A 57,671-nucleotide genomic window follows, 5' to 3' on the forward strand; every position below is an offset into this window, starting at 1 on the left:
GATGTGTATAAGAGACAACTGGGGCTACTGGCTCTACAGGTGTAACTGGTGTTACCGGGGCTACTGGCGTTACTGGGGCTACTGGGGCTACTGGCGTTACTGGGGCTACTGGCGCTACCGGTATTACTGGCTCTACTGGTGTGACTGGTGCTATTGGAGCTACTGGCGTTACTGGCGTTACTGGTGAAACTGGTGCTACCGGCGTTACTGGCTCTACTGGTGAAACTGGTGCTACCGGGGTTACTGGTGCTACCGGGGTTACTGGGGTTACTGGGGCTACTGGTGTTACCGGGGCTACTGGTGAAACTGGAGCTACTGGTGTTACTGGTGTTACTGGTGTTACTGGTGCTACCGGGGCTACTGGGGCTACTGGTGTTACCGGGGCTACTGGTGTTACTGGCTCTACTGGGGCTGCGGGTTCTGCTGGATCCACTGGGGCTACTGGGGCTACTGGCGTTACTGGTGTTACTGGTGCTACCGGCGTCACTGGCGTTACTGGCTCTACTGGCTCTACTGGCTCTACTGGCGCTATCGGACCAGCATTTACAGAAGGTTTCTCAGCATTTAATAATGCAATAACAGCAAGTAGTTCTACTACTATCACCAACTGGAGTGTTGCAGCTCCATATTTCACAACACCAGCATTCAATCCAACAACCGGAATTTTCACTGTTCCAACAACTGGAAGATATGCTTTTGAAGCTACAATCAATTACTCAACTGCTGCAGCAATTAGCGTAACCTTAGGGGCTGGCATCAATCCATCATTTGCTATTCGCCAAAACGGTACAACAAATTTAATCAGCGGGCTATTCCCTTTATTAAATGTAAATATTATAGCCGTGTTGACTTTACGCGCTGTCCTTGGTAATGGGACAGTAACATTGGCTGGAGAGGTCGATTTAAATGCAGGTGATACCATTGATTTATTCTACAATGCTAACGGTTTAACGATAGGGCTTACTCTTGGAGGAGCTAACTCTGGCGGTATTGTATGGTCATGTCACCGGATTTCATAGCATTAAAATCTTTACTGGGAAAGTAGAAGCTTGCTTTCCCAGTTTTTAATTTGGAAATAAAAAAAGTAGTACAAACCTTGATCTTCAAGTTTGTACTACTTACTGATAACCATTTATTTCTCACAAATCTCCGAACATGTCCTTTAGCATTTCTTCAGCAACATTTTTACCTTGCTCAACGCACTCAGGTATTGATATCCCTTCGAAGGAACTCCCCGAGAGCTTAACAGTCGGAAAATGCTCACGTAATTCTTGTTTTACTCGCTCTACCTTCTTTTCATGTCCTACGGTATATTGCGGCATGGCATTTTTCCAGCGGGAAACTACAGTCATTAGCGGTTCTCCATTTACCCCAATTGTATTCATTAAATCCTGCAATACGGTCTTTTCAATTTCAGTATCGGATAGCGCTACAATTGCCTCGTCGCCCACTCGACCAATATAACTACGTAATAGCACATAATCATCTGGTGTTGTGCCAGGCCACTTTCGATTCATCCAAGTACAAGAAGTTATTGAAAAATCACTATTTCGGGAGACAAAAAATGATAATGCATCTAGATCACCTAACTGGTCTTTTTTAAATGCCATTGTTACAGTAGCAATAGTTGCTGCCTTCATCGTACTCAATTCAGTTAATAACTGGTGCTTGCTGAACATTTTTCTTGCCACATTAAATGGTGTAGCAATAATAACAGCATCGGCTTTTAATTGTGTAAAATTGTTTAACACGACTTGGACAGTACCATCCTTACCACGCTCAATTTCCTCGACCTTAACACCCTTCATAACTGTCCCTGGAAGTAGTGATTCTTCAAGCTTTTCGATAAGTGTCTCAAGACCATTATTAAATGTTTGAAAAATCCCTTTATCTTTCGTAGTGAGAGCGTTACTTAAAAAATTCGCACCTGACTTTTTCATACCAATAAGTAAGCTGCGATATTTTTGTTCTAATCCATAAAGCTGGGGGAATGTTGAGCGCATGCTTAACTGCTCAATATCACCAGCAAATGTCCCTGCAAGTAATGGCTCTACTAGATTCTCCACAATTTCAGCACCGAATCTTCTTCTAAAAAATTGCCCTAATGGTTGGTCATCATTCTGTGCAGAACGAGGAATGAAAAAATCCCCCGCCGCACGAACTTTCCCGCTAAGTGAAAACAAACCTGATGTAATAAATGACGAGACATGTGGTGTTGCTCCCGACAAAAGATTGCTCGGGATTGGATACAATTGACTACCAACAGCAACATAAGTCGGCCCTGTATTGCTTGTAATCATTTCCTGTTCAATGCCTAAATCCTTTGCCAGAGCATATACATAGTTCTCACGATCAAAAAAAGATTCTGGACCACGCTCGATAATAAAACCATCTTTTCTCAGTGTTTGTATTTTTCCGCCAAGACGTAATGACGACTCGACAAGTACGATATCTAACGGCAATTCTTTTGCGCTTGCTTCTTTTTGCAAATAGAACGCAGCTGCGAGGCCAGTAATGCCACCGCCTACAACAACTACCTTTCGTCTTTTTTGAGTCACCAACATCATCACTTTCTTTTCGCTTAGCTTAATTTTTTATGAATGGCATCAACCATTGCATCAATAAATAACGGGTGTGTATTCGGCATTGCTGGACGATAATATTTCGCGCCAAGTTCATCACAAACTACTTTACATTCATAATCGTTGTCATATAAAACTTCTAAATGTTCTGTGACAAAGCCAACTGGTGTATAAACGAATGAACGGAAGCCCTTTTGTTCGTAAAGTTCACGCGTTAAGTCCTGAACATCTGGTCCGATCCATGGCTCAGGTGTTTGTCCAGCAGATTGCCAGCCAACTTCCACATTGTTTATACCTGTCGCTTCTTTAATTAGTCGAGCCGTGTCAATCAATTGATCTTCATACGGATCGCCCAACTCTTTAATTTTCTCAGGAAGTGAATGTGCAGACACAATTAAACATGCTTTTTCACGTTCTTCATCAGACATTGCATTAAACGTTTCATTTACTTTGACTTTCCAATATTCAATGAACTTTGGTTCATCATACCAAGATTCTACAGAAGTAATTGTTAATCGATTTGCAGCCGCTTCAGTTGCTCGACCATTATATGATTTAATTGAGAATGTTGAGAAGTGTGGAGCTAACACAATAGAAACAGCTTCTTTAATACCTTCTGCTACCATTCCTTCTACAGCATCTTCAATAAATGGGTGGATATGTTTTAAACCGATAAATAATTTGTATTCCACATTATCTTGCACTTCATTTAAGCGAGCACATAAAGCCTCAGCCTGCGCTTTTGTTGCAGCAGCAAGTGGCGATAAACCACCAATAGCTTCGTAGCGACTACGTAAATCTTCTAAATGCTCTTCTGACGGTTTGCGACCGTGGCGAATATGCGTATAGTAAGGTTCAATGTCTTCTTCTTTATAGGGTGTTCCGTATGCCATAACTAATAAGCCTTTAACTTCTTTCATTACCTTTTCACCTCTAAATAATAGTCAAATATTTCTTTAATCGTACATTGTGACAAAAAGAAGCTGTCCAATTCATTAGGTTGGACAGCACCCTTTCTACGTTGAAACATAGAAAAGAATATGAGATTTTTTAAAAACGTGCTTGGATTTGCTGAGCACTATATTCATGAACAAGTGCTGTTAAACGTTTTAAGACTTCTGGGTCTACCTCTGGGAACACACCATGACCTAAGTTAAAGATATGTCCTGGCATTTCTAAGCCTTGATCAATAATATCTTTCGTACGTTTTTCAATAATTGACCAATCAGCAAGTAATAGTGATGGATCTAAATTACCTTGTACGGGTTTAGTAATACCGTTTGTACGAGCTTCTTTAATCGGTAAACGCCAATCTAACCCAACAACATCGACCGGTAAGTCATTCCACTCTTTGGCTAAATGACTTGCACCGACACCAAACTGAATAAGTGGCACATTTTCTTTTTTCAGCTCTGCAAAAATACGTGTCATGATTGGTTTAATGAACACACGATAGTCTTCAACATTTAATGCACCGACCCAAGAATCAAATATTTGGATAGCTTTTGCTCCCGCTTCGACTTGAGCAGAAATATCAGAAATAATCATATCAGCTAATTTGTCCATTAATGCAAACCAAGCTTGAGGCTCTGATACCATCAATGACTTTGTTTTATTATAGTTTCTTGAAGGACCACCTTCAATCATATAGCTTGCAAGTGTAAATGGCGCACCCGCAAAGCCGATTAGAGGTACATTCAGTTGTTCCTCTGTTAACATTTTTATCGTTTCTAAAACGTATGGTGTATGTTCTTTTGCATTAAATTCACCTAGTTTTTCTATATCAGCGACTGAGCGGATAGGATTTGAAATGACAGGACCTACACCTGCTTTGATTTTCACATCTATTCCAATACCAGGAAGAGGTGTTACGATATCTTTATATAAAATTGCTGCATCAACATTATAATTTTCTACTGGTAATCGTGTTACGTATGCACAAAGCTCAGGTTGATGTGTAATTTCCTCTAAAGAGTACTTTTCTTTTATCGCACGATATTCTGGCTGAGAGCGTCCTGCTTGTCGCATATACCATACTGGTGTATGTTCCGTTCTTTCTCCTCGTGCAGCACGTAGAAGTGTATCATTAAAAGTTGTCATGAATAATTCCTTCCCCTCAATAAAATTCATATCGTAAAAATTCTTATGTTTATGTCGTTATTATTGATATCCGTTTTCAATAGTAAACGCTTCCTCTGTTATTGTATAGTTTTCATAGGAAAATGTCATAAAATTGTTCTTTCTATGGGATTTCTTTTTTGACAAAGCTATAGACTTACACTTAAATGGAAATAATCACGCTATATGATGAAAATTCATAAGGAGGGCATTTTTATGTATATTTATTTAACTTCTGGTACAGGTGATTTTTTAGAACAGTTAAAGAACAAATATCCAAACGAGGAAATGATGTTAATACACGGGGAGGGAAACTCTGTGCTTATACATGAAACCGAAGGGAAATCTGTCTTTGCTACACCTCGGAAGTTTGAAGTGCTAGATTCAGTAAATGATTTAGAAGAACGCGGCTTCTTTGTATTCAACAATATTCCCGTTACAGATGAAGGTAGACCAGTTTTTGAACATCGCTTTTTAAATCGAGCACGCGCTATAGAAGATGAGCCAGGCTTTATAGCATTTCGACTGCTTCGTCCATTGAATAGTGAAACTTACATTGTCATGACACAATGGAACGGCCCTCATTCGTTCGAAGCATGGAAAAGCTCAAAAGCCTTTGCATCAGCACATGCTGAACGTAAAGAACCATCAGGTGTGAATCAACAAAATATTTTCTCAGCAGCTTCCTATGTCACAACCTATAGCGCTGCTCCAAAGGATGAAAACGAAGATTAGTTAGGGTGGGCAGGGATTCATTGCTCTCCGTGTGTATTCTCGAGAGCGCGGGTATTCGATAGTTCTTCCGTGGGTATCCTCCACGGAGGCGCGGGTATTCACTGTTCTTCCGCGGGTATTCTCCGGATTCGCGGGTATTCGATGCCCTTCCGCGGGTATTCTCACCGGAGGCGCGAGTACTCACTGCTATTCCGCGGGTTTTCTCCGGATGCGCGGGTATTCGATGCCCTTCCGCGGGTATTCTCACCGGATTCGCGGGTATTCACTGCTCTTCCGCGGGTATTCTTACCGGATTCGCGGGTATTCATTGTTCTTCCGCGGGTATTCTCACCGGATTCGCGGGTATTCACTGCCCTTCCGCGGGTATTCTCCCCGGATTCGCGGGTATTCACTGCCCTCCCGCGGGTATTCTCCGAATGCGCGGAATTTATTACTCTGGCTAAGAATATTCTTTTATAAGAAGTGCTGACCTGCTGTTTTATCCAGTTATGAAACTATTATATTATTCATAAAAATCTAGGATAGTCTATTTTAGGAGGTTTTACCTTTGAACCAACATCTACTTGAAAAGATTGATGCCCATTTTGATGAAATGGTGGCGATTCGTCGTCATCTACATATGCATCCGGAGCTGAGCTTCCAGGAGAAAGAAACTGCTAATTATATTATTCAATTTTATAAAAATCTGGGTGTACCGGTTGAAGCTAATGTCAGTGGCTACGGTTTGATTGCGCGGATTAAAGGAAGGAAGCCTGGCAAAACGATTGCCTTACGAGCAGACTTTGATGCATTGCCTATACAAGATGAAAAAAACGTACCATACAAGTCAACTGTAGCTAACGTTATGCACGCTTGCGGGCACGATGGTCATACAGCTACTTTGTTAATAATCGGGAAGCTATTATGGGAAATGCGTAGTGAATTAGTGGGAGAATATGTACTTATTCATCAGCATGCTGAAGAGGTTGATCCAGGCGGAGCAATCGGGATGGTACAGGCTGGCGCTTTAAATGGCGTTGATGTTATTTTTGGTACACATCTATCTTCTAACTATCCAACAGGGATGATTGGCTATCGCGTAGGACCCACGATGGCTGCCGTTGATAGTTTTGAATTAAAAATTCAAGGTCAGGGCGGGCACGGCGCTCATCCGGATCAAACAAAAGATGCGATTGTGATTGGCTCTCAGCTCGTTATGAATTTACAGCAACTTGTCGCACGTCGGATTGCTCCAACCGAATCGGCTGTTTTATCAGTTGGTTCATTCGTAGCTTCTAATGCCGACAATATTATTGCCGATACAGCCTATTTAAATGGCACCATTCGAACGTTTAATATGGATGTTCGTGAAACGATGGAACGTGAGTTTAAACGGATTATCCAAGGTACAGAAATTACGCATGATTGTACTATTGAGCTTGATTATCGTCATGGCTACCCTGCACTTGTCAATCATGAGAAGGAAACACTCTTTGTGCGTCATATCGCACAGGATATTTGCGATGTCGCTGAGGTCGAGGTTACTATGGGGGCTGAAGATTTCGCTTACTATTTAGAGGAAAAGCCAGGTACATTCTTCTTTACTGGAGCCAGACCAGCTGAATATGCCCCACATCATCATCCAAAATTCGATATAGATGAAAAAGGCATGCTTATTGCTGCAAAGGTATTATTAACAGCAGCACTAGACTATCAATTACTAGAGTAAAAAATAAAGCTCATTTTTCCAATAAAAGAATTGGAGAAATGAGCTTTTTTAGTATCAAGATTTTGAAACCTTAGCAGTCAATTCACTAACAACCAAAATGATGATAAACGTTATATAGAACATTGGCTGTGTGATACCGCTTAGACCAACTATAATAGCTTGTGTGATCATCGCTAGACGTACAATTTGATTGACGGCTACCTTGCGTGCTTCATCAGGTAAAGGATAAAGCATGTCCATGCGGAATTCACCGCTTGATAGTAAGGCCTGCTTTAATTGAATAGTTGTGGCAAAACTTAATGCACCTGCAACAATCCACGAAACGACTGGAATATCAACAAAGGCTGCGATAACAGCTGAAATCACTGTTAAACGGAACCATAAATAAAAATGATCATCAGTTCGGATAAATGTACGGAACACCAAGTACTTTTGAGCATTATCCTTGTTATATGGCACAAATTTATAAAGCCAGTCAAGCCAACCTCGACGACGGATGCTACCTCGTAGATGTGGAACGTCTGTGAAATAATTAGCAAATCGATAGAAGCTCATCATGCGATTTTGTTCAAGCTTCACAAAATGCTCGTATGGGATAGGCTCACCCACGCATTTTTTCCTAAATATCACAATATATACACACCCAATTGCAGCAGCAACTATTGCTAAAATAAGCTGCATATGAAGGCCCATGTACACAGCAATACTAAAGATTACAGCTCGAATTAGCCTATCCACCCAAATCATTTGTCCACGTTCACTATAACGATAGCTAAATTCGCCTTGAACGCTCAAATATTTCAATATAATAATTAGTAGAAACACTGACCAAATTTCAATTGTTGTTAATTCAGTAACAGCCTTTAATAAAGGGATACTAACGATATAAACAATTGCCACAATCCAAACCTGTGACCAAAACGTCCACGCTAGTACCTTTTTGAAATACTGTGACATTTTTGATTCTAATGGTAATAAATACACTTGGTCTGGCTCTCTCAATAGTGAAGTAGGACGACTAAATGCTAGTAAAATCCCTACAAACAATGCGATTAATATTTCGGCTGGAAAATCCGGCTGTACAATTTTCAGCCATTCACTATATTGATAGCCCCCTGCTCCGATCAGAAATACTAGTACAATCGCTAAATGCCCTGTAAAAATAAATCGCATATATTTTTGCACTTCACCTATATAGTGCATGAAGCGAGAGGACCATACATCACGCAAGTTCTTCATGGTCGCGCTCCTTTGTCATTGCAATATATAAATCATCCAATGTCGCATGTGGCATCGAAAATGCCTTGCGTAAATCCTCCATTGTTCCTTGTGCTCGCACACGTCCTTCATGCAATAAAATAATGCGGTCACAATGCTTTTCAGCGGTCGATAAAATATGTGTGGACATTAATATAGAAGCGCCCTCTTTTTTCTTTTCATCCATCTGATCAAGTAATGATTGAATTCCAAGTGGATCGAGCCCTACGAAAGGCTCATCAATAATGTAAAGACTTGGATTGACTAAAAATGCACACATAATCATAACCTTTTGACGCATCCCTTTTGAGAAATGCGATGGGAACCAATTAAGGCGTTTTTCCATGCGAAATTCTTTTAATAATAATTGTGAACGAGCTGCAAGTGTTGCTTCATCTAGGCCGTAAGCCATCGCGGTTAATTCTAAATGTTCACGTAATGTCAACTCGTCGTACAATACAGGTGTTTCAGGAATATAGGAAAATGCCGTGCGATACTTGTCCGTATTTTCCTTTAATGTCACACCATTTAAACGAATGTCTCCTTCTTTTGGAAGCATCGTACCGATAATATGCTTAATTGTTGTACTTTTACCAGCTCCATTTAAGCCTATTAAGCCAACTAGCTCCCCTTTTTCAATCGTAAATGATAAATCTTTAATAACAGGCTTTCTTGTATAACCACCTGTCACATGTTGTACCTCTAATACCGTCATGCCCTCACTCCTCTTCTCGTTTATATTTTATCAAAAATTAGCAAATGATACAGTTATGAGTATGATAGAATGTACTTACATATAAAATAAGGAGGAATTTTCAAATGAGCGATTGCCTATTTTGCAAAATCATTGATGGATCTATTCCAAGTACAAAAATTTATGAAGACGAGCATGTCTATGCATTTACTGATATTTCGCCCGTAGCTAAAGGTCATACACTTTTAATTCCAAAACACCATTGTAAAGACCTTTTCGAAATGCCTGAGGATGTAGCTCGTAACTTATATGCAGTAGCACCTAAAATTGCAAATGCTATAAAAGCTGCTTTTAATCCACTTGGACTTAATACCATTAATAATAATGGTGCAGCAGCTGGACAAACTGTTTTCCACTATCACTTACATTTTATTCCGCGTTACGATGAAAAAGAAGGCTTGGGCTTAATTTGGGAAACACGAAAATATACACCTGAGCAATTAACTGAAGTTGCTGAAAGCATTAAAGCTAACCTAAATCATTAAAATTCGGACAGAGCAAATTGTCAGAATTGTGTATTGCAATTTTCAAATTTATAGCGTACAATCACAAATAAGTTTCGCTAACGGTCACGAGGACACGTTGGGAGACAAAAAAAGATTAGCATAGTCGAGGAGAGATTAGAAATGAATACGAAGAATTTAGTTTTAATGGCCCTTTTAGTTGGTGTTGGAGCTACCCTTTATGTGGTCACACCAGGAATGGTAAATGGCATGAAGCCTGATTTCATGCTAACAATGATGTTTATTGGCATTTTATTGTTTCCTACTGTTAAAGAAACGTTCTTACTTTCTTTAGCAACTGGCGTACTTTCAGGATTGTTTACAACATTTCCAGCTGGTCTTGTCCCAAATATTATCGATAAAGCAGTAACAGGCTTTGTCTTTTTAGCTTTCTTAATTGTGCTAAAAAAATTGGCAAGCAATTTCGCAGTATCCGCTGGCTTAGTTGGTGTAGGAACAATTTTATCTGGAACTGTCTTTTTAGCAGTAGCACTTTTTGTATTCAATGCAAATGTTGGTGCAACATTCGCTATTCTGTTTGTAGGCGTTGTATTACCTGCTGTAGCATTCAATGTTATTGCTTTTGCAATTATTTATCCTATCGTTGCAAAATTAGTCAAACGCTCTAAATTCCAAACAGCTATTTCAATTTAATAAAAGGTGCATACGTCTAAATCATGCACGTTCATCTACAATGGAAACTAAACTGTGATACAAAATCACTCGTTTAGTTTCTTTTTTATTTTTGTATATGTGCATTTCATGGTTTAATAGTAGGTAACACATAATCATTATAGAAATGAGGTATTCACTATGAAAGCAAAACCATTTTTATTTGGACTGGCAGCTGGGATTGTCGGTGGGACAATCGCTGTACTTTTTTCAACTCCTCAATCAGGACAGCAATTACGTGCTAATTTGCGATCAAATGCCGTAAGCACTAAGGACAAACTTTTAGATGTAAAACAGCAAGCAGACTCAGTTAAACAATCTGTTAATTCTCTTACAACTGAAATCAAAAATAATATACCACTAATAATAAATGATTTAAAACAAACTATTACTACATTCACTGAAGAAATAGAGCCATCAAAAAATAACTTACAACAAGAAATAGATGCGTTACAGAATTCAATAAGCGAAATCGAGAAAAATGTTGCACAATTCACAGAAAGAAAGCAAAAAACGCAAGAAAAACTCAGCAACTAAAGTCCTTGACAACCGATAAAAATCCTATATTTTTATTAAATCCAATCGTTATATTGTCACTTTTTAACCACTTTTCAATTTTTTAATTTTTCTAACTTTAAACTTTTTTCCTTTATTGCTATAATATTTTTAAAATGTTAAAGAAAGCAGTAGGTGATGGCTTTGTCAGAGGAATTATACACGCAAAAAGAAGCGATGCTTTATAGTCAAAGAATTGCGCAATTATCAAAAGCTTTATGGAAAGCAGTGGAAAAAGATTGGCAGCAATGGATTAAGCCCTACGATTTAAATATTAACGAACATCATATTTTATGGATTTCGTATCATTTAAAAGGGGCTTCAATTTCTGACGTGGCAAAATTCGGGGTTATGCACGTTTCGACTGCATTTAATTTTTCAAAAAAATTAGAAGAACGTGGATTCCTTAAGTTTTCAAAACGGGATGATGACAAGCGTAATACTTACGTAGAGTTAACAGAAGCAGGTACAGAACTTATTGTTGAAATGAATAGTAATTATCATAATACGTATCATTCTGTACTAGAGGGCTCATTGGCTTTAAAAGACCTATACGGGCGCTTCCCAGAATTTTTAGATGTTATGGCTGTTATTCGCAATATATACGGAGAGGATTTCATCGACATTTTCGAACGTTCCTTCCAACACTTCCGTGAATCCTTTGATAAGGTAGAAGAACGTCCAACTGTAAAAGGATAAAAGTAAAGTCTATCGGCCTTTTAGGATCAATTATTCGTAACCTATGGCTTATTAGCTTATAAGATCATGCTAAAAGAGGTACTTCAGATTTTTTTCTGAGATACCTCCTTTTTCTTGCATTCTAGCATAAATCAATTTACATTAGATAGGACCATTCATAATTACGGAGTTGATAATCATGCATTGTTGGAAAATTTTAAATCTAGAACACCATTACGGAACAACTCGTATTATGATTATGTCTGTGATTGTTTTTTTTACTGTCTTTTCCCTTTCCTATGTGACATTTAATTTATTTAATAATGAGCACTATACAGATCAATTGTTTTGGCTATTTGTTATCACTGTATTTGCCATCTATCCAATCCACAAATGCTTACATTTTCTAGCATTGTATGATTTACGTCAACATTTAAAATTGCGCGTGCGTACCCAATTTTATATTATCCCTATTCTGCACATGCGTATCCGTGAACCTTTATCGAAAAATCGTTATATTTTAGCTTTACTTACACCATTTATCGTTCTCAATACAGCCCTTATATTAGGTACACTGCTGTTCCCTGCCTATACCCATTACGGCACATTACTTTTAGCTTACCATTGTAGTCTATGTGTCATTGATATTCTATATGTGAAATATTTATTGAATTCACCTAAGGACTCCCAGATTGAGGAGACGCCTAAGGGCTATGAAATTTTAGTGCCGCCTACTATCCACTAAATTGCTTGTACTTGTGTTTTATGAACGTTTTTTGTATGCTATTAATATTGAAAGAGGGGAGGAATAGACTTGCTGTTAATGATTGTAGTTCTATTCTCGGTATTCTATTTATTTCAAATAAACCGCATGACTTATGCGCTGTGCATGCGACGTGAAATTCCCGAAGAAAAACAACCAAAAGTATTCCGAACTATAAATATACTTATTACAATATTACTTGTCTCATTTTATATTGAAGTTTTATATGCTGTATAGTTAACAAGAAAAGTGCATCACAAGCGTGCAACACGCATGCCATACATTGTAAAAAAGCTAAGGACATTAAGCCCTTAGCTTTTCATCATTTTTATTAATTAGTATAGGAACGCTGCACCAACAATAATTAATAAAATAAATAACACAACTAATAAAGCAAAGCCTGAGCCGTAGCCACCGCCACCGTATCCTCCGCTGCTCATAACTTCACCCCCTTTCTTTTCTATATCCTATGCGCTTGAAAATTTGAAATATAGGCTATACTCAAGGGGGAACCATTTTGTTTTTAAAACGTTTATGTTATAGTAAAAAATGGACGAAACCATCGTAAGGAGAGAATATCCACTATGAAAAAGACAGTTTTATCTTTAACATTAGCCGCTTCAGTATTAGCGCTTGGCGCTTGTAGCGGAGGCGACAACAAAACGATTGCAACTTCAAAAGTAGGTGACATTTCAGTTGCCGACTTTAACAAAACATCAAAAGCTTTAGCTGGTTCTAAGGTACTTGAACAAATGTTGACTGAAAAATTATTAGCAGACAAATATAAAGTATCTGATAAAGAAATCAAAGAGGCATATGACGCACAAGCTGCACAAATGGGTGATAGCTTTGCCCAAGCACTTGCTCAGTACGGCTTAACAGAAGAAAGCTATAAAGATTCTTTACGTCTTTCACTTCTTTCAGAAAAAGCTATAAAAGATAAAGCTTTTACAGAAAAAGATGTTAAAAAGCATTATGAACAAATGAAAACTGAGTTAAATGGTCGTCATATTTTAGTAGCCGATGAGAAAACAGCTAAAGAAGTAATTGCCAAAATTAAAGGCGGCGCAAAATTTGCAGATGTAGCAAAAGAATACTCAACTGATACTGGTTCTGCTCAAAAAGGCGGAGAGCTTGGTTGGTTCTCAGTTGGTGCAATGGTAGATGAATTTAACGATGCTGCTTATGCCCTTCCTTTAAAAACATTAAGTGAACCAGTTAAAACAAGCTTTGGTTACCACGTTATTGAAATTACTGAAAAGCGTGATGTAAAAGGCGTTGGCTCATTCAAAGACGAAGAAGCAAACATCCGTTCACAAATGCTAGGTAAATTAATGCAAACAGGTGAAGATCAAAAAATTCTTAAAGATATCCTTGCAAAATTAGCAAAAGATGCTGATATAAAAACTTCTGATAAAGAATTAGAGCCTGCTATCAAGTCCCTTACAACATCAAGTGAGGACGAAGCTAAAGCTCAAGAAGAAGAAGCAAAAAAAGCTGAAGAAAAAGCTCAAAAAGAAAGTAAAGACGACAAAGAGAAAGATACTGACAAAAAATAATCTACATTGTTGTTATTTTACTATATGATGAAGGGTTACGCTTATACAGGCGTAACCCTTTTTATATACAGTCAATTTGAAATAAAATTGGCTTAAAAGCATTTTAAAAACGCGTATGTAAGACAAGCAAAGAGGATTCATTTTGAATAAAGTTTACTCAAAATGAATCCTCTTTCTTTTTAAATGTTATTTCATTTTTAAGATGTTCTTTGATGTTTCTTTACAGCCTGCTCTATGATCTCATCTGTAACGCAGATCCCCCAAAGATTCCAAATCACTTTAGACAAAGCATACGCTATACTATCATGATCCTTAAATCTATTTTATTTAATAGATGGCTTATAAAACGATCGGTTATCAAGTGGAAATAGTCGCTCAGTAAATTCACCTGGCGCTGTTTTACCTAATGCTCGTGTTAGCATGTTCATCTTTGCATCTATATTATCAATATAATGCAAGATTTCCGCCTCTTGAATCATCGGTTTTTTCGGGCTGCCCCATTCTTCTTTACCGTGGTGGGATAGGACCATATGTTGCAATAGCATGACTTCCTCTCCCTCGATTTCTAGCTCACTAGCAATCTTGGCAATTTCATTGACCATAATCGTAATATGACCAAGTAAATTCCCTTCAACCGTATACATAGTTGCAACTGGCCCCGATAGCTCAACAACCTTACCGATATCATGCAGAATTATCCCTGCATATAACAAATCTCGATTTAATGTAGGATATAAATCAGCAATTGCTTTTCCGAGTCTCAACATTGACACCATATGATCCAATAGTCCAGACGCATAATCATGATGGTTTTTCGTTGCAGCTGGATAAACTAAAATAGCATCCTGATGTTTTTTAATAGCTGCACGTGTAATACGAGATATATTCGGATTTTTAATATCAAAGAAAAATTGCGTCAATTCCTCATATAATTCTTCTTTTGGAGTTGCTGAGGAAGGAACTAAATCATTAATAGCAATTCCCTCCTCCGGTTTTGCTACACGGATTGATTTTATACGCAATTGGTTTTTGCCACGGTAGTCATGAATTTCTCCACCTACACGGACAATCGCCTCAGCGTGATACATTTTTTCATGATCTTCATTTGTATCCCATAGCTTCGCCTCAATATCTCCACTTTTATCTTGTAGTAACAGTGACATAAATGGCTTTCCAACTGTGGTAACTCCCTTTGTCGCCTGTTTAATTAATAAAAATTGATCAACTGATTCTCCAACCTGGAGCGTCGTAATACCTTTCATGTTGACGTCACTCCCCTTTCATTTGCTAGTGCTCCTACATCGACTATTTGGTCTTTCTGCCAATGTTCAAGCAACCCGTCATGGCAAGTAAAATATAAAATTTGACGTTCATACCCTACTTCTTTCATTAATTGTACCATTTTGTCTGTACGGTTTCGATCAAAATGGACAAAAGGATCGTCCATAATAAATGGAAATGGAGCAGAAGCTGTCAGTGTTTTTGCTAGTGCCATGCGCAACGAAATATAAGCTTGTTCCTTCGTTGCCTGTGATAATTCTGCCATTTGATAACGTAATCCAGAAACATCCTGTGTAACAAAATAGCCTTCATCATTAATGAAAAGCTTATCGTAACGTCCACCTGTTAACAAATTAAATATGGCATTTACCTCTGCCAAAACATCTGGTAGTTTTTCTTCTCTTAGGCGGAACAATGTTTCATGAATTGCGGTAGCCAATGCCTTTTTTGTAGCCCATTGCCCGATTAGCTGTTGCAACACTGATTTCTCCTCTTCAAACTGTTGAAGTAATTGACCATATTTCTCGTCATTTAGAAGATTCTCCTTTTGGATTAGTAGTGTCGCACGTTGTTCTAAGCAATGATCTATGGCTACTTGCATTGCGCCACGTTCTTCTTCTAAAGCAAGTAATCTTTCTTGGAGCTGTTCCTCGTCAATTAATGACTGTTCGTTATCTACCTTCAGCGAGGCTAACTGACTCTGAATGGCTAGAAGTTCTGTTGTTATTTTTTGTTGCTGCTCAAATTGTTCATGTGTTTCATAATAACCCTTCTCTGATTGAACATTCGCAGCATTAAATAACTGAGTAATTTCATACTCATAGCTATCTATATGCGATTGAACTCCTTGAATTTTTGCCTGAAGGCTAGTCAATTGCTCTTTTGCTTGTTGGGCTATCTGTTGCTCCTGCTGTAGAGTTAGGAATGTATTCCGTAAATGCATAAAGATTTCTCGCTCACTATACTCTGTTTGTAAAACTCGCTGTATTTGCTCTAGAAGCCCGATTTTCTCCGCTTGTACCGTTTGTAAAAGAGTACTTGTACTCTTCTTTTTTGCTGCCAACTCTTGAGCACCACGAATACGCATAAACAGCTCGGGTAATAAGGTTTTCGGTATATTCCCATCTAACCGATAGCGCCTTAAAAAATGTTGAAGCGACTGAGTAGCCTCCTCACTCACCTGCTCAGCCCGCTGAATTTTATATTCAAGTTTCACATATTGACGTTCTTTTTCCTGCTGTTGCTCATTTACATGTAACAAACGATCTTCATGTTTTTGTTTTTTCTGCAGGATGGCTTGTGCGATATTTTCCTCCTGCTCTAGCTCGCGTATTTGCTGACTTTGTTGTTTACTCGGCGCTTCATGTGCTTGTTTAGCAAATTTCAAATATAAAATAATGATCAGCGACATAACCGCTCCTACAACGATGACAGCCATGTTTTTTTCCAGAATACCGTAGAAAAACGAAAGCATACTTATGGCTAACACAATAAATATAAAAACATTTGGTTGTTGTTGTTTCGAGCGTTGTGACCTTCCATAACGCAATTGTTCAAGCTTTCGCTTACGTTGAGGCCACTGTGCTAAAATATGTTCTTCCTCTGTCGATAATGACTCCATCTGAAGCTGTTCTTTTCGTTGAGCTATTGTATCTAATTCTACATGTAGTTGCTCCAAAGAACGCAAATGAAACGTCAGCTCTTCTTCCGCTTCTTCTAATAATGTTAACTGTTGTTGAAACTGTTCCTCTTGCTGTAATGAGACTGTTTCCTCTAATAAAATATCCTGCGCTGTTATATCTTGAACGCCTAATAACCGAAACTGTGCTTCTATTTCTTGCTCGATTAAATACAGCTCATCCATCAAGTTCTGTTCTTTCACAACTAACTGATTCCACGTCGCTTCCTTATTCAAAAGTCGCGACATTTCAGTAAGCGTTTGCTCGTCCACCGTTAATTGTAGCTTTTGTTGTAGTTCCTGATACTGCTCCTTTAGCTGCTGTATTTGTAGTGTTTCATGCATAAGCCGATCCTTTAATTGCTCATAACGTCGAATCCCTTCTGGTGGAAACTGTACTTGTTCATAGCTTTTTCGTGTCTGTTCGAATGCTTTTTGCTGCTTTATAAGCGGCATAGCCTGCTGTAGAATTGTGAGCTGCTGCCAATTTTGCTGCTGTGTTTTTTGCTGACTATATAACCCCTCTAGCCTTTGATCGAGCTGCTGTAATTGTAATAATTTATCCTCAAAGGTCTGAATATTGCCTTGTTCTTGTTTAATGGTGCGTTCTAGCTTTTTTAAATGCGCCAATTTCTGATTTATAAGTGGCACTTTGCCTGATTTTTTAAAAAGCTCACTAGCATCTTTGTCCAATTTCCTTTCTAGAGATGATAGCTGTTGAATTCCTGTTGTCCCAGAGGCAAGAAGCAAATGTGTGAGCTCTTCCTCTGACATTTTTTCAATGCCCTGCAGCTCATGTAAGGAAAAGGAGAAAATGGACTCAAATGAGGCTTTTGAATAACCATATAATAGTTTGGCTAAAAGCTCCTCATGGCCAATTGTTCCGTCTTCTAGATAAACGGTGACATCTCCAGCTGCCTTTCCTTTAATACGTTCTATCGTACATAGCCCATACATTGGATGCCAAATCGACAGCTGACCACCGAATTTAGTCGATACTTTCGGCTCATATTTACGTAGTGTCTGCTGTCTTGTGGGAAATCCGAAAAGCATTTGTACAATAAATTGTTGAATAGTCGTTTTACCTGCTTCATTCAGACCGTAAAAAATGGTAACACCTTCATGTAGTGAAATGGTGATGTTTTCATGCTTGCCAAAGCCATAAATTTGGATTTTCTTTATCGTTAGCACGTTTTCACACCCTTTGAATTTCTTCTACTAATAATTCCTGCGCGTTGTGCATTAAGTTTTTAATATCCTGTTCTGTTAAAGGCTCGATCAGTCTTGCACCACCAGCATGTTGGTATAGTTCCTTTAAAATATCCTTCCATTCAGAAAGATCCCATTGCTCCATTAGATTCATCACCGATTCAGTTGCAGCAGTATGTTCATACAATACTGAAGATTGATGTAACACAAGCTTTTGAACCCAGCACATTGGTTCAATCCCATCCTCAGCTTCTCGAATTGTTTCTAGCCATGCATCCACTGTGGCATGTTCAAATAAAGATTGTGATTGTCCATCTATATTTTTTAAATGGAGTTCAACAACAGATGCCCCATACTCTTGACGATTAAGCATCAGTGCTTCCTCACATTTTTTTAGTAGTTCATTTGCATGAAACACATTCGTACAATCTACCTCTACCGTATTGTAAACAACAGTAGAGGTCGGTACAAATTCCAATTCAGTAGAGGTTTGTGACAAAGTTACGTCATAGAAGCCCTTAATCCCCTGCTCTTTCCGATGTCGACTTTGAATATTGCCTGGATACACAATCGATGGATGTTGATGTAAAAATTGTCGTTTATGAATATGCCCTAAAGCCCAATAATGATAGTTCTTTTCAAGAAGTTGATCTTTTGTAAACGGAGCATAAACAGCATGCGTTGTATCGCTAGCTTCACTACCATGAAGCATACCTATATGAATAGCATGCTGGTCCTGTGCAACAGGATAACTATCAATCATTGTTTTCGTTATATGGCGGTCACTATAACTGAAGCCATAAATATTAACTTGCTGACCACGTATTTTTAATTGCACAACACTTGTTTCAGCTGGTAGCTCATAAACGTTGCTCGGTAAGGCAAAGCGTGTCCAAGCACCATTTAAGTGATCGTGATTACCATAGCTTAAAATGACCGGGATATTATGTTGAAAGAGTTTTTCCATAGCATCTTGAAATCGTCTTTGCGCCTGTAAGCTACGATTTTCCCCATCATATATATCACCGACAATCAGTAAAAAATCAGGTTTCTCCTGAATAGCTTTTTCAATAATTTTATCAAAAGCTTCAAAAGTACTTGTTCGAATCCTTTTGAAGTATTGCTCAGGTAAACCAAATAAGCCCTTAAACGGACTATCTAAATGTAAATCTGCCATATGAAAAAAACGAATTGCTGACATCCAATCACCTCAAATAATCATTTATGCCTCGGCATAATTGTCCAAAATCAATAATCTATACCTTGTCGTCATTTTTCATCACTCGCAATGTAGTAAATTATTGAGTACTTTGGAATTGCTACTTCATTCATTTACTAATCGCTATTTGTCTCATTTCTGGACATTTATGAATCACGCCAAAACCGAATATTTGTTCTATTTTATCATACTTCGCGATAGATGAGAAATGTCTTCAAAGAATATTCATTATTAGTATTGCCTTAAATTTTCCACAACTTTCGTAATTTATCGAAATATTCGCTAGTTTTATCGTGAAGTTTATAAACCTTCTATGTATAATAGATATATATTTAAGTAAAGGGTGGGTTTTTATGGAGAATTATCGTTTTACAGCTTTTGAAAAAACTGGGGAAACATTGTTTGACGAAACATGGACATTCGAAAACGATGAGGCTGCAAAAATCAACGGTCTACAACAAATTGAAGAAAAAGGTGTTGCCAACAAAACTCATCGCCTTGTAAACTCCTCAGGTAAATTAATCTTATTCCATGTCTAAAAAATAGCTAGTAAAAAGGCACGGATAAAACCGGTTAAAGCCTTAAAAGCGCAGGAAATCAATTTTTACACGTTGACTTCTTGCGCTTTTCTGATGCGGTATTTTTTAATCTTTCTATAAAAGTATACTGTCAGGTGTGAATTCAGATGACCCTTCGGCAAAACGAGGGGTTGATTTCCGTTCCGACTGGGCGCTTTCCTGGGGGCGTCCGATGAGCCGCTTCGCTACGCTCCAGGGTCTCATCTGTGACGCTAGTCCCCCAAGGAATCGCCCAGTCTCCACTCCAATCAACCTCTTCACAAGGATGTATCTTCTGACATATCCCTCTAATTTATAGTAATAAAGCGATGTGTCTAACCACTTTGATTTTTTAAAATTTATTTCCCTACAAAAGCAGGTGCTCTTTTCTCTACAAATGCATGGATTCCCTCTAAATGATCGGCTGTTTTACGCATTTCCGATTGACCTGCTGCTTCCATTGATAAAATACTCTCTAATTGCGGTAAATTTTGAGCATGTAGAATTTTTTTAGTCGTAATCATCGATGCAATTGGAGAAGCAAGCATTTTTCCAACTAATTGGTCAGTAATTGCAAAAACAGTCCCATCTGGTGCAACATAGTCAATTAACCCTACATCATGTGCTTCCGATGCAGTTAATACCTTACCCTCCCAAATCATTTGTTTAGCTTTGACAGTACCTACACGTTCCTTCATAAAGAAATGACCGCCACCATCAGGGATGAGCCCTATGCCGATGAAGTTCATAGCGAGTTTACTATTTTCACATGCTACAACTATATCAGCCCCAAGTGCTAGACTAAATCCTAATCCAGCTGATGCTCCATGAACCGCTGCAATGACGATCATCGGTAGCTGGTAATATGCTTTGACTATACGTGTTAAATAAACCATGGCCCCGTTAATATTAAGCGGCTTATTTGGATCAAGCATCGCTTTAATATCGCCACCTGCTGAAAAGACTTTTCCTTCCCCGCGAATAACAAGAACTTGTATTTCTTGTTCTTGCTGTAATGCCTCAAAGCATTCTGCAAGCTCACGCATCATCACATCGTCCATAGCATTCATAGCATGTGGTCGATTTAATGTTAATGTTGCACGGCGTTCTAATTTTTCTAATGTAATCGTTGAAAATTCCATCCCAACACCCCCAAATATGAATAGTCATTCACTATGTACTATTCGTGTTTTTTTAGAAAACTCCTTCTAAGCTACGCAAAATTGAACTTGATATGCTATATTTAAGGACGAATAATTGATTTAAAGGTGGTTAATGATTGTGACACAGAAAGACTATCGTGTATTACTTTATTATAAATATATAGCTATTGAAGACCCTGTAGCATTTGCAGAGGAACATTTAGCATTTTGTAAAGAAATCGGACTACTTGGTCGTATTTTAGTTGGCTATGAGGGTATTAATGGAACGGTTTCAGGTACCATCGAGCAAACTGATGCTTACATGAATCATATGAAGGCAGATCCTCGTTTTAGCGACATCATGTGGAAAATTGATGAAGCTGAAGGACATACCTTTAAAAAGATGCATGTGCGCCCTCGTCGAGAGATTGTACATCTTGGTTTAAACGATGATATTAATCCTTTAGAAATAACAGGAGATTATTTATCACCAAAGGAATTTATGGAACGTATGCAGGAAGATAATACAGTAGTTATTGATGCACGTAATGATTACGAATATGACCTCGGACATTTCCGTGGTGCTGTACGTCCAGATATCGAAAACTTCCGTGATCTACCGGATTGGATGGAGGCTCATAAAGAAGATTTTGCTGACAAGAAAATTTTAACTTACTGCACAGGTGGTATTCGCTGTGAAAAATTCTCTGGCTGGTTAAAACGTGAGGGCTATGGGGAGAGTGTTGGTCAATTACATGGAGGAATTGCCACGTATGCTAAAGACCCTGAAGTAAAAGGTCAACTATGGGATGGACAAATGTTCGTCTTCGACCGACGCCGTAGTGTACCAATTAATCAGGTTGAGCATGTAATTGTCGGAAAGGATTTCTTCACTGGCGAACCGACAGAACGCTATACAAACTGTGCAAATCCTGAATGTCATAAATTAATGCTTTGCGAGGAAAAGCATGAGTCCTTCTATATGCGAAGCTGTTCAGATGAATGCCGTCGCGCAAAACGTAACTTCTTCGTTGAAGAGAATGGTTGGACAAAAGAGCAGATTGAAGAACAAATCGCTAAAATCGCTGAAGTTCAACATTCATCTATATAAGAGAGAAAAAAGCATCATCCATTTGAGATGATGCTCTTTTCTATTTTTGGGGTTACTCTCTGTACAGGGCCAGTGATTACGTGTTTACCTGAGCAGATATTTTTAGTACCCGAGCGATTTGTCGGCTTACCTGAGCAAATTTCCCACGGTACCCGATCACTTTTCCAGCTTACCTGAGCGCTTTACCTCCGCACCCGATCACTTTTCCAGCTTACCTGAGCGATTTCCGGCGGTACCCGATCACTTTCCTGGCTTACCTGAGCGATTTCCGGCGGTACCCGATCACTTTTCCGGCTTACCCGAGCGATTTCCCTCTCTCTACGACTTGCTAAATCTCACCTAAATTTGTCTTCATTCCCCTTTTGCCAAGTATCGCCCTACCTGTCGACCACTAAATAAACAACCACCAACAAATGTCCCTTCTAATGCACGGTAACCATGTACACCGCCACCGCCAAAACCACTAACTTCCCCGGCTGCAAATAAACCTGGTACAGGCTGTCCATCCATTCCTAACACGGCACCATTCAAATTTGTCTGTAAGCCTCCTAATGTTTTTCGCGTTAAAATATTTAAGCGCACCGCGATAAGGGGCCAATTTTTTGGATCTAATATTTTATGGGGTTTGGCAACGCGTATAAATTTATCACCAACATAGTTTCTTGCTCCATGAATAGCATTAACCTGTAAGTCCTTCGTAAATTTATTGTCCATTTCACGATCCCTTGCTAAAATTTGATCTTTGATTTTGATAAAATCAAGAAGGTCATTGCCAGCCAACTTGTTCATTCCATCCACTAACTCCTTTAAATCATGTGCAACAACAAAATCTTCGCCATGATTTTTAAATGCCTGAATAGGACCTGGTGGCCCTGGCAAAACACGTTTCAGAACATCACTAATACTTTTATTGGTTAAATCAGGATTTTGTTCAGAGCCTGATAATGCAAATTCTTTTTCAATAATCTTTTCCGTTAAAATAAACCACGAGTAATCATAGCCTGTTTTTTGAATTGCTTCTAATGTGCTTAACGTATCAAAGCCAGGAAAATTAGGTGCTCCAAATCGATTTCCTTCTGCATCAAACCATAATGACGAAGGGCCAGGCAAAATTCTAATACCGTGATTTGGCCAAATAGGGTCCCAATTTTTCAAGCCTTCTGTATAATGCCACATGCGGTCTCGATTTACGATACGCCCACCAGCATGCTCAGCAATTCCTAGCATTCTTCCATCTACATAAGCAGGTACACCACTGACCATATTTTGAGGCGGTGTTCCAAGTCGCGCTGGCCAATTTTCTCTAATTAAATCTAAATTTGCACCTATTCCACCGCTTGCCACAATAACCGCTTCAGCTTCATAAGAAAATTCGTCAATACCTAGCCTAGAACTTTTTTCACCGCGGTTTGCATAGCTTTGAGCTAAAACTGTTCCACTAATTCCTGTAATTTTTCCATCTTGTTGAATAAACTCATCTACACGATGTCTTGGTTTAAAATCTATAAAACCATCCTTTATGGCCTTTTTCACTTTTTCAGCAAAAGGCTTAACAATACCTGGTCCAGTTCCCCAAACAATATGAAACCTAGGTACCGAATTTCCGTGGCCGCCTGCTAATGATCCCCCACGTTCTGCCCAACCGACGACCGGAAAAAACTTAATACCCATAGACTTTAACCAACTATATTTTTCACCAGCTGCAAAATCTACATAAGCTCTAGCCCATTTATACGCCCACGAATCTTCATCGTCTAGACGATCGAAGCCAGCTGTTCCTTGCCAATCCTGCCATGCAAGCTCTTTACTATCCTTAATACCAAGCCTTTTTTGCTCGGGTGAATTCACTAAAAATATACCACCAAAAGACCAGAATGCCTGTCCCCCCATTGAATTTTCAGGTTCTTGATCGACTAATAGAATTTTTTTCTTTGCATCCGCTAACTCACAGGCAGCTACTAACCCTGCCAGTCCTGCACCGACAATTGCTACATCATACATCATTCTATCCCCCCTAAAAATCAATCTTCCCTTACTTACATTCTTCTCAAATTGACGGTTTACCTTCTACACATCAAAATTTTGACGAAAATGTGACAAGAAAACAATGTTCGCTTTCCTCCACTAAACAAAGAAAGTTTCCAATGTATAATTTTCGACCTCTAATATTTGTTAAACGCCCATGTAATCTGACTTAACATATATCGATAGCGCTTTCATTGTCCTCCCTGTAAACACGAACTATAAATAACAAAAATGCATAAATAGTTCGTATTTAACTGTTTTGAAGACGTACTAAGTCATGAATTTTAATCTTTATCAGAATTATTATTGACAAAGGTGAACAATAAGGATTATGATGTTAACAATTAAATCACACGAAAATATAACGACGGAGACACGCTAGTCGCTAGAAAATCCAAAGAGAGCTGATGGTTGGTGTAAATCAGTGATTTCTACGATAATAGTTCCACTCCTGAATAGATAAGCCGAACATCTCCAAAGTAAGCTTATCCGTCACATGCACGTTACGCATATAGCTAAGACTGCTAGAATTCTTTCTTCAAGCAGTGATTAAGGGTGGTACCGCGAACCAATGTTTATTCAGCCTTTCGCCCCTTACAACACAATCTTTGTGTTTGTAAGGCGCGGAAGGCTTTTTTATTGTTTTATTTTTGAAAGGAGATTGTTTGTATGCTGTAAGATGTTTGTTTACAAAATTCAGACTGTTTCGTATATAAAGACCATTACCAATTTTAATTAAAAGGAGCTAATTACAAATGACTACTGCAACAAAAACAATTAACGTATTTATCGCTGACCCACTAAGTGAAGATGGTATTTTCCCACTACGACAAGAACAAGATTTAGACTTAAACATCATCGTTGATACTGGTCTTGCACCAGAAGAATTAATAGCCAAAATTGCGGATGTAGATGTTTTACTAGTACGCTCTCAAACAACGGTAACACGTGAAGTAATTGAAGCGGCTAAAAACTTAAAACTTATTGGACGTGCTGGAGTAGGTGTAGACAACATTGATCTAACTGCTGCTACTGAACACGGCATTATCGTTGTGAATGCACCAGACGGTAACACTAACTCTGCTGCTGAGCACACTATTGCCATGATGACTTCACTTGCTCGTCACATCCCACAAGCATTTAATACACTTAAAAATGGTAAATGGGATCGTAAATCTTATGTTGGGGTTGAGCTTAAAAATAAAACTCTAGGCGTTGTAGGCTTCGGGCGTATCGGTGTTGAAGTTGCTTATCGTGCAAAAGGCCAACGTATGAACGTTATGGCATACGATCCATTCCTAACGGATGAACGCGCAAAAGAGTTAGGCGTAACAAAATCAACAGTAGAAGAAATTTGTGCAAATGCAGATTTCATTACAGTACACACACCACTTCTTCCTGAGACACGCAACCTTATTAACAAAGAAAAATTCGCCATGATGAAAGAAGGCGTGCGTATCATTAACTGTGCACGTGGCGGTATTATCAATGAGGATGATTTATACGATGCAATCGTAGAAGGTAAAGTAGCTGGGGCAGCTCTTGACGTATTCGTATCTGAGCCAGCAACAGATCACAAGCTACTTACTTTACCACAAGTAATCGCGACACCTCACTTAGGTGCATCTACAATTGAAGCACAGGAGTCTGTAGCTGTTGACGTTTCAAACGACATCATTAAATTCTATAAAACAGGTACTGTTACGAACCCAGTAAACATGCCTTCTATTCCAAAAGAGTTACTTGCACAAGTCGAGCCTTTCTTTGAATTAGCTGAAAAACTAGGTTCATTCTTATCTCAACTGACTACTGAGCCTGTGAAAGAAATCAACTTATCTTATGCTGGTGAAGTAGCAAATTATGATGTACGTCCACTAACATCAAACGCGTTAAAAGGCTTACTAGCTAAAAACCACGGTAATCATGTGAATGATGTAAATGCTCGCTACCTATCTGAACGTATCGGCATGAAAATTAATGAGCATAAAACAACAACTGCTAAAGGCTTCACTAGCTTAATTACGATTGAAATTAAAACAGTAAACGAAACACATACAGTTGCTGGGACATTATTAAACGGTTTAGGCGCACGTATTGTGAAAGTAGAAGACTATGTTGTTGACGTTATTCCACAAGGCCACCTTCTTTACATTAAAAACACTGACAAACCAGGTGCAATCGGCCGCGTAGCAACAAAACTAGCAGAAAAAGATGTGAACATCGCAACAATGCAAGTAGGTCGTGCACAAGTTGGCGGTACAGCAGTCATGATGCTAACAATCGACAATACTGTAACAGAAGAAGACCTAACATTCGTTGCACAGCTTGAAAATATTGATGAAGTAAAAGCGATAAACCTATAATAATATATTGATTAGTGAGCAGAGAGGACAAATACTCTCTGCTTTTTTTAGACTCATTATCATAACGTAGGGTTGATTTCCGTCCCAGCTTGGGGGCTAGCTTTTTTAGACAAAAAATAAAAAAGTATCCCAGAAACATTTCTGAGATACTCTCCGAATTAGGCCAATGCTAGCCCTCACTTCAACGCTATACAAATATTTTTCGCTTCCGTGAAGAATTCTAAGCTATGGTGACCCCCTTCACGTCCTACGCCACTCTTTTTAAAGCCTCCAAACGGAGCACGTAAGTCACGCACAAACCAGCAATTTACCCAAATCGTTCCTGCACGTACATCATGTGAAATACGGTGTGCACGCTGTAAGTTTTCCGTCCAGACAACTGCATTTAAACCGTACTCTGTTCCATTTGCTATCGCCAGTGCCTCTTCCTCCGTATCAAACGGGATAATTGTCACAATAGGACCGAAAATCTCCTCTTGGCAAATACGGGCTTGTGGATTTTCTTGTAAATAGATGGTCGGTTGTAAATAATAACCTGTATTTAGATACGCTGGTAATTCAGGACGTTCACCACCATAAATAAGCGTAGAATTTTCATATTCAGCTATTCTTAAATAGCTTGTTACCTTATTATAATGTGCTTCACTTACAACTGGCCCCATATTCGTTTTTGAATCTTGAGGGTCACCAACGACTAATGCTGCAGCCGCTTCTTTAAAACGTGTTAGGAATTCATCTAAGATCGAACGTTGTACTAAAATACGTGATCCTGCTAGACAAACTTGACCGGAATTCATAAATGCTGCTTGAATCGATATCGGGATGGCTTTTTCTAAATTCGCATCTTCAAAAATAATGTTTGCTGCCTTACCACCTAATTCAAAGGAAACTTTTTTCAATGAATCAGCACCGTTTTTCATGATGGCTTTCCCTGTCGTTGTTTCTCCAGTGAAGGAAATTAAATCGACTTCAGGGTGTGTCGTCATAAATTCTCCTGCTGATTGTACCCCAAAGCCATGGACAACATTAACCACACCATCTGGAATACCCGCCTGTTGTGCAATTTCACCAAGTAACGATACGGTTAAAGGTGTAATTTCTGCAGGTTTTATAACCGCTGTATTCCCAGAAGCTAAACATGGACCAAGCTTCCATGTTGTTAGCATAAACGGCAAATTCCAAGGGGTAATTAACGCAGCAACGCCAACGGGCTCATAGCGCGTATAATTTAAATAAGCGTCATTCATCGGGTATACTTCGCCGCCTTGCTGTTCCATAAAATCAGCAAAAAACTTTAAATTTTCCGCGGCGCGAGGAATTTCACGTTCTAATGCTACTTGATAGGGCTTACCTACATCTAATGCTTCTAAGCGCGCTAACTCCTCTTTGCGTTCTAAAATAATCTCTGCCATCCGACGAATTTTCGCCAATCGCTCAGATAAAGGCATCGTACGCCATGGTCCTTCTTCAAAAGCTTGCCGTGCTGCTTCACACGCTCGATCCACATCTTCAAAACTCGCTTCATGGACTTGTGCAATAATCTCCTGAGTCGCAGGATTTTTCACCTCAAACACTGTTTGAGAAGAAGATTCTACATATTCCCCATTAATAAATAGCTTAACTACTTTCAATTTAGTTTGAGTATTTCCCATAGTAGACACTCCTTATTATTCATTTTGTCGACGTTGGACGGACTTCCCTGCAATTCCCCAATGAGTGCTTGGAATTTCATGTAAGCACACACGAACTGTTTCAAGCGGTGCATCTAAAACAGAAGACACGGTTTTACTTACTTCTTCAATTAACCGTTCCTTTTGTTCTGGTGTACGTCCTTCAATAAATGTTACTTGAATAATTGGCATTTCACCTTCCTCCTTCTCTATCGCTCTACTTCAACTGTTAACGACTCCATTCCGTCAAAGCTTACAGTAAAGCTATCCCCTGCATGCATTGTTGCGGCGCCTGTTAACGCACCACTTAACACAATATCTCCAGCTCGAATGTGTTGTCCTCGAGCGATTAATTTATTTGCCATCCATGCAATGGCACGTGCTGGATGCCCCATCACCGAGCCTGCTGTACTCGTCGCAAAAATTTCATCATTGTGCGTGAAAATACAGCCCATATTTACAAGATCCACTTCGTTCACCGCATACTTTTGTGAACCCAATATGTAACGCGAAGAAGAAGAGTTATCAGCAATTACATCTGGTAAAGTAAAATTGAAATTTAAATAACGACTATCGATAATTTCCATTGCAGGTGCAATATAATCCGTTGCTTTCAATACTTGCGCAACGGTTACAATTGGACCGCGTAAATCTTCTTTAAATACAAAGGCTATCTCTGGCTCAATTTTTGGATGAATTAAAGATTTTAAGGAAATCGGCAGCTGTGGGTTTAGCGCCATATTCGCCAACAACACGCCATAAGAAGGCTCATGTACACCCATCATTTGTTGTTTAGCCTTACTCGTTAAGCCAAGCTTTAACCCTGAAATGGTTGTTTGCTCATGCATACGCTTGAGTTCAATTAGTTTGTCTTGAATGTCATAAGCTGTTGCCACCGTCAGTTCTGGATACTGATCAACAAACTTCGTGACTTCTGATACATCTCGCTCCGCTTTATACAGCTCATACGCAATTTGATCTAGCGTATCGGTTTTCATCATGGCTCGTTCCTCCATTTCTAATTTACTGTCTGTGTAGGATTGGCTATCTTACGAGCAATCTCTGCAATTAAATCCTCTTGACCACCTACCGCTTTCATCTTGCCGAGCTCCAGTAAAATTTCACGTTCATCAACGTTGTATTTTTTTGCTGCTTCCTGCGTAAATAATAGAAAGCTAGAGTAGACACCAGCGTAGCCCATCATTAAACTAGAGCCTGTTATTTCTTGCGGGCGCGGCATAATTGGTGCAACTACTTCATTAGCAACATCGATTACACTATATAAATCAATCCCCGTTTCATAGCCGAGACGATCGAAAACAGCAACCATGACTTCTGTTTGTGCGTTGCCACTTCCCGCACCTAAAGAACGTAAACTACCATCCACATACGTAGCACCTGCTTCGACAGCAGCTATCGTATTTGCCATGGCAAGTGATAAATTATTATGCGCATGGAAACCAATTTCACAAGAAACATGTGACTTCAATGCGGCTACACGCTCCTTGACCTCATGAGGTAGCATGGCACCTGCTGAATCTGTCACATAAATAATTTCTGCACCGTAACGCTCAAATAACTTCGCTTGTTCTACTATTACAGACGTTGAAGCCATATGCGCCATCATTAAAAAGCCAACTGTTTTCAATCCTAGCTCACGGCTTAAGTAAATATGTTGTCCCGCAACATCAGCCTCAGTAACATGCGTTGCCACCCGAGCCATTTTAGCTCCTGCCTTCACTGCATTTTTCAAATCTTCCTTTACACCTATACCAGGTAAAATCAAGACCGAAATCGCCGAATCACCACATTCTTCTCGTGCCGCCTCGATTAATTTCAGTTCATCCACTTTTGAAAAGCCGTACTGTAGAGAAGAGCCCCCTAATCCATCTCCATGTGATACCTCAAAATATTTCACCTTTGCTTTCCTTAGACCATGAGCTACATCTCTCACTTGCTGTTCTGTAAATGCATGGCGCATTGAATGACTACCATCACGCAATGTGACATCTAAAACTGTTAATTTTGTCATTTACTCACCTCCGCTTCGTTCGCCCTCACTATTTCATGATACTGTTTAGCAATTTCATTCCCTACTTGTACTGCTGCAGCCGTCATAATATCGAGATTTCCTGAATAGGTTGGGAAAAAATCTCCCGCTCCCTCTACCTCTAAAAAGATCGATACTTGTTTACCATTAAAAATAGGAGCGCTCGTCATGCGATAGCCAGGTACATATTGCTGAACAGCTAGCACTATATCTTCAATTGCTTTGATAATTTCTTGTTCCTTATCCCCTTCATTCACTAAAACATGCACAGTATCACGCATCATAATCGGCGGATCAGCTGGGTTTAAAATAATAATGGCCTTTCCCCTATTCGCTCCGCCTACGTCCTCTATTGCATTGGCTGTTGTTCGTGTAAATTCATCAATATTTGCCCTTGTACCAGGTCCTGCACTTTTACTTGCTACCGTTGCAACGATTTCCGCATAGTCAACATCAGCTACTTGATTAATAGCATAGACAATTGGAATAGTCGCTTGGCCACCACATGTCACCATATTGACGTTATCGGCCGTCGCGAATTTTTCCAAATTAGCACACGGTACTACGAAAGGGCCAATAGCAGCTGGTGTTAAATCAATGATCTTTTTGCCAAGAGCAAGCACTCTCTCACTGTGCATAGAATGCGCCTTTGCCGTTGTAGCATCGAACACAATATCAAAAAGCTCAGGGCATGCCACTAGGCCATCTATTCCGTTCGTGATTGTCTGATAGCCACGAGCCTTTGCACGTTGAATTCCCTCAGAATCAGGGTCAATTCCTACCATGACACTCATTGTTAAGTAATCACTACGCTCAATTTTGTACATTAAATCTGTACCGATATTACCGGAGCCTAAAATCGCAACTTTCAACTTTGCCATCTTCAATTCTCCTCCTTCAGCCTAAACGTAGCGGACACAGTACCTAGATGGGCAAACTCTGCCGTAAACGTATCTCCATCCTCAATTGTGACCGCAGCTGTTAATGCGCCTGCTAACACAAATTCACCCGCCTGCAAACCGATATTATATTTACTAAGTTTATTGGCTAACCATGCAACTGCAAGCAATGGATCACCCATAACAGCAGCTGCGGCTGCACTATCAAACAATTCACCATCGCGGTAAACATTCATGCCAATATGCGGTAAGTCTATATCTTGCAATTTAGTAGGTGTCCCTCCGATAATGACCATGGCGGAAGAACCATTGTCTGCGACTGTATCTTCAAAACGAATTTTCCAATCCGCTATGCGACTATCTATTACTTCTAGTGCAGGGACAATGTAATCTGTCGCCTCAATGACATCCTCCACTGTAATATTTGGTCCATATAAGTTCTTCTTCAAAACAAACGCAATCTCAAATTCCAACTTTGGTTGAATGAAATGATTGAGTGAGATTGTGGCACCGTCGACTTCCACCATATCCGATAAAATATGACCGTAGTCTGGCTCTGAAACTTTAAATTGCTGTTGCATCGCTTTACTCGTTAAACCAATCTTTTTGCCGACAATCCGCTTCCCCTCTTGTTGCTTCGAAGCAATTTGAAGTAATTGAATAGCATAAGCATCATCTGCCGTTATGTCTGGAACAATAGATGATAGTGGCTCGATCGGTTGCTTCGTTGCCTCAGCCACCTGTAATTTCTCTGCATAAAGTTGTCTGTCCATACCTAACCTCCTAGACCTGTAGCGTTGTTTCTGCTGACAATGCACCGTACTGTCCATTAAAGAATAGCAATGGATCCCCGTCTTCTAGATGAATGTTTTTCACTCGTCCGATAAATAATGTATGATCACCTTCTATATATGTGTTTGCTACCTCACAACTTACTTGTGCAATAGCGCCTTCAATTGTAGGTGCACCTTGTAAATCACCGAATGTTACATGACGCTTTTCTTTGATTTGTCCAGCAAATATCATCGATAACTCTTGCTGCTCCGCTGATAAAAAATTGACCGTAAATGTTCCACTTTGTTGGATATGCTTCAGCATAGAAGCTTTTTCACCGATAGAGATAACCACTAATTTTGGATCAAGTGAAACAGACATGAACGCATTCGCAGTCATGCCATGGATACTGCCATTTACATTTGTTGTAATGACTGTTACACCCGTTGCAAATTTCCCCATCGCATTTCTAAACAGACGATCCTCCATTACATAACCCCCTCATAATATAGTGCTGTCTCAAATACTATGAAGTAGTATTTAAGACAGCGATTTGGATATTTTTACAATTAAACTACTACTGGCTTATTCATCCCCAAAAGTTCGCGATGATATTTGTTAAAACATATGCCATGTATACAAATTGATTGGAGTGGAGACTGGGCGACTCCTTGGGGATCAGCGATAGGGGAACGAAGGCTAAGAACATCACATCCTGTGATAACGCCTTCGTGACCAACATCCTGCTGCTGCCGCTGCGTTAACACTACGCTTTCGCGCAAAAAACATCTGTTGCCCCGAGACCCTGCAGCGAAGCGAAGCGGCTCATCGGACGCCCCCAGGAAGCTCTGCTCTGCGCGAAAGCGAAGCGTCAGCGGCAAAGCGCCCAGTCGGAACGGAAATCACCCCTACGTTATAATGACCCTACTACTGTTTATTTCACTGGAACTTTTACCGCTCGATCTGGGGTACCATATAAGAAATATTCATTAGGTAATGGAGAGCCATACCAAACAATCGCTTCTTCTAACTCATTTTCACGCCATGTTATTGGCTTCCAATCAGGATCGAAAATTAGGTAACCTGAATCGCCAAATAATTCTACTCGGTTGCCACCAGGCTCCATCACGTACATGAAGTACGCTTGACTCACTCCATGCTTTCCTGGCCCAGCTTCTATTTGAATACCGTTTTCCACAAAAATATCTGCTGTATCCATTAGATGCTGTGGATAGCCGTACCAAAATGCAATATGATGGAAGCGGCCACTATTGCCAGTTTGATCGTTCATTAACGCTACCTCATGTACAAGTGGGCTAACACTCATCCATGCACCAATTTCTTCATCATTGTTTAAAACGATTTGCTCACGTAATTTGAAGCCTAAATGCTCGGACATAAACTCACGGTTTTTCGCCACGTCCCTACACATTAAGTTGATATGATCTAAACGACGCGCTGGAACACCCATTAATGGACGCTTTTGTGGACGACTTTTTAACAATGTTTTTTGATCTTCAGCTGGTTGGAAATAATCTACTTCCCATAAAATTTCTTGATTGTGTCCATCTGGTGTGACGAATTGGTAGGCACGACCATGACCCAAATCACCATCAATCCAGCCTTTTCCGTAACCACTTTTTTCTAAAGATGCGACACGGCGCTCTAATGCTTCAGGTGAACTTGCTCGCCATGCAGAATGGCCAAGCCCAGCCTCTTTTCCTTCCGTAAGCTTTAATGTATGATGATAAAAATCTTCATAGCCTCGTAAATAAACTGATTGCCCCTCGCGTGCAGTAATTTGTAATCCCATATAATCCGTAAAGAACTTTAAAGATTCCTCTGGCTTTGGTGTAAAAAGCTCCACATGCGCTAATTGTGCTACATCAAAATTTGACATCCAACATTCCCCCTAATTGTTTTCAGTATTTATTTGCAAAATAATTCACATCATCTGGGTTAACCCACGTAGGGTCTGTCCACCCCGTTAAATCGTAATCTGCCATACATTGCTCAGCAAACGCGATAAATTCATCTATTTTACCGCTACCTTGTGCACCGAATAATGTTTGTAATCGAATATCTTCATGATTTCCAGCATAATTACGTTCATATAATTCACTACGGCCGCCAAATTCAGTACCAATCGCATCCCAAAGTAGCTTAATTGTTTTAATTTTTTCAAGTGCTTCAATACCATTTGAACCACGGTAAAGCTTATCTAATGTCGGACGGAATTCTTCATTTAAAAAATCCCTTGCACTAGATGGTTGGACGATTAAATTCCCCGCTACAATCTGCTGAATGATACCTTTAATCTTTGGCCAACCTTCCTGTAAAAATACACGGTAGGCTAATCCGCCATTTAAATTCGGAACAACAGTGCCATTTTCTTTTTTCTCAGGATTCAGTGCCATAGCATCACTTAATGACCAGAACATATGACGCCAAGCTATAATTTCACCAATATGCACCTGTACACCACGGAATTGATCAGTGCCCGCTGTTTTCAATGCTTTCAATAAGACACCAATAATAAAATCTAATTTCACCGCTAAGCGTGTGACACCTTGGAAAGTAAAACGATTAATGAAACCGCTTTCTACAAAGAATGAAGTTGTTTTTTGCATATCTTCATAAATTAAAATATTTTCCCACGGGATAAGTGCTTGCTCAAACACAAGGACCGCATCATTTTCATCGAAACGACTACTTAGCGGGTAATCGAATGGACTCCCCATAACTGCAGACGTCATTTCATACGAAGCACGACTAATAAGCTTCACACCGGGTGCATCCATTGGTGCAATAAAGACAACAGCAAATTTTTTATCTTTAATCGGTAATCCATACGTACCAACAAAATTGTAATTAGTAATAGCTGATCCTGTAGCCACCATCTTTGAGCCACTAATAATCAGGCCTTCGTCAGTTTCACGCTCTACTTGGATAAAAACATCTCCTACTTCATGGACATCTTTATGTCGATCAACAGGTGGATTCACAATTGCATGATTAAAGAACCAATTTCGTTCTTGCGATTCTTTATACCAACGCTTTGCATTTTCCTGGTAAGGTGAATAATATTCAGGATTCCCTCCAAGTGTTGCAAGGAATGAAGCTTTATAGTCTGGTGTCCGCCCCATCTGCCCATATGTAAGACGGGCCCAAGCAACAATAGCATCTCGTCCTTTAATTAAATCATCCGCGCTACGTGCTGCCCGGAAATAACTATGCGTATAACCTCCACTACCCGTATCCGTTTCACAAGTTAAAATATCTTTGTACTTTGGGTCATGCATGGCATCATATAAACGCGAAATCGATCGTGCCGAATTTCGAAAAGCCGGATGGGTCGTGACATCCTTCACACGTTCACCATGTAACCAAATTTCCCGGCTATCCTTTAAACTTTCTAAATATTCCTGCCCTGTCAATGGCTTCGTACCTTGCTTTACAACCATTCGCTTCCCTCCTACAATTATTTTTTCTTGTTTGACATGTCTATTTAACTGTATTACTTTTTCAATTTTTAGATAATTTACAAAAAGTATAGTATTCTGTTTCTTTTCTTTAAAATTTGAAAGGAATTTACGCAGAAAATAGAAAAAAGCCAGCAGATCCGCTGACTTTCCCTATTTTTTATTTTCTAGCGCTTTCATTACATAAAAGATTTTCAAGGCTAACTGGCATCGGAAACGTCCATCTCCTGTCCGCAAATCTTCTTGCAATAAAGATTCAATTTTTTCCATTCGATAACGAAAGCCAGGAATTGATAGATTCAAAGCCTTCGCTGTTTTATTGACATTCCCACTGTGGTTTAGAAATACCTCTAACGTATAGACAAGTGTTGCATTATTTTGCTCATCATAACTTAATAGATGGCCAAGTATCTCTTCATAAAACTGTAAAAGCTCCTTTGGGTTTGTCGTCTTTAAAAATAACATAATGTGCTGAAAGTTTTCGTAAATAGCCGATTGAGTCTGACCAGGAGCTGCATATCGTAAAAATTGACAAATCAGTCTTGCCTCGTTGTGACTGTTGCCAATTTCCTCTAACTTCTCAGCATTTTTCCCTACACCAATTTGAAATATAGATTGTTTGAATCTCTCTTTTAAACGTTTCGATAATACGCTAATAAAGTCCGACATAAATTCGGTATTTTTCTCACAATCCTCTAGAATAAGGAGGACATCTTGATTTTTAATAAAGCACTCCACATTTAAATACTCTGTCATTAAAAAGCTGTGCAAAATCTCTGGGTCCTCATGCTCAGTTGTTATGACAATTACCCGATTGTTTTTACTCGGATCAAAATGGAAAATACTACGAGCCTTTTTAATGAGTTCCTCTGTGGAAGATTGTCTATTCATGATTTCATCTAAAAAATCAGACTTTCGTTGCCACTGTGATTGAGCAATTTGCATCTGTGTATATAAATAAATGGAGAAGACTGTTACAGCGCGCTCAATAATCATTTCCTGCTCGCGCGTTAGCTTATTATGGCTAAGAATCACTAAAGCCCCCAATTGTTTTTTCATGGTCAAAATCTCATACTCATGTCGAAACTCTTTTCTCTTACGACTTCCCTCTATATAAAGTTGCTCATCATCCTTATGCATAAAATAGTAGCCAATAGGCTTCATTAAATATCTACGTTCTATTGTGACACTGCATTGCAAAGCATCACTTAAAAGATGTAAAAGTTGATTCAACGTATAGCCTTCTAGCATAGCATGTGTCATTTGTTTATGGATGGTGTCAGAATGGAGGATAGAATTATTCAATGTTTTTAACTCATTATACGTAGCATCTAATTCGTCAGCTAAGGAAGTTTCTTGAAAATATCGTAATATATCTAATTGCTTTGCTGTAGCATGCTCCTTTGTTCGAACGACAAATTTACAATAGTCATCGCATTTGCCACGACATTTTTCTTCAAATACGACAAGCTCCTTTGGATAGGTTTTTGCTAGAAAACCTGCTACATAGCCGATCAATGTCCAACATACACTTTCGTCGCTAAAGCCAAAATGGCGGACATGCTCCTCCGCCTCGTATGAATTGAACCACCTGCCTCCCATTTCAAATTTATCATCGCTTATTTCCAATACATCAATTTCTACACTAACAACACCCTCTAATGTATGGATCGCCGCGCCAGCTCTTATTAACTCTTTTAACTCTTTCCAATGGTACATCTTCTCAATCGAGCCACCAGCACTATAACCGCATGCCCAACCATAACGTAATAAAAAGCCTTTAGCTCGCTCCATATTCAAAGTTTGAATGATGTCACGCCTAAAAAACCCAAGTGCCTCAGCTGATTTTAAAATCATTCGATTCCCATTGAACTTGATGATGCCTGAACGAGGATTAATATCAATTGAATTTTCAAACACTAAACGATTTGCTTTCATCATATACACCCCTTAACATAAAGTCCTATATATTTTTCTTACAATAGCAAGGCTTGTACATTTTCTTCAAATCGAACTCACTAGATTGAAAGTATTTACTTTTATATTCAATAATAGTATAAATTATATTTTCTGATAATTCACTCAATCGAATAACAAAATGTTTCGACATTTCCCTTCGATAAAAACAAAAAATGTACTGATTCTTTGATGAATCAGTACATTTTAGACTATAGACAGACACCCTATTTAGCATTTCACGAAGAGCAGTAAGCCTGTCTCATATAGTATTTTAATTATAACTATCAACCAGCCTGTCTTCTCATAACTAATGATGTTTATTGTTACGCATTAAAATTTATTTTAGCTTATAGCTTATTTACAAGTTCTAATAATGCCGTTAAAGAATCGACCTCGTATGATGGCGTGACAACACCATTTGGTACATTGTTTTCACGATTGATCCAAACGTTGCGCATACCAACACGGGATGAGCCTAAAATATCCGTGTTTAAGTTATCTCCAACCATGATTGCATCGTCTGCAGTAATACCGGCTTTCTCCATTACATGTTCGAAAATAGAGGCATCTGGTTTCCCTTTGCCAAAGTCCCCAGAGATAATAATATGGTCAAAATAAGGCGCGATTTCTGGTGTAATTTCTAGCTTTAAATTTTGTAAACTTGGTGCTCCATTTGTTAGTAATACAAGTTGATACTTTCCTTTCAGCTTATCTAGCACCTCAAAAGTATCTTCATATAAGAATGGAGATACTTTACGCTCTGCCACAAAGCGCTCCCCAAGCTCCGCCCCTAGCTGAGTATCATCAATACCTAAAGCTGCTAAGCCTTTTGTCCATGCTTCTGTACGATAACTCGGTACAATATTTTTCATTTTTTGAAAAGAATCTGTTGGATCATCGAATGTTCCCCAAAGTCCTTCGAATGGGTTAATGCCAATTAACACCGTGTAATCATATGTTTCATAGCCTTCGTAAAGTGCACGTGCTTCTTTACGTACCGCTTCCTCTAGCTCAGCAGGATTTACATTATGTATCGTTGCTGCATATTCACACGTTTTCTCAAATGCTGTTTTAACGGATTTTTTGTCCCATAATAGCGTATCATCTAAATCAAAAATAATGGTATTAATTGACATTTTGTCAGCTCCTAGCTTCCTATTAGTATAATTATTTTAGCATATATTCAAAATATTTAGCATAGCGTTTCAGATATTTTCGTGTTCAATTTGGCCAGTAAAAAAAGGCTCATCACCACAGCGTAGGGTTGATTTCCGTTACGGCTGGGTGCTTTGCCGCTGACGCTTCGCTTTCGCGCAGAGCAGAGCTTCCTGGGGGCGTCCGATGAGCCTCTTCACTCGCTTTGCTCGCTCCAGGGTCTCGGGCCAACAGATGTCTTTTGCGCGAAAGCGTGAGTGCAACGTAGCGGCAGCAGCAGGAGGTTGGTCACGAAGGCGTTATCACAGGATGTGATGCTCTTAGCCTTCGTTCCCCTATCGCTGATCCCCAAGGAGTCACCCAGCCTCACTCCAATCAACCTATATATGGCATACACTTTAGCAAATTCCGTCTCCACCTTCTAGTGATGAGCCTCTCCTTCATTCTAAAGCTATTGATTTTTCCTACGCAATCTATCCATTAAACTTTGTATTTCGGCTTTTTTCTGCTCAGTTTCTTCTTTTAAAATTTCTATTTGGTAGATGCCATCAATTTCTTCAATTAGCACGCGATCGCCTACCTGTACTGGTTTATTCATGGCAGACTGTAAAATGATTAGCTGTTCCTCTTCCTCTGGGTACTTCAAGAAAACTGCATATCCATCTTCAATACGGTCTAATGTGTATTTAGTCGAGCTCACTTACAATGTCCCCTTTCGTATTACGTAATTGCGCAGCATCCCCATCATTCAGCCAAATTTGCTTATTTGTCCACTTTAAATAATTTTGACCTTCTCGAGCATTGGAGCCGCTTGTGACATAAATCGTTTTTCCTGGCTGCAATGTCACATTCGGAAAGTTAAAAACTTGATCTCCTTCAATCGAAATAAGCTGCCAACCTTTTAAGGACACTGCTTCATTACCATTATTTTTAATACCTACAATTTCGTCTATTAAGTCCTTACTAACAATCTCAACATTTGCACTAGTTGTTTTTGGTTTTGCGATATTCGTACTAGTTACTTGTGATGTTGAGGCATTTGTTCCTGACATTTCTTTCGAATTCACGTCATAGTTTACCCCATCTGTTGATACGATAACAGTTCCCGCTTCTGCCGTAGCGTAAATTTTACTGCCAATTGCCTGCAAACGCTCCACTACTTCAGCATGCGGATGGCCGTACTTATTTCCCTCTCCATAGCTTAAAATTGCTACCTCCGGATGGACTGCTTGAACGAACTCCACAGAGCTACTCGTGTTAGAGCCATGATGTCCTGCCTTTAAAATCGTTGCTTTCACATCGTACTTCATCATTTCTTTTTCTAACGCTATTCCTGCGTCAGCTGTTAATAAAAATGATACATTTCCATAGGCAATTTTTAAGACAATGGAAGCATCATTATTATCTCTTGCATTTTCATTGGCGTTTAACACCTTCACTTTAATATCATCATCAAACGCTATACTGTCACCTGTTTTTGGAACATTATAAGGGATATTCTTCGTGTCAATAAGTGTCAGCATTTCTTCAAAAGTTTGAGATGTATGTACCTTCCCTGAATCATAAAATTGTCCAATATCTATCGAATTTAACACAGGAATCAAACCACCAATATGATCTGCATCTGGATGGGTGGCGACCACTATATCGAGCTTGTTCACACCAAGCTCTTTCAAATAGGAAACAACCTGTTGTCCAGCTCCTTTAACGCCTCCATCAACAAGCATTGTCTTGCCATTTGGCGATTCAATAAAAATCGAATCTCCTTGTCCTACATCAATAAAATGTACGCGCATTTCATGTCCTGCAGTGACGGATACCTTCTCTGAATTTAATGCCTCCGTACAGCCTGCTAATAAAAAAATACAAAGGAGCACTACTATTATTTTTTTCATTTACTAACTTCCTTTCTATTTTTCTATTATACAAAAAAGAGAGCTAACCATGGGCTGCTCTCGTTCTCTAATCAATTATGTCTCAGTGCAAGTGAAATACTGCTTTGTACTTGCACATTAGGACACCTGCTGAAGATTCACCCCATACCTACAGAGATGAGAAACTTCTGAAACTGACGCTATGCTTTCGCTCATAAACATCTGCTGAAAGAAGTTAAACTAAAATCCACCATAAGATCATTGTTATGACAATAGTGACTAGCCCTTGTAGTAAAGTTGCTACTGTTTGCGCTTTGTAGGCTTGCGTCACTTCCATTCCACTATACTGTGTAATGACCCAGAAGAAACTATCATTGACATGGCTAACTGTCATTGCCCCAGCTCCTATCGCCATGACAACTAATGCTAACGGTATCGCTCCCCCAATTCCAAGTGTGGCTAGCATTGGTGCTACAAGTGTAGATGTAATAACAAGCGCTGTCGTTGAAGACCCTTGAGCTGTTTTCAGTGCTGCAGCTACGATAAATGGTACAATGAGAAATAGGCTTCCTGAAGCAAACATACCTAAATCCATTTCCTGTAGTATTTCCCCAACACCAGCATTTTTTATTACTGTACCAAATGAACCACCTGCTCCAGTAATTAATAAAATAGGAGCTGCTTCTTTTAAGCTTTCACCAATCCAACCAGTTAACGTATTTTCACCAATTTCTGGTAATAATAAAAACGCTGCTAAAACACCTAAAAATAAAGCAACTGTTGGAGATCCTAGAAATCTGAAAATCACATTTAATGTTGACTCTGGATCACCTACTAATGCAGCAATCGAACCAATGCCAATTAATACGATAGGTAGTACAATAGGTAAAAATGCTTTAAACGTTGATGGCATTTTACCAAAGGATTTTACGACTTCCTCATAATCTAATGCTTCTAATTCATCTTCTGGTACGCGAATTTTTGTCGCTACTTTAACCGACCATAAATACCCTACAAATGTTGCTGGGATTGCTACTATCAACCCGATAACAATAACTGTTCCTAAATAATCTGTCGCACCAATATTTCCAGCTGCAGCAATTGGCCCTGGTGTTGGAGGTACTAATACATGTGTAGCGAAAAGTCCTGTCGCTAAAGCTACAGCCATCGAAGCGATTGTTACATTAGCACGCTTAGCTAAAGATTTCTGTAAGCTCGATAAAATAATAAAGCCTGAATCACAAAAGACTGGGATTGAGACGATATAACCGATTAATGACATTGCTAGTTGAGGACGCTTTGGACCAACAACTCGTAATACCACTTCTGCCATTCGATAAGCTGCCCCTGATTTTTCTAATATTAAACCAATTATTGTACCTGCTATAATAACTAAACCAATACTTGTCATTAACCCACCAAAGCCGGTGTTAATGCTTTCAACCACTACTAATAAAGGCATCCCCGAAACAATTCCAACAAAGAATGCGCTTATTAATAATGCCAAAAACGGATGAAGCTTTAACTTCGCTGTTCCCAATACAACAAACAGTACCCCAATTAAAATAATGATGAACAACATTTACTCATCCCCCATTTGTACGTAATCCTCAAAAATCTTTTTTGTTTTTAGACGAATAAATTCATACGGCTTTAGCATTGCCTGCTGAACACTAATCTTCTCATCTACTAATGACTCAACAACAGTAAAGTAGTTAAGTAGCACAGGTTTATCAATTTCATCAATAGCACCCGATAATAAAATGGCCTGTGTGTTTGCTAATTTTGCTGCCTTCGCTACCCCTAATGGCGCCTTTCCATGCAATGTTTGTCGATCTGATTTGCCTTCACCCGTAATAACAAACCTAGCACTTTCTAAATGCTTTTTTAGCTGTACTGCATCTATCACAATATCAATACCCGCATGAAAGCTACCGTTTAAAAAGGCTACTAATGCACCTCCCATTCCCCCTGCCGCACCCGCCCCTTTGAAGTCATGTAGTCGAATGCTAAACTGTTTTTCAACAATATCCGCAAACTGCTTTAAGCAGCTATCAAAACAAGCTATTTGGTGCTCTTTTACACCTTTTTGAGGCCCAAAAATAGCGGTTGCCCCGCAATCTCCAATAAGTGGATTATCTACATCACATGCAATAATAAATTGCGTTTCATTCAATCTAGCGTCTAGCTGGCTAACATCAATGAAAGACAATTCTAATAATGATGACACCCCCTCAGAAATTAAAGTGCCGTCTTCTTTTTTTAATTGGAGTCCAAGTGCCTTTAACATACCTACACCAGCATCATTTGTAGCACTGCCTCCAATTCCAATAATAAACTTTCTAAATCCTGCATCGAGCGCAGCCTTGATTAGCTGTCCTGTTCCATACGTCGATGCAAGCTCAGGATTTTTTTCTTCATCCTGTAAGAGCATAACACCGGATGCCTTAGCCATTTCAATTACACATGTTACATTATCACCAAGTACACCATATCTCGCTTCAATTTCTCTCCCCAATGGGTCAAGTACATATTGTGAAATATATCGTCCATCTGTTGAGGTAACAAGTGATTCGAGTGTTCCTTCTCCACCGTCTGCAACAGGAAGAATAATTGTTTCAATCGATTGATCAACATCCATGATTCCTGCCTGCATTGCATTAGCCACCTCAATAGCCGACAAAGTGCCCTTATAGGAATCTGGACTAATAACAACTTTCATTTTATACCTCCATAATTCTTTCTATAACCCTATTAAGTTAAGCGCTTACATTTATTATAATGACAATAAATTCAGAAAACATTATAATAAATGTATAAATTAACTGTCGTATAACAGACATTTTTTTATGTGAGGTGTATAAACATATTAACGAAAAAACTAGCAGAAGATATCGTCCATCAAACAATGTTACGATTACGTCGCAACATTAATGTCATTAGTCCAACTGGCGTCATTTTAGCTTCTGGCGATAAAATGAGAGTTGAAAATATTCATGAAGGAGCACTCTATGTTGCCAAAAGCAAGGAGACACTTATTATTAATGAGAAAAATATAGATCAATATCCAAACACTTTGCCCGGCATTAATATGCCTATCATGTATCAGGATGATGTCATTGGTGTTATTGGGATTACAGGGGATTCTGAGGATATACTTGAAATCGCAAACCTTGTCCAATTAACGACAGAAATCATGGCATATCAAGCTATTATCGAATCAAAAAGTGAATGGCAACGAAAAAATAATGACTATATATTTGAAGCACTAGTTCATGGTAGCAAGCTAGATTTAGCATTACAGGAACGAATCCATAAGCTACCCTTTCCACTAGTAGCACCTTTTCAAATCCTATTAGTAAGCTTAGATGAACCCTTATACACAGAGAATAGCATCCCATTCTTTTTAGAAGATCTATTTTATAAGCAGCCTATACTTTCAGGTTACAGTCAACTACATGAATACTATATTCTACTAACAAATTGCGAGGACAAGACTCTGCAGCAAATAATGAAAGCATTGCGGAAAAAGCAACAAAAGCTTTATTCCTTACAAATTGGAGTTGGTCCAACCGTCCAACATTTATCCCAGCTACCCTATAGCTATAATGGTGCTAAAACGGCATTAAAGTTTGCCTTGATTAATAAAGAAATTACTTATTTTGAAGATATAGAGTTATTCTCTCTTTTTAAAAATCAAGATTCGGAGGAGGTTCAAGCATTCCATCAACGTGTTCTCAAAAGCTTGAATTCAAAGCAACTTGAAACATTACAAGCTTTTTTTGACTGTAATTTACAGCTTAAGCTCTGTGCTCAGCGGTTAAATATTCATCGTCATACGCTCACCTATAGACTAAATAAAATCAGAGAGCTAACAAGCTACGATCCTCAATATTTTGAAGATGCTTTTATATTAAAAATGGCGAGTGACTTAAGAAAATTATAACGAGATTTTATCGGAACATTATCGAGATTTATCGGAATAAAAGAGGCAATCTGAACATCACGTCAGATTGCCATCATTTTTATGCCTTATATAATTCATCTAAAAACTCAATTTTTTTACCGATTGCCTCTTCAAATGTCATGATGTAGGCAGCAGGATCTTTTGGATTATGGAACTGTGTAATCTTCCCTGTTTCAGGATGAACAAATTTAGAGGATGCACCACAGCCAATCCCTAAAATTGTTTGTACTTCCTCCATGATGACAATATTATAAATACTTTCTTCTCCAGCTTTACTGTAGCCGACATTTTCTAAATTACCTAAAATATTTTTTTGACGATATAAATAGTACGGTACATACTCATTTTCCTTCGTCCAAACTTGTGCCATATGCATCATTTGTGCAACAGTGTCACGGTCTGCTACCTTGTACTTATCTTTATTGCGCGTCATTTCTGATGCACGCTTAAATGATAATGTGTGGACCGTTAGCGATTCTGGCTGCATTTTTGCAGATTCCTTTAATGAGTTCTGGAACTCCTCAATTCCTTCATTCGGTAAACCAATAATTAAGTCCATATTTATATTATTCATGCCTGATTCACGGGCTAACCAAAACTTATCGATTGTTTCTTGTACCGTATGATGACGACCAATTGCTTTAAGGGTCTCGTCTGTATACGATTGTGGATTAACACTGATTCGGTCAATGCCCCATTTTTTTAATACCTCTAGTTTTTCAGGCGTAATCGTATCCGGTCTGCCCGCTTCGACAGTTACTTCACGGATTGTTTCAGGATGCGGGAAGGAATCATACATCGTCTGATACAATGCATCCATCTCATGTGCCTCAATAGACGTCGGTGTACCACCACCCCAATAAATGGACGTGATTTTCATATCATTTTCCTTTAGCCATTTCCCCATCTCACGTAATTCAATATGCAATCCATCTAAAAATGTAGCGACACGCCCTTGCTTTCGATTGCTGCCAATCGCATAAGCTGGGAACGTGCAATAAGCACATTTAGTCGGGCAAAAAGGGATGCCGATATAAATACTTATTTCTTTACCGATTTTATCAATATCCGGAATCGTCACTAACTGACGCGCAACGATTTCTTTTAGTAACGCTACCTTTTCCTCTGACAGACGGAAATCACGAATTAGAATATCAGCAATCTCTTCCTCACTTTTCCCAGCTTTTCGGAATTTATGGTACAGCTTCGTTGGACGCACACCCGTCAAAATCCCCCATTGCTGATGCATTCCAGTATGTTGCTCAAGCACATCTAAAAAAACGTGAGACAAAGCACGCTTAATACGAATATTTTGTTCACGTCCTTCAGCCTCAGATTCGTATTGAATACGGTAATCATTCGTATAACGCTTATCGTCTACTTCTAGAACAGCTTTTGTAGAAATGGAGAAATCATCCCCTGCGTTGTACTCGAATGACACTCTCATATCTGTTCCTTCAGGCTCTACTTTTAGCTTTGAATCCTCAAAAAATAAATTCGCAATATGATTTAATACGCGAATCCAATCCTCAGGATATTTTTGATCTATGTGAATAAATTTCATTGTCTTCGCTCTTTTCTCTCAAAAATAACAGCACCAATAGTTTAACAAATTTATATAACTTTAAGCAAAGCTACAATTAATAACAGAACATTCCGTAATATAAAAAATCCATTTTGAAAAAATTTATCAAAATGGATTCTTATCTTTTATCTCTCAATATCCGCGTTTGTTTTGAAATTTTCTTCTTTTAGTTGAAGGATTTTTCTTAATTCCGTACTGACCTTCTCTAAGCTTTCCATATCAGGAATAAAATAAGAAGTTTTTCCGATATACTGATCTTCGCCTTTTATTTCTAACGTTTTCGTAGATATGTTTTTTGCATTCAAATATTGCTTTTGGAGTGCGTAGATTTCTTTAGGATTTAAATCTGTTTCTATGTTTTTCCCTAAAATATCTGCAATTTGACCAATTTTAAATATTGTATTCGTCGATTTTGCTTGGTTAATGGTTGCAGTCAAAAATTGTCTTTGTCTCTCTTCGCGTGAATAGGAAGCATTAATAGGTCTGTATCTCATTCGTACAAATGCAAGTGCCTCTTCCCCGTTTAAATGTGCCTCTCCTTTTTGAAATTCTATCCTTTGTTTTCTATTGTAAATATTATCTTCCCAGAAACCCTCTTTTACATCTATTGATACCCCACCTAAAGCATCGACAATATCTCTAAAGCCGTCAAAGTTTACTGCAATAAAGTTATCTATCGGTATATTAAGGAGTTTTTCAACGGTTTCCAATTGAAGTTTAATTGCCCCATAGCCTGTAATGGAACCGTAATTATAAGCGGCATTGATTTTATGTACACCTGTATATTCTCCAGCATTTTCTATTTTAACCCTTGCATCTCGAGGTACTGTAACTAAGCTAATTTCAGATGAATCAGGATCTAAAGTAATGACCATTTGAGTGTCTGCTCGACCATCCTTCGACTTACTAGAATAATTTTCAATACCTAATAATAGAATGGAGATCGGATCTTTTGTAAATGAAACATCCTCTTCCCTAAGATCCGATTTATTTCCATCTCTTTTTAAATCGACCTTTGAACTATCATAGGCATTTTTAAATTTAACAAATGTATAAGCTCCATAACTTGTTACGGTTACTAATGAAATTAAAATTACTAGTAATGTTATTTTCATTACTTTATTTTTAGGTTTCATTTTTTTAGATCTTCTTGATTTTCTTTCCACATTAGATCCTCCTTCATTTCTCTCCATTGAATAAGACGTTGACAGCTCTTTCAAGTTTCCTGTAATGAATATATTTGGAAGTGGAAAGATCCATCTTCAGAACATGTGGTTAATTCTAAATCCGACTGGGTGCTTTCCCCACAAGAAGTAATCTTCCCAAAAACGCAAAAATCCCTATAAAGGTAAATCTACCTTTACAGGGATTTTTACATTATTTTAAGTTGATTTCTCGCGCTTTTTAAAGTTTGACTAGCTCTGTCATGGCCTCTTCGATTTTGGGGTGTCAACCATCTACTCCTTTATAATTTCCTTTAATCCTGTAATATCGATACCGTTTAACGCCTGGGTTGCAAGACGATCGGCTTCAGAATTTTCTTTACGTGATATAAGCTTGTACTCTGGCTGGATACTGAGTTCCTCTAGCTTTGCATCTATTTTATCAGCCCAGCTTGATAAGTTCTTTTCAAGTGCTGGCCATTCTCCACTCAATTGATTGATAACGACTTGAGAATCACCAGTGAAACAAACGGGCAAATGGTGAACATTCAAAAGCTCAAGCTCAACTATTCCCAAATATAGCGCTGCGTATTCTGCCTCATTGTTGGATTTAAGCTCTGACGAAAAAGAATTTTGTCTTAATCGATATGGCTTGCCATTTTGCTCATAATAAATCGCACAGCCTAGCCCCGATTGATTTGTTGCACGATCAAAGCCCCCATCAAAATAAACAGTAATATTATGTGGCTCAGTGTCAATTTCCTTTAAGTATGCCTTGAGTTCTTTTAAAGACCAATTTGTATCCTGTCGATCGACACAATGCAGTGATTTTACTCTTCCTGTTCGCTCCATGTCCTCTGCAAGTAGTAATGCTTGAGCTGCTGGCATTTCTTCTGAACGCAAAACCGTTTCTGCACCCTTTTGCGCTTTATAGGTCCATTCAATAATTACATGCATCGTATAACCTCCAATGATTTGAGCCATAAATTGAAAACGTGCTCCGGCTTGCGGAAGCACGTTTTTCTTCTTACTTGTTATATGTGCAACTATTCGTATTTTTATGCCTTAGAAAGCTGTTTGGTCAGATGCTTCACTGCTAAATCATGCTTTTCCGCCACTTAGATGCTTTGCTTCGCCGCTAAATCGTGCTTTTCCGCCGCTTAGATGCTCTACTTCGCCGCTAAATCGTGCTTTTCCGCCGCTTAGATGCTCTACTTCGCCGCTAAAATCTACTGTTAAAATTCTTCATATAATGTTTGAATAGGTTTAATTAAAATACGATTTACTTCTTCAATTATCTTACTTAGCTTCATTTCTGCCTCAAGCATTGCAGAAATTTTTGTATTTTGCTGTGCTAGCTGCGCCGCTTTTTGTGCGTATACAAGCTCATCTTCTAATATATCTTCGCCAGTTAATTGCTTTTTCTGTAAGTCAATTTGAATCTTACGGAAATTTTTGAATAGATTTAATGCCTCTTCATCTTCCTTAACAACTGTTACTGCTTCTGTTAACGCTACAAATTCAGGTGTTTTACGGAAAGTTCCTTCTAACGCATTAATTTCATTGTAAATATTAATCATAAACATAATTCTCCTTTTTAAATAAAGTAAACAATTAACCCTTGCACAATCCCAATCAATCCACCAAGAACTGCCCCAAGTACTGTAATCATTTTAAACTCTCGCTTTGAAATACCTAGTACAAGCTCCTCTAATTTCGCTACAGGGAAAGAATCAACCTGTTCGCGTACTACTTCTTGTAAATTTAAGCGTTTTAACACATCTTCTAATTTATCTTCAGCTTTTACAAAAGCTTTTTCGATAGCTTGCGGGATTACTGTTTCCCTCATCCATGCATTACCTTCTGGCCAGTAATGTGAAATAGGATAATTTAGTCGTTCTTCAACTGCTAATTGTTCTTTTACATATGTTTTTAATTTCAATAATATAGGCTCAAAACGAATATCCTGTAAGAAATCCATTGCTGGGCGATCTTTTAATTTCTCCCATTCCTGAGTAAAAATTTTCGTTAGTAATGATGAAGTTCCTGGTGCTTGTAAAAATTTCACAAGCTCACGCTGAACCTTTCCCACCAGTGACGAAGAATCACCTAAAAACATATTAATCATTCCACCAAGTGATCCCTTTGACGATAAGAAGTCATCAATCATCGCCTTAATGGTCATTTCGCCCTCAGGTGATAAAAAATAATCCTCACCCTTTTCTAAAATATGATCAACCGCTACTGGAATCTTTGCATCAATTGTTTGTTGAATATCTGCTGATAACAGTGTACGAATTGATTTCGTTGATAGTGTATTCTTAACTGACTCAAATTGTCCCTCAACAATTGCATCTACTTTCTGTTCAATTGTTGCTGGCATATTGGAAAATCCAGCTATTGATAGCCAATCCTGAATAGTTTTATCATTTGTAAAAACCGTTTCTTCTACCTTTGTTTGTACATACTTTTCAACCTTTTCTTGAATATCCTTTGAGAAAAATTTCTTTCTAAAGGTTTCAGGTGTTAATAAATAATTCACAACCGTTAGCCCAAGTTGTTTAGCTAATTCGTCACGTCGTTTTGGAATAAGACCTGGCGTAAAGGGTACTCGCCAATTTTTAATATATATAGCTTCATGTGGTCGGAAAAGCATTTTAATAGCTAGGTGATTCGTTACACCACCGATTGCTGCACCGATAATTGCCATAAATATTAATGTCACTAGAAAATTATCCATTAGTATCCTCTCATTTCAATTGTATTCACTATTGGCGTATTTTGTCGCCTGCTGCACTCATTATAGCAGAGCAATGATTTTCTAAGAAAGAAATACCCTCAATTAAGTAGGATGATTAACTATTTTGATCCTTCTTTATTAATTTTATTTCTACTACGGTTTACACGTTCTTCCACCATTTTCAGCAACTAGCTATCAAAAATAGGAATCACTATGTTATTGCCGCCTGAACTGAAATCACCACACGTGCACCGTCAAATCAGAATACACCCATAAAGTGAATAGTTGCAAAATTACCATTATCCTTGAATAATATTAACTATATATATTAAGAAATGGGGTTTGGTTATGATTCAGCATTTTAGCTTTAAGCCTTTATTTGAAAATTCTCAGCTTCCAGGTTGGTCTATTTCGTTCTTTTATCAACGTGAACGGTATTCAGCGGAGTACTTAAAAGATGGCGTTATACAATGGAATGGACCTATCCCTCCAAACGAAGAGGAAGTAAAAAAAATGATTCATGAACTTATGTTGTACCATGTTTACGACTGATCAAATTCACTTGGCGAAAATGTAGCTGCTTGCAAACGAGTATAGAAGTAGTATTTTCCTGTACGTCACTGCATAAAAACACCCATTTTTTACTAATTTTTGCACTGCTATTATCTTATAATTATTTAAGTATATTGAAATTCCCTTATTTTTCTTATACATTTATGTTATTAATGATTAAAGGTTTTTTGATGCAGGAGGCTATTTCAATGAGTAAAGTCACTCTTTTTGATGACTTAAACAGTTATAATTCAAAAGCATTAATTCGTGCAAAAGTAAAAGAAGTTTTTTCCGAGTTTTCTGCTAAAATCTTCGAGTTAGCAAATGAGGCTGAAGCTATTGATAGTAAAAAATTTGAGGCACTTTCTGGCTATAAAAGTGATTTCTACAATGAATATTGCAGTCAATTAAGAGGATTTTTCGAGTCATCTACTAGTACTTTCGGAAAAAGACCTGCAAAAAATATGTTTTTAACATATAAGGGCAATAATTATGTTTTGACAAAACAAGGTATAGCAGAAAAAGCACCTGTAACAATTTCACTTTACTCAGGTGACATACCAGGTAAAGAAACGCTACACGATGTGGAAAAAGCTTGCTTGAATTACGCTTTCAACAATAACTAAATAATGCAAAAGGAGCCATCTCTTACGAAAATGGCTCCTTTTTTGTTGAAAACTATATTGAAATTTAGGCAGTACTGCGCTTTGGCACAGATAAAACATTGTTGCTGCTTCGTTTTATAATTATAAACTAGAGTGCCATGCCTGGAAATACATGCTTAGTGAAGAGGTTGATTGGAGTGGAGACTGGGCGACTCCTTGGGGATTAGCGATAGGGGAACGAAGGCGTTATCACATCCTGTGATAACGCCTTCGTGACCAACATCGGTGCTGCTGTCGCTACGTTAGCACTACGCTTTCGCGCAAAAAACATCTGTTGGCCCGAGACCCTGGAGCGAGCAAAGCGAGTGAAGCGGCTCATCGGACGCCCCCAGGAAGCTCTGCTCTGCGCGAAAGCGAAGCGTCAGCGGCAAATGTTTTCTGTAGCGAAAGCAAAGCGGCAGCTACAAAGCGCCCAGTCGGAGCGGAAATCAACCCTTGCTTTGCCGAAAAGTGATACTATGACACCATCTTTTTTATTTTTCTACAATACAAAGGAGCCACCTCATATGCATGAGATGGCTCCTTTGTTGTTGCTATTAAAAATAATTCATTTAAAAAAATCAGCAAGCACTCTTGAGATTTTTGACGTGTCGTTTTATATGAGATGTAATTGCTTCTTTCTCTAAACAAACTATCTTCTTTGCTACATTTAAACTTAGCATAACAAATTTCTATTTTCAATCTTTTGGTGTTTGAAATTATTTAATTTTTTCAATTACGGTGTGAAAATCACGTAAAAAAAAAATGTTGTCAATATTTGTGTTTTGCCTGTAAATATTTTATGATTAAATCATTCAACAATTTTTTAAATCATAGGAGGTGTACACTTTGTTTACCTCCCTCATTCGGGCGGGGACAAAGGAATTATTTGGACGGAGACATAATGGAAATAACCATAAGGTTGGTGGCATTTGCCCTACTAATAATAATGACAGGATTTTTCGTTGCAACCGAATTTGCAATCGTTAAAGTAAGATCGACACGTATTGATCAATTGCTTGCTGAAGGTAATAAAAAAGCAAAAAATGCAAAACGTGTAATTTCAGATTTAGATGAATACCTATCTGCGTGTCAATTAGGTATTACAATCACTGCTTTAGGTCTAGGTTGGCTAGGTGAACCTACATTCAAAATTATCTTGAATCCAGTGTTTGAATTTCTAAATTTGAGTGAAAATTTTACGACTATCCTTTCATTTATACTTGCATTCTCAATTGTAACGTTTATGCATGTAGTTATGGGGGAATTGGCACCAAAAACACTTGCCATCCAAAAAGCAGAATTTGTAACATTAAACCTTTCTGGCCCATTAATTTTATTCCACAACATTACGTATCCAATCATTAAGCTATTGAATGGATCTGCACGTGGCTTAACTGGTCTTTTCGGCTTGAAAATGATGTCAGAATCAGACGTAGCCCATACTGAAGAAGAGTTACGAATGATTTTGTCGGATAGTTTAAAAGGTGGAGAAATTAATACTTCAGAATATGAATATGTGAACAGTATTTTTGAGTTCTCTGATCGTCTTGCGAAAGAAATCATGGTCCCACGAACTGAAATCGTCGGTATTGATAAAGAGCTAACGATTAAAGAAGTATTCGATTTAATGGGCGTTGAGCAATATACCCGTTACCCAATTATAGATGGTGATAAAGACCATATTATCGGCTTAGTCAATATGAAGCATTTATTAACTGCTTACATTAAAGACCCGGCAAATGGTGATAAGCAAGTAATTGACTATATGCAGCCAATTATTCGCGTAATGGAAACAACGCAAATTAACGATTTGTTACTAAAAATACAGCGTGAGCGCATTCATATGGCTATTTTAATGGATGAATATGGCGGAACATCTGGTCTAGTTACGATTGAAGATATTATTGAGGAAATTGTCGGTGACATTCAAGATGAATTCGATGAAGATGAAATTCCAGAGGTTCAGGAAATTGCAGAAGATCACTTTATTTTAGATGCGAAGATGCTAGTAGAAAATGTTAATGATATGCTAGGTACTGACATAGATGATGATGATATTGATACAATCGGTGGTTGGTTCATGACAATGCGCTTTGATGCGGTTGAAGGAGACAGTATTGAAGAACAAGGTTATGAATTTATCGCAAAAGAATTAGATGGTCACCATATTTTATACTTAGAAGTTCTGAAATTACCTGAACGTGATTTATCAAATGACAACGATTAGTAACTGCCTAAAAATCAATTATGTCTCGGCATAATTGCACCGGATTCAGCTTTGTACTTACACAAGGACAAGCGCTGAAAGCTTCTACTTGAAAAAATAAATATATGAAAAAAACGACTCCCTTACACGAGAAGGGGGTCGTTTTATAATGCCCGAAAGTTTTGCTAGGAGGAAACAAAATGGAGCTCTATACAAATTTACGTCAAGGGGAAAAAGGTGCCTGGTTATCCATCGGCACATATTTAATACTGAGCTCAATAAAATTAACGATTGGCTATATCGGAACATCGGAAGCACTCAAAGCAGATGGACTTAACAATACTACTGATATTGTCGCATCTATTGCGGTATTAATTGGTTTACGGATTGCCCAAATACCACCTGACTCTAATCACCAATACGGACATTTACGTGCTGAAACTGTTGCTTCACTTGTTGCATCGTTCATTATGCTAATTGTTGGCTTACAGGTACTCATCATTTCGATAAAAAGTCTATGGGAGCCAACTGGCACTGCACCATCATTATTAACAGCCTTTGTGGCAATCGGCAGCGCAGTCGTGATGTATATCGTGTACCGCTATAATCTGGCATTATCCAAAAAAATAAAAAGTGCTGCCGTTAAAGCTGCAGCCTACGATAATCGCTCAGATGCCCTTGTCAGTATCGGTACAGCCATCGGGATTTTTGGCGCTATTTTTGGCTTCCCTATTATCGATACAATAACTGCTCTACTCGTCGCACTTCTGATTATTAAAACAGCTGTAGAAATCTTTTGGGAGGCCGTTCAAAGCCTCACAGATGCCTTTGATGTTGATGAAGTTGAAACATTATCCGTTTTAATCCGCAATGTTGATGGCGTGATCAACCTTATAGACTTTAAAGGCCGTGCGCATGGCAATATGCATTTTATAGACGTAACAGTAACCGTTGATCCTTATTTAAATGTCTTTGAAAGTCATCGCATTACAGAGGAAATTGAAAAAACCATTACTCGTGAAAATTCCTTCTGCCAGGTACTCGTCCATATTGAGCCAGAAATAGAGGTTCCTCCAGAAAATGACGACAAGTCTCCTACCGATTGATTGGTAAGAGACTTGTTTTTAATGTTTAGGTTTTGAACTTCAACAGCAAGCATAGACCAAAACGTATACATTTGTCATTAAACTATTTAACTGCAATATAAATATCGACCTGCGCTTCTTGAGGGTTGGCACATCGTTCATCATACATTTCAAAGTCACCTGTGTATGTTCGCTCTACACCTGAGCTTGCGAACCAAGCCCAGACATCCTGCCATGCTTTTACAACAACTTCTTCAAATGGACCTTTGTCAGAAGTAAACACTAAGTATTTAGCAGCTGGCACCGTTTTAACGACCATACCCTCAGGAATTTCGTCAGTAGCTAATACTTCTAATCCAAGTGTAATGGCATACTCTCCGTTAACATCTGTTTCATAATCAGAATACAAGCCATACGTTACTTGATTTACTGCATTAGCTACCTGTCCTACAACATTTTGCTGATAAAAATTCGACCATAATTGTGGGATTTTTGCTTGAGCAGTCATTTCATTCGCATTGCTTGTTCGCGCTGAAATTCCTACGATTTGAAATGATTCTTTATTCATCACAACAGGTTCTGGTATATCATGCTTTCTCCATCTCTTTAAGCTTGGTAAAAAAGACGTCAACATTTGGCGTGCTTCCTCTTCCGCCATGCCATCTTCCTTTAAATGTGGTACACAAAAATCGATCATTTCTTCAACTGTTAGATTTGGCTGTTTGAACTCTCCTACTTCATAACAATACGTGCAATAGTCCTCACTTTTGTATCCTTCTTTTTCTGTACCAAGTAATGCCTCATCCACTAATGGCATTCCACAGCTTTGACAATAACTTTGCATCATTAAATCCACCCTTCGTCCTATTTGTTATGACTATAACAAAGGAAACCTGACATCTGTATGTCATCAATTGAAAGAAGTTACATTTCTTTATACAACTCTACAATTTCCTGGGCTCGCTTTACTACAATCTCACGTATATGGAGAGGTTCTAAAACTTTTAAACGATGACCAAAGCTAAGAAGAAAACCATAAAGCCATTCATCCTCAGGTAATGCAATGTTAATAGTTAAATTCTCATTATCTACATGCTCGGCCCCAAATGATTCTTCTACTAATGTCGTGATGGCAGAATCGAAAGATAACATAAGGTTTACTACATTTTGAGGGTGATGCCACTCTTTATCCCATGGGAGTTCAGATAAGTTGACTTCCCTGCGCTGAAACGTCATCATCTCTTCTTGTATATCCTTCATTCTTGAAATTTTAAATAAGCGAAAATCTCCCCTCAATGTGCAAAAGCCATAAACATACCAAACTTTTCCCTTTTGTACTAAAGTATGCGGCTCTAATAATCGTCTTGTTATATGACCATGTGTAGTAGAATACGTAAAGCTTACACACTGCTCGCGTTCAATTGCCTTCTTTAATAAAGTAATTTGTTCCTTGAAAATAACATTTGGCCCCCAAGGACTAAGGTCAATAAACAGTTGGTCAATCGATTGTTTTACTTCCTCACCCGCAACACCTGTTAATTTTTCAAGTACCGCTTCAGCATGTGAATCCTCGTATGTTGTTAATGCACTTTTAATGGCAATAGAAAGTGACGTAAGCTCGTCCTTCGTTAGCACCTGCTTATCCACACGGTAGCCATCAATCAAACTAATCCCACCATGAACCCCCTGCTGGCTAATAACAGGAACCCCTGCACAGCTCAACGTTTCAATATCTCGATAAATAGTACGAACGGATACATTAAATAAATCGGCAAGCTCCTGGGCTGTCACCTTTTTACGATTTATTAAAATCATTGTCATCGTTAAAAGACGCTCTAATTTCATAATTGTACTCCTTTACGATAAATTCTATTTGTCCTATGCAAATTGCGTATTAATTAATTCTCTTTCTATTTTAAGTATTTTTTGAGTTTTATTTAAGTCAATATATGCTATAAAACAAAAACTTCTGTAGCTGACGCTCCGCTTTCGCTACAAAAAAATCGCTGCAAGAAGTTAAAATAAATGAAAATATCATTCATTAAAAAACGACGGGCTACTACAATTTGTAGGAACTCGCCGTTTTACTTATTTTTTATATTTATACACTGCTACCCTCTGTCAGCCCGTGCTTCACTGCATAAAGAGCCGCCTGTGTTCGATCCTGTACTTGTAGCTTGGTGAAAATATTAGAAATATGAGTTTTCACTGTTTTTTCTGTAACGAATAAAGAGGATGCAATCTCTCGATTACTTTTCCCTTTTGTAAGCTCCGCAAGCACATCCTGTTCACGAGGTGTTAGTGGATTTAACACATGAGGTGCATTTTCTGATTCTTGACGGTCCATTTCAAGAGTCGTTGTTGCTTCTGGATGTAATGTATTTTCGCCTCTCATAATACGACGAATGGACAATACCAGCTCATCAGGTTCAATATCTTTCAACTGATAGCCTGCAGCTCCTGCCTCCATTGCAGGCACTACATGATCACGGTCTGAGAAGCTTGTCAGCATTAGAATTTCTATTTGCGGAAACTTCGCTTTAATGCGCTTCGTTGCCTGAATCCCGTCCATTTCAGGCATCACCAAGTCCATGAGTATAATATCTGGCTGTATACTTTCTGCTAAAGCTACTGCCTCAAGTCCATTTTTCGCTTCTCCTACAACTTCAATATCTTTCTGTGTTTTTAAGAAAAATAATAATCCACGACGCACTACATGATGGTCATCTGCGATTAAAACACGTATCATACTCTTCCCCCCTAATACGGCAAGCGGATTAACAGCTCAGTTCCTTTGCCAATTTCACTAACCCAGTCAGCTTTGCCACCAACTGATTTTGCACGATCCTTTATGGATTGTAAGCCTATCGAAAGTAGCTTCGTGTTATGATCGATGACGAAGCCTCGTCCCTCATCACGAATAACAAGTAAAATATCTGTAGAAGTAACCGTAATATAAAGAGCAGCCTCCAGCACACCCGCATGACGACGAACATTATTAAGTGCTTCTTGGGCTACTCGAAATAATGTCTCTTCGATACGTGATGGGAATTGCAGTACACCAGAGACCGTTACATGAAGCTTTAAGCCAAGCATTTCAGCATATACTTTAATCGCCTCAAGTAAACCATTTTCTAATCCTTTGGGGCGTAGTTGCCAAATGAGAGCACGCATTTCTGTTAAAGCATCCTGCGTTAAGTGCTGAATCTCCTTAAACGTTTCCTTCACATCACTATCGTTTGTCATTTCAATGCCAGCTCTCGCCGTTAATGTAACCGAAAAAAGTAACTGATTCACGGAGTCATGTAAATCTCTTGCTAGGCGATTGCGCTCCTTCACAAGTGCCATTTCCTGCTCCTGCTTCGTTAGTAAAATACGCTTAATGGCTGATCCC

General features: G+C 38.6%; 54 protein-coding genes and 1 other annotated feature (1 of these 55 running past the window's edge). Of the genes, 18 read left to right on the forward strand and 36 right to left on the reverse strand.

Annotated features, from left to right (window positions below; translation table 11 throughout):
- Nucleotides 1–140 precede the first annotated feature (140 nt).
- Nucleotides 141–1,019 carry a collagen-like protein gene (locus MWJ95_RS22115; RefSeq protein WP_249107257.1) on the forward strand — a complete coding sequence of 293 codons (879 nt, stop codon included), beginning with the start codon at nucleotides 141–143 and terminating at the stop codon, nucleotides 1,017–1,019.
- Between the two features lie 120 nt (nucleotides 1,020–1,139).
- Here MWJ95_RS22115 and hemY read toward each other — a convergent pair whose 3' ends face one another.
- From hemY to hemE, 3 genes are all read right to left on the reverse strand, one after another.
- Complete coding sequence (gene hemY / locus MWJ95_RS22120; protein WP_249076274.1) at nucleotides 1,140–2,567, reverse strand: protoporphyrinogen oxidase; 1,428 nt, start codon at nucleotides 2,565–2,567, stop codon at nucleotides 1,140–1,142.
- 14 nt (nucleotides 2,568–2,581) lie between these two features.
- Nucleotides 2,582–3,502 (reverse strand): ferrochelatase, encoded by a 921-nt coding sequence (gene hemH, locus MWJ95_RS22125; RefSeq protein ID WP_249076275.1) that lies wholly within the window; start codon nucleotides 3,500–3,502, stop codon nucleotides 2,582–2,584.
- A gap of 130 nt (nucleotides 3,503–3,632) precedes the next feature.
- Nucleotides 3,633–4,682, reverse strand: coding sequence for a uroporphyrinogen decarboxylase (gene hemE / locus MWJ95_RS22130; RefSeq protein ID WP_249107258.1), 1,050 nt, complete (start codon nucleotides 4,680–4,682; stop codon nucleotides 3,633–3,635).
- Between the two features lie 234 nt (nucleotides 4,683–4,916).
- Here hemE and MWJ95_RS22135 point away from each other — a divergent pair, with 234 nt between their 5' ends.
- Complete coding sequence (locus MWJ95_RS22135; protein ID WP_249076277.1) at nucleotides 4,917–5,435, forward strand: antibiotic biosynthesis monooxygenase family protein; 519 nt, start codon at nucleotides 4,917–4,919, stop codon at nucleotides 5,433–5,435.
- A gap of 547 nt (nucleotides 5,436–5,982) precedes the next feature.
- On the forward strand, nucleotides 5,983–7,143 hold the full coding sequence (locus tag MWJ95_RS22140; RefSeq protein ID WP_283164884.1) for an amidohydrolase: 1,161 nt from the start codon (nucleotides 5,983–5,985) through the stop codon (nucleotides 7,141–7,143).
- Nucleotides 7,144–7,197: 54 nt separating this feature from the next.
- Here MWJ95_RS22140 and MWJ95_RS22145 read toward each other — a convergent pair whose 3' ends face one another.
- Both MWJ95_RS22145 and MWJ95_RS22150 read right to left on the reverse strand, forming a co-directional pair.
- Entirely contained in the window at nucleotides 7,198–8,382 is a 1,185-nt protein-coding gene (locus MWJ95_RS22145; RefSeq protein ID WP_249076278.1) for an ABC transporter permease, read from the reverse strand.
- Complete coding sequence (locus tag MWJ95_RS22150; protein ID WP_249076280.1) at nucleotides 8,366–9,115, reverse strand: ABC transporter ATP-binding protein; 750 nt, start codon at nucleotides 9,113–9,115, stop codon at nucleotides 8,366–8,368. Before MWJ95_RS22150 ends, MWJ95_RS22145 begins: the two co-directional genes overlap by 17 nt.
- Before the next feature lie 104 nt (nucleotides 9,116–9,219).
- Between MWJ95_RS22150 and MWJ95_RS22155 the strand changes: the two genes are divergently transcribed.
- From MWJ95_RS22155 to MWJ95_RS22175, 5 genes are all read left to right on the forward strand, one after another.
- On the forward strand, nucleotides 9,220–9,639 hold the full coding sequence (locus MWJ95_RS22155) for an HIT family protein (RefSeq protein ID WP_249076282.1): 420 nt from the start codon (nucleotides 9,220–9,222) through the stop codon (nucleotides 9,637–9,639).
- Nucleotides 9,640–9,780: 141 nt separating this feature from the next.
- The gene (locus MWJ95_RS22160; RefSeq protein WP_249076283.1) at nucleotides 9,781–10,311 is read left to right on the forward strand and encodes a tryptophan transporter; all 531 of its coding nucleotides are present in this window, start codon (nucleotides 9,781–9,783) and stop codon (nucleotides 10,309–10,311) included.
- A gap of 159 nt (nucleotides 10,312–10,470) precedes the next feature.
- The gene (locus MWJ95_RS22165; RefSeq protein WP_249076284.1) at nucleotides 10,471–10,866 is read left to right on the forward strand and encodes a YtxH domain-containing protein; all 396 of its coding nucleotides are present in this window, start codon (nucleotides 10,471–10,473) and stop codon (nucleotides 10,864–10,866) included.
- Between the two features lie 156 nt (nucleotides 10,867–11,022).
- Nucleotides 11,023–11,583: an HTH-type transcriptional regulator Hpr gene (locus MWJ95_RS22170; RefSeq protein ID WP_132364123.1), complete on the forward strand. Its 561-nt coding sequence runs from the start codon at nucleotides 11,023–11,025 to the stop codon at nucleotides 11,581–11,583.
- 178 nt (nucleotides 11,584–11,761) lie between these two features.
- Entirely contained in the window at nucleotides 11,762–12,307 is a 546-nt protein-coding gene (locus MWJ95_RS22175; RefSeq protein ID WP_249076285.1) for a DUF3267 domain-containing protein, read from the forward strand.
- A gap of 353 nt (nucleotides 12,308–12,660) precedes the next feature.
- Here the strand turns inward: MWJ95_RS22175 and MWJ95_RS22185 are convergent, their stop codons facing one another.
- Nucleotides 12,661–12,765: a YjcZ family sporulation protein gene (locus MWJ95_RS22185; RefSeq protein ID WP_082337661.1), complete on the reverse strand. Its 105-nt coding sequence runs from the start codon at nucleotides 12,763–12,765 to the stop codon at nucleotides 12,661–12,663.
- Nucleotides 12,766–12,909: 144 nt separating this feature from the next.
- On the opposite strand from MWJ95_RS22185, the gene MWJ95_RS22190 reads away from it, so the two are divergent.
- Entirely contained in the window at nucleotides 12,910–13,884 is a 975-nt protein-coding gene (locus MWJ95_RS22190; RefSeq protein WP_249076286.1) for a peptidylprolyl isomerase, read from the forward strand.
- A 323-nt stretch (nucleotides 13,885–14,207) separates the two neighbouring features.
- Here MWJ95_RS22190 and yhaM read toward each other — a convergent pair whose 3' ends face one another.
- Genes yhaM through MWJ95_RS22205 form a run of 3 tightly spaced genes read right to left on the reverse strand, consistent with a single transcriptional unit; the run spans nucleotide 14,208 to nucleotide 19,253 of the window.
- Nucleotides 14,208–15,146: a 3'-5' exoribonuclease YhaM gene (yhaM, locus tag MWJ95_RS22195; RefSeq protein ID WP_249076287.1), complete on the reverse strand. Its 939-nt coding sequence runs from the start codon at nucleotides 15,144–15,146 to the stop codon at nucleotides 14,208–14,210.
- Nucleotides 15,143–18,034 (reverse strand): ATP-binding protein, encoded by a 2,892-nt coding sequence (locus tag MWJ95_RS22200; RefSeq protein ID WP_249107259.1) that lies wholly within the window; start codon nucleotides 18,032–18,034, stop codon nucleotides 15,143–15,145. Before MWJ95_RS22200 ends, yhaM begins: the two co-directional genes overlap by 4 nt.
- A gap of 4 nt (nucleotides 18,035–18,038) precedes the next feature.
- Entirely contained in the window at nucleotides 18,039–19,253 is a 1,215-nt protein-coding gene (locus MWJ95_RS22205) for a metallophosphoesterase family protein (RefSeq protein ID WP_249107260.1), read from the reverse strand.
- A gap of 371 nt (nucleotides 19,254–19,624) precedes the next feature.
- Here MWJ95_RS22205 and MWJ95_RS22210 point away from each other — a divergent pair, with 371 nt between their 5' ends.
- Complete coding sequence (locus tag MWJ95_RS22210; protein WP_132364027.1) at nucleotides 19,625–19,810, forward strand: YhzD family protein; 186 nt, start codon at nucleotides 19,625–19,627, stop codon at nucleotides 19,808–19,810.
- A 377-nt stretch (nucleotides 19,811–20,187) separates the two neighbouring features.
- On the opposite strand, the gene MWJ95_RS22215 is transcribed toward MWJ95_RS22210, so the two are convergent.
- Entirely contained in the window at nucleotides 20,188–20,970 is a 783-nt protein-coding gene (locus MWJ95_RS22215) for an enoyl-CoA hydratase (RefSeq protein ID WP_249076290.1), read from the reverse strand.
- A gap of 139 nt (nucleotides 20,971–21,109) precedes the next feature.
- On the opposite strand from MWJ95_RS22215, the gene trhO reads away from it, so the two are divergent.
- A complete protein-coding gene (gene trhO / locus MWJ95_RS22220) occupies nucleotides 21,110–22,081 on the forward strand; it encodes an oxygen-dependent tRNA uridine(34) hydroxylase TrhO (protein ID WP_249076291.1) in 972 nt (323 codons plus the stop codon).
- Between the two features lie 351 nt (nucleotides 22,082–22,432).
- Here trhO and MWJ95_RS22225 read toward each other — a convergent pair whose 3' ends face one another.
- The gene (locus MWJ95_RS22225; RefSeq protein ID WP_249076292.1) at nucleotides 22,433–24,085 is read right to left on the reverse strand and encodes an FAD-binding dehydrogenase; all 1,653 of its coding nucleotides are present in this window, start codon (nucleotides 24,083–24,085) and stop codon (nucleotides 22,433–22,435) included.
- Nucleotides 24,086–24,461: 376 nt separating this feature from the next.
- Nucleotides 24,462–24,704: a binding site (T-box leader), on the forward strand.
- Between the two features lie 157 nt (nucleotides 24,705–24,861).
- On the opposite strand from MWJ95_RS22225, the gene serA reads away from it, so the two are divergent.
- Nucleotides 24,862–26,469 (forward strand): phosphoglycerate dehydrogenase, encoded by a 1,608-nt coding sequence (serA, locus tag MWJ95_RS22230; RefSeq protein WP_249076293.1) that lies wholly within the window; start codon nucleotides 24,862–24,864, stop codon nucleotides 26,467–26,469.
- 176 nt (nucleotides 26,470–26,645) lie between these two features.
- Here serA and MWJ95_RS22235 read toward each other — a convergent pair whose 3' ends face one another.
- The 16 genes from MWJ95_RS22235 to MWJ95_RS22310 form a co-directional block, all read right to left on the reverse strand.
- Nucleotides 26,646–28,121: an aldehyde dehydrogenase gene (locus MWJ95_RS22235; RefSeq protein WP_249076294.1), complete on the reverse strand. Its 1,476-nt coding sequence runs from the start codon at nucleotides 28,119–28,121 to the stop codon at nucleotides 26,646–26,648.
- 15 nt (nucleotides 28,122–28,136) lie between these two features.
- Nucleotides 28,137–28,331 (reverse strand): 4-oxalocrotonate tautomerase, encoded by a 195-nt coding sequence (locus MWJ95_RS22240; RefSeq protein WP_249076295.1) that lies wholly within the window; start codon nucleotides 28,329–28,331, stop codon nucleotides 28,137–28,139.
- 17 nt (nucleotides 28,332–28,348) lie between these two features.
- Nucleotides 28,349–29,140, reverse strand: a complete 792-nt coding sequence (locus tag MWJ95_RS22245; RefSeq protein WP_249107261.1) for a 2-keto-4-pentenoate hydratase — start codon at nucleotides 29,138–29,140, stop codon at nucleotides 28,349–28,351.
- 17 nt (nucleotides 29,141–29,157) lie between these two features.
- Complete coding sequence (gene dmpG / locus MWJ95_RS22250) at nucleotides 29,158–30,171, reverse strand: 4-hydroxy-2-oxovalerate aldolase (protein WP_249107262.1); 1,014 nt, start codon at nucleotides 30,169–30,171, stop codon at nucleotides 29,158–29,160.
- Nucleotides 30,168–31,070 (reverse strand): acetaldehyde dehydrogenase (acetylating), encoded by a 903-nt coding sequence (locus MWJ95_RS22255; protein ID WP_249107263.1) that lies wholly within the window; start codon nucleotides 31,068–31,070, stop codon nucleotides 30,168–30,170. Before MWJ95_RS22255 ends, dmpG begins: the two co-directional genes overlap by 4 nt.
- A gap of 2 nt (nucleotides 31,071–31,072) precedes the next feature.
- Entirely contained in the window at nucleotides 31,073–31,861 is a 789-nt protein-coding gene (locus MWJ95_RS22260) for a 2-keto-4-pentenoate hydratase (RefSeq protein ID WP_249076299.1), read from the reverse strand.
- A 10-nt stretch (nucleotides 31,862–31,871) separates the two neighbouring features.
- Nucleotides 31,872–32,351: a flavin reductase family protein gene (locus MWJ95_RS22265; protein WP_249107264.1), complete on the reverse strand. Its 480-nt coding sequence runs from the start codon at nucleotides 32,349–32,351 to the stop codon at nucleotides 31,872–31,874.
- Nucleotides 32,352–32,431: 80 nt separating this feature from the next.
- Nucleotides 32,432–32,644 (reverse strand): hypothetical protein, encoded by a 213-nt coding sequence (locus tag MWJ95_RS22270; protein ID WP_249107265.1) that lies wholly within the window; start codon nucleotides 32,642–32,644, stop codon nucleotides 32,432–32,434.
- 152 nt (nucleotides 32,645–32,796) lie between these two features.
- Nucleotides 32,797–33,762 carry a catechol 2,3-dioxygenase gene (locus tag MWJ95_RS22275; RefSeq protein ID WP_249076122.1) on the reverse strand — a complete coding sequence of 322 codons (966 nt, stop codon included), beginning with the start codon at nucleotides 33,760–33,762 and terminating at the stop codon, nucleotides 32,797–32,799.
- Nucleotides 33,763–33,784: 22 nt separating this feature from the next.
- Nucleotides 33,785–35,326 carry a 4-hydroxyphenylacetate 3-hydroxylase N-terminal domain-containing protein gene (locus MWJ95_RS22280; protein ID WP_249076121.1) on the reverse strand — a complete coding sequence of 514 codons (1,542 nt, stop codon included), beginning with the start codon at nucleotides 35,324–35,326 and terminating at the stop codon, nucleotides 33,785–33,787.
- A 171-nt stretch (nucleotides 35,327–35,497) separates the two neighbouring features.
- Nucleotides 35,498–37,285 carry a XylR N-terminal domain-containing protein gene (locus MWJ95_RS22285; RefSeq protein WP_249107266.1) on the reverse strand — a complete coding sequence of 596 codons (1,788 nt, stop codon included), beginning with the start codon at nucleotides 37,283–37,285 and terminating at the stop codon, nucleotides 35,498–35,500.
- 365 nt (nucleotides 37,286–37,650) lie between these two features.
- On the reverse strand, nucleotides 37,651–38,439 hold the full coding sequence (locus MWJ95_RS22290) for an HAD family hydrolase (protein ID WP_249076119.1): 789 nt from the start codon (nucleotides 38,437–38,439) through the stop codon (nucleotides 37,651–37,653).
- Between the two features lie 470 nt (nucleotides 38,440–38,909).
- Nucleotides 38,910–39,158: a DUF3006 domain-containing protein gene (locus MWJ95_RS22295; RefSeq protein ID WP_249076118.1), complete on the reverse strand. Its 249-nt coding sequence runs from the start codon at nucleotides 39,156–39,158 to the stop codon at nucleotides 38,910–38,912.
- On the reverse strand, nucleotides 39,145–40,353 hold the full coding sequence (locus MWJ95_RS22300; RefSeq protein WP_249107267.1) for an MBL fold metallo-hydrolase: 1,209 nt from the start codon (nucleotides 40,351–40,353) through the stop codon (nucleotides 39,145–39,147). Before MWJ95_RS22300 ends, MWJ95_RS22295 begins: the two co-directional genes overlap by 14 nt.
- Before the next feature lie 214 nt (nucleotides 40,354–40,567).
- Nucleotides 40,568–41,914: a GntP family permease gene (locus MWJ95_RS22305; protein ID WP_249076116.1), complete on the reverse strand. Its 1,347-nt coding sequence runs from the start codon at nucleotides 41,912–41,914 to the stop codon at nucleotides 40,568–40,570.
- Nucleotides 41,915–43,054 carry a glycerate kinase gene (locus tag MWJ95_RS22310; protein WP_249076115.1) on the reverse strand — a complete coding sequence of 380 codons (1,140 nt, stop codon included), beginning with the start codon at nucleotides 43,052–43,054 and terminating at the stop codon, nucleotides 41,915–41,917. It abuts the gene before it with no gap.
- Between the two features lie 129 nt (nucleotides 43,055–43,183).
- Between MWJ95_RS22310 and MWJ95_RS22315 the strand changes: the two genes are divergently transcribed.
- Nucleotides 43,184–44,278 (forward strand): CdaR family transcriptional regulator, encoded by a 1,095-nt coding sequence (locus MWJ95_RS22315; protein WP_249076114.1) that lies wholly within the window; start codon nucleotides 43,184–43,186, stop codon nucleotides 44,276–44,278.
- Nucleotides 44,279–44,357: 79 nt separating this feature from the next.
- On the opposite strand, the gene MWJ95_RS22320 is transcribed toward MWJ95_RS22315, so the two are convergent.
- The 5 genes from MWJ95_RS22320 to MWJ95_RS22340 all read right to left on the reverse strand — a co-directional run bounded on the left by MWJ95_RS22320 (nucleotide 44,358) and on the right by MWJ95_RS22340 (nucleotide 49,787).
- Nucleotides 44,358–45,863, reverse strand: coding sequence for a coproporphyrinogen III oxidase (locus tag MWJ95_RS22320; RefSeq protein ID WP_249076113.1), 1,506 nt, complete (start codon nucleotides 45,861–45,863; stop codon nucleotides 44,358–44,360).
- Between the two features lie 146 nt (nucleotides 45,864–46,009).
- Nucleotides 46,010–47,050: an LCP family protein gene (locus MWJ95_RS22325; protein WP_249076112.1), complete on the reverse strand. Its 1,041-nt coding sequence runs from the start codon at nucleotides 47,048–47,050 to the stop codon at nucleotides 46,010–46,012.
- 291 nt (nucleotides 47,051–47,341) lie between these two features.
- Entirely contained in the window at nucleotides 47,342–48,004 is a 663-nt protein-coding gene (locus MWJ95_RS22330) for a ribonuclease H family protein (protein WP_249107268.1), read from the reverse strand.
- Nucleotides 48,005–48,282: 278 nt separating this feature from the next.
- The gene (locus MWJ95_RS22335) at nucleotides 48,283–48,627 is read right to left on the reverse strand and encodes a YlbF family regulator (protein WP_249076110.1); all 345 of its coding nucleotides are present in this window, start codon (nucleotides 48,625–48,627) and stop codon (nucleotides 48,283–48,285) included.
- Between the two features lie 17 nt (nucleotides 48,628–48,644).
- Nucleotides 48,645–49,787, reverse strand: coding sequence for a DUF445 domain-containing protein (locus tag MWJ95_RS22340; protein WP_249107269.1), 1,143 nt, complete (start codon nucleotides 49,785–49,787; stop codon nucleotides 48,645–48,647).
- Between the two features lie 348 nt (nucleotides 49,788–50,135).
- Here MWJ95_RS22340 and MWJ95_RS22345 point away from each other — a divergent pair, with 348 nt between their 5' ends.
- From MWJ95_RS22345 to MWJ95_RS22365, 5 genes are all read left to right on the forward strand, one after another.
- A complete protein-coding gene (locus MWJ95_RS22345; RefSeq protein ID WP_249076108.1) occupies nucleotides 50,136–50,339 on the forward strand; it encodes a YheE family protein in 204 nt (67 codons plus the stop codon).
- Nucleotides 50,340–50,548: 209 nt separating this feature from the next.
- Nucleotides 50,549–50,965, forward strand: coding sequence for a hypothetical protein (locus MWJ95_RS22350; RefSeq protein ID WP_249107270.1), 417 nt, complete (start codon nucleotides 50,549–50,551; stop codon nucleotides 50,963–50,965).
- 251 nt (nucleotides 50,966–51,216) lie between these two features.
- Nucleotides 51,217–51,630, forward strand: coding sequence for a hypothetical protein (locus MWJ95_RS22355; protein WP_249107271.1), 414 nt, complete (start codon nucleotides 51,217–51,219; stop codon nucleotides 51,628–51,630).
- A 257-nt stretch (nucleotides 51,631–51,887) separates the two neighbouring features.
- Complete coding sequence (locus MWJ95_RS22360) at nucleotides 51,888–53,213, forward strand: hemolysin family protein (RefSeq protein WP_249076106.1); 1,326 nt, start codon at nucleotides 51,888–51,890, stop codon at nucleotides 53,211–53,213.
- 179 nt (nucleotides 53,214–53,392) lie between these two features.
- A complete protein-coding gene (locus tag MWJ95_RS22365) occupies nucleotides 53,393–54,298 on the forward strand; it encodes a cation diffusion facilitator family transporter (RefSeq protein WP_249076105.1) in 906 nt (301 codons plus the stop codon).
- Nucleotides 54,299–54,380: 82 nt separating this feature from the next.
- Here the strand turns inward: MWJ95_RS22365 and MWJ95_RS22370 are convergent, their stop codons facing one another.
- The 4 genes from MWJ95_RS22370 to MWJ95_RS22385 form a co-directional block, all read right to left on the reverse strand.
- On the reverse strand, nucleotides 54,381–55,124 hold the full coding sequence (locus MWJ95_RS22370; protein ID WP_308221954.1) for an effector binding domain-containing protein: 744 nt from the start codon (nucleotides 55,122–55,124) through the stop codon (nucleotides 54,381–54,383).
- A 77-nt stretch (nucleotides 55,125–55,201) separates the two neighbouring features.
- Nucleotides 55,202–56,122 carry a helix-turn-helix transcriptional regulator gene (locus tag MWJ95_RS22375; protein ID WP_249076104.1) on the reverse strand — a complete coding sequence of 307 codons (921 nt, stop codon included), beginning with the start codon at nucleotides 56,120–56,122 and terminating at the stop codon, nucleotides 55,202–55,204.
- 256 nt (nucleotides 56,123–56,378) lie between these two features.
- Entirely contained in the window at nucleotides 56,379–57,026 is a 648-nt protein-coding gene (locus tag MWJ95_RS22380) for a response regulator (RefSeq protein WP_249076103.1), read from the reverse strand.
- 11 nt (nucleotides 57,027–57,037) lie between these two features.
- Nucleotides 57,038–57,671 carry the 3' portion of a GAF domain-containing sensor histidine kinase gene (locus MWJ95_RS22385; protein WP_249076102.1) on the reverse strand. 482 nt of this gene lie beyond the right edge of the window, so the window shows 634 of its 1,116 coding nt (coding positions 483–1,116); its start codon lies off the right edge, out of view — the gene reads right to left on this strand; its stop codon occupies nucleotides 57,038–57,040.

Source organism: Lysinibacillus sp. Bpr_S20 (genome assembly GCF_023337835.1).
Classification (GTDB): domain Bacteria; phylum Bacillota; class Bacilli; order Bacillales_A; family Planococcaceae; genus Lysinibacillus.

Bases quoted from the DNA above. Each gene is read 5' to 3' on its own strand.
- hemY (WP_249076274.1), bottom strand. From the start codon at position 2,567: ATGATGTTGGTGACTCAAAAAAGACGAAAGGTAGTTGTTGTAGGCGGT.
- hemH (WP_249076275.1), bottom strand. From the start codon at position 3,502: ATGAAAGAAGTTAAAGGCTTATTAGTTATGGCATACGGAACACCCTAT.
- hemE (WP_249107258.1), bottom strand. From the start codon at position 4,682: ATGACAACTTTTAATGATACACTTCTACGTGCTGCACGAGGAGAAAGA.
- MWJ95_RS22135 (WP_249076277.1), top strand. From the start codon at position 4,917: ATGTATATTTATTTAACTTCTGGTACAGGTGATTTTTTAGAACAGTTA.
- MWJ95_RS22145 (WP_249076278.1), bottom strand. From the start codon at position 8,382: ATGAAGAACTTGCGTGATGTATGGTCCTCTCGCTTCATGCACTATATA.
- MWJ95_RS22150 (WP_249076280.1), bottom strand. From the start codon at position 9,115: ATGACGGTATTAGAGGTACAACATGTGACAGGTGGTTATACAAGAAAG.
- MWJ95_RS22155 (WP_249076282.1), top strand. From the start codon at position 9,220: ATGAGCGATTGCCTATTTTGCAAAATCATTGATGGATCTATTCCAAGT.
- MWJ95_RS22160 (WP_249076283.1), top strand. From the start codon at position 9,781: ATGAATACGAAGAATTTAGTTTTAATGGCCCTTTTAGTTGGTGTTGGA.
- MWJ95_RS22165 (WP_249076284.1), top strand. From the start codon at position 10,471: ATGAAAGCAAAACCATTTTTATTTGGACTGGCAGCTGGGATTGTCGGT.
- MWJ95_RS22170 (WP_132364123.1), top strand. From the start codon at position 11,023: ATGGCTTTGTCAGAGGAATTATACACGCAAAAAGAAGCGATGCTTTAT.
- MWJ95_RS22175 (WP_249076285.1), top strand. From the start codon at position 11,762: ATGCATTGTTGGAAAATTTTAAATCTAGAACACCATTACGGAACAACT.
- MWJ95_RS22185 (WP_082337661.1), bottom strand. From the start codon at position 12,765: ATGAGCAGCGGAGGATACGGTGGCGGTGGCTACGGCTCAGGCTTTGCT.
- MWJ95_RS22190 (WP_249076286.1), top strand. From the start codon at position 12,910: ATGAAAAAGACAGTTTTATCTTTAACATTAGCCGCTTCAGTATTAGCG.
- yhaM (WP_249076287.1), bottom strand. From the start codon at position 15,146: ATGAAAGGTATTACGACGCTCCAGGTTGGAGAATCAGTTGATCAATTT.
- MWJ95_RS22205 (WP_249107260.1), bottom strand. From the start codon at position 19,253: ATGTCAGCAATTCGTTTTTTTCATATGGCAGATTTACATTTAGATAGT.
- MWJ95_RS22210 (WP_132364027.1), top strand. From the start codon at position 19,625: ATGGAGAATTATCGTTTTACAGCTTTTGAAAAAACTGGGGAAACATTG.
- MWJ95_RS22215 (WP_249076290.1), bottom strand. From the start codon at position 20,970: ATGGAATTTTCAACGATTACATTAGAAAAATTAGAACGCCGTGCAACA.
- MWJ95_RS22225 (WP_249076292.1), bottom strand. From the start codon at position 24,085: ATGATGTATGATGTAGCAATTGTCGGTGCAGGACTGGCAGGGTTAGTA.
- serA (WP_249076293.1), top strand. From the start codon at position 24,862: ATGACTACTGCAACAAAAACAATTAACGTATTTATCGCTGACCCACTA.
- MWJ95_RS22235 (WP_249076294.1), bottom strand. From the start codon at position 28,121: ATGGGAAATACTCAAACTAAATTGAAAGTAGTTAAGCTATTTATTAAT.
- MWJ95_RS22240 (WP_249076295.1), bottom strand. From the start codon at position 28,331: ATGCCAATTATTCAAGTAACATTTATTGAAGGACGTACACCAGAACAA.
- MWJ95_RS22245 (WP_249107261.1), bottom strand. From the start codon at position 29,140: ATGATGAAAACCGATACGCTAGATCAAATTGCGTATGAGCTGTATAAA.
- dmpG (WP_249107262.1), bottom strand. From the start codon at position 30,171: ATGACAAAATTAACAGTTTTAGATGTCACATTGCGTGATGGTAGTCAT.
- MWJ95_RS22255 (WP_249107263.1), bottom strand. From the start codon at position 31,070: ATGGCAAAGTTGAAAGTTGCGATTTTAGGCTCCGGTAATATCGGTACA.
- MWJ95_RS22260 (WP_249076299.1), bottom strand. From the start codon at position 31,861: ATGGACAGACAACTTTATGCAGAGAAATTACAGGTGGCTGAGGCAACG.
- MWJ95_RS22265 (WP_249107264.1), bottom strand. From the start codon at position 32,351: ATGGAGGATCGTCTGTTTAGAAATGCGATGGGGAAATTTGCAACGGGT.
- MWJ95_RS22275 (WP_249076122.1), bottom strand. From the start codon at position 33,762: ATGTCAAATTTTGATGTAGCACAATTAGCGCATGTGGAGCTTTTTACA.
- MWJ95_RS22280 (WP_249076121.1), bottom strand. From the start codon at position 35,326: ATGGTTGTAAAGCAAGGTACGAAGCCATTGACAGGGCAGGAATATTTA.
- MWJ95_RS22285 (WP_249107266.1), bottom strand. From the start codon at position 37,285: ATGATGAAAGCAAATCGTTTAGTGTTTGAAAATTCAATTGATATTAAT.
- MWJ95_RS22290 (WP_249076119.1), bottom strand. From the start codon at position 38,439: ATGTCAATTAATACCATTATTTTTGATTTAGATGATACGCTATTATGG.
- MWJ95_RS22300 (WP_249107267.1), bottom strand. From the start codon at position 40,353: ATGAAAAAAATAATAGTAGTGCTCCTTTGTATTTTTTTATTAGCAGGC.
- MWJ95_RS22305 (WP_249076116.1), bottom strand. From the start codon at position 41,914: ATGTTGTTCATCATTATTTTAATTGGGGTACTGTTTGTTGTATTGGGA.
- MWJ95_RS22310 (WP_249076115.1), bottom strand. From the start codon at position 43,054: ATGAAAGTTGTTATTAGTCCAGATTCCTATAAGGGCACTTTGTCGGCT.
- MWJ95_RS22320 (WP_249076113.1), bottom strand. From the start codon at position 45,863: ATGAAATTTATTCACATAGATCAAAAATATCCTGAGGATTGGATTCGC.
- MWJ95_RS22330 (WP_249107268.1), bottom strand. From the start codon at position 48,004: ATGCATGTAATTATTGAATGGACCTATAAAGCGCAAAAGGGTGCAGAA.
- MWJ95_RS22335 (WP_249076110.1), bottom strand. From the start codon at position 48,627: ATGATTAATATTTACAATGAAATTAATGCGTTAGAAGGAACTTTCCGT.
- MWJ95_RS22340 (WP_249107269.1), bottom strand. From the start codon at position 49,787: ATGGATAATTTTCTAGTGACATTAATATTTATGGCAATTATCGGTGCA.
- MWJ95_RS22345 (WP_249076108.1), top strand. From the start codon at position 50,136: ATGATTCAGCATTTTAGCTTTAAGCCTTTATTTGAAAATTCTCAGCTT.
- MWJ95_RS22350 (WP_249107270.1), top strand. From the start codon at position 50,549: ATGAGTAAAGTCACTCTTTTTGATGACTTAAACAGTTATAATTCAAAA.
- MWJ95_RS22360 (WP_249076106.1), top strand. From the start codon at position 51,888: ATGGAAATAACCATAAGGTTGGTGGCATTTGCCCTACTAATAATAATG.
- MWJ95_RS22365 (WP_249076105.1), top strand. From the start codon at position 53,393: ATGGAGCTCTATACAAATTTACGTCAAGGGGAAAAAGGTGCCTGGTTA.
- MWJ95_RS22370 (WP_308221954.1), bottom strand. From the start codon at position 55,124: ATGATGCAAAGTTATTGTCAAAGCTGTGGAATGCCATTAGTGGATGAG.
- MWJ95_RS22375 (WP_249076104.1), bottom strand. From the start codon at position 56,122: ATGAAATTAGAGCGTCTTTTAACGATGACAATGATTTTAATAAATCGT.
- MWJ95_RS22380 (WP_249076103.1), bottom strand. From the start codon at position 57,026: ATGATACGTGTTTTAATCGCAGATGACCATCATGTAGTGCGTCGTGGA.